Source organism: Enterobacter sp. ENT03 (assembly GCF_019218745.1).
In the GTDB taxonomy this organism is placed as follows: domain Bacteria; phylum Pseudomonadota; class Gammaproteobacteria; order Enterobacterales; family Enterobacteriaceae; genus Enterobacter_D.
Window position 1 is genome coordinate 115,344 of sequence record NZ_JAHUXA010000006.1, and the last position, 57,671, is coordinate 173,014.

A 57,671-nucleotide genomic window follows, 5' to 3' on the forward strand; every position below is an offset into this window, starting at 1 on the left:
TTTCATGATGATGATGGGCGTAAATACCTGGTTCAACAAACCTGGGATCATCGGGAATATCATCATCCTTTTAATGGCATTACGCTGACTGAGTTTGATACCCGAACGCTGAAATTAAAACCAGAAACGGCGCGGACTATTTATCGGGGGACGGCGGTGGCGCTTGTTGAGGGGCCACACCTCTACAAACTGAACGGCTATTATTATCTTTTTGCCGCCCAGGGAGGGACCGTCTTTACCCATCAGGAGGTAGTAGCACGTTCAGAAACCTTAGAGGCTGACAGTTTTGTCACCGCGCCGGGAGAGGTATTCTTAACCAACGTTGATACGCCCGACAGTTATATTCAAAAGCAGGGGCATGGCTCTTTAGTCTCGACCCCCAACGGTGAATGGTATTATGCCTCCCTCTGTGCGCGTCCGTGGAATCGGCCAGGGGAGTCGGTCTATGATCCCCGCGGCTGGTCAACCCTTGGCAGAGAAACGTCTATTCAAAAAGTGTACTGGGACGAGGATGGCTGGCCACGCATCGACGGAGGCCATGGCGGCAAAACCTTTGTCGAAGGCCCGGCAGACGCGATTTGCACCGAAAGTGCAAAAGATCATAGCCAGTACGATGAGTTTACTTCTCCGACGCTCGATCTTAACTGGAATACGCTCCGCGTACCGTTCACAGAAAAAATGGGCACAACTGGCGACGGAAAGTTGACGCTAATCGGGCAGGGCTCTTTAGCGAATACCCATGATCTGTCGCTGATTGCCCGCCGCTGGCAGGCCTTTTATTTTGATGCGCAAGTTAAGGTGAAATTTAACCCCGCTAATTATCAACAAATGGCCGGGTTGACAAACTACTACAACGATCGCCACTGGAGTTTTATTTTCATCACCTGGAATGAAATTAACGGCACTGTCATCGAAATTGGTGAAAATAACCGTGGGAAATATACCTCATATCTGAAAGATGAAGCCATTAAGATCCCTGACGATACCCATTACGTCTGGTTACGTACGAAAGTTCGCAAGGAAACCTATACCTACGAATATAGTTTCGATGGGGTCACCTTCACTGAAATTCCCGTTACATTCGATTCTGCGATGCTCTCAGATGACTATGTGCTGCAAAGTTATGGTGGGTTCTTTACCGGAGCCTTCGTTGGCCTTGCGGTAGTGGACTATTCGCGTTACGACGCCCGCGCAGCATTTTATAATTTCAGTTATCAGGAACTTGGGGATTCGTTAACGGAAAACAATACCTATAGTTGGCAGGCTTCGGAGTCACGCTTTTATTAAGATCTTAAGCATCGATGCCATGGATAAATATAAAGCCCGCGTTATCGCGGGCTTTATCTGATACGGGCAACGGCAATTATTTTGCCCTGTTACAATCGCGAGACTTTCTCGATCTCGCCATGGTCGTTATGCGTCACAATCATACGCTGCGCTTTCTGCATCTCCATGTACATATCGGGATCCACGCCCAGGCTTGCCAGCAGATTCGGCAATGGCGTGCGTGGCGAGTTTTTGCGCCTCTCTTTGCGAAAGCGGATTCGATTATAAACTGCCCAAATAATAAGACCGACAGCATTCAGGCAGGAGAAATAAAAGTAAACCTTCAGCCTGTGGAAAACATTCTCACCTAAAACATCAGGATTGAAAAATTTCATCAGGCTTAATGCGGATAAACTGATAAACAGCATCCAGACAATACAGGTCAGAAAAACGTCAAGGCCATAGCGTAATGGTCGTGTTTCTGTGCGAATGATTTGATTATCCATATCAACCTCTTTCAATGCCACGATCCGGGCTTACCCAGCGCGCCCGTTTTGTTTGTGAAATAATCATTACCCGTGTAAAGGCAACTATTGTCGTCATCAGGCTCAATACCCAGTAAATCGCCGGAAACCAAATGACCCAGAATAGCGATGACGCCAGATGTTTCTCATAACGGCTGTCGATGAGGATGCTCACGGCAAATTGTGCAATACACAGACACGAGAGAATGATCCCCGCCAGGCCGTCCAGCGCCATATTTGACAGCGTCAATCCGCCGTGTGGGCTGGTCACAAACAGGATAAAACTGATCACGCAGGTGAAAGCCCAGGCGGTAGAAAGACAATATTCCGTAAACAGCGGCCACATACGGCGGTTTCGCCACTGCCACAGTCGCGTCATATTCTTTCTGAAGACTTCCGCGCCGCCCTGCGCCCAGCGTAAGCGTTGCTTCCATAAGCCTTTTAACGTTTCCGGCATCAGCACCCAGCACAGTGCGCGTGGTTCATAAAAAATGCTCCAGTGTTTAAGCTGTAGCTTCCAGCTAATATCAATATCTTCTGTAATAATGTCTTCACTCCAGTAGCCGACATCAGCCAGCGCCGTACGACGAAAAGCTGCGACGACGCCAGAAATGGTGAATATCTGGCCGTACATGCGCTGCGTGCGTTTAATCATGCCGATAATAGAGGAAAACTCGCCGACCTGAATTTTACCAATCAGCGTAGAGCGGGTGCGAATACGCGGGTTACCAGTGACGGCACCGACGCGGGGATTCTCAAGCATCGGTGTCACAATATATGCCACGGCATCACGATCTAATTTCGCGTCACCATCAATGCACACCAGCCATTCGCTTTTCGCTGCCGCCACGCCGGTTTTTAACGCGATAGCTTTGCCCTGATTATGCGCCAGGTGGATAACGCGCAGTCGTAAATGCTGCTTCGCTAATTGGTTGAGAATAAAGCCGGTGCCATCCGTTGAACCATCATCGACGGCGATGACTTCAATATTCTTATAACGCTGATTCAGCACCGATTCGATGGTTTCGGCGACGTTGTGCTCCTCGTTATAGCAAGGCACAATCACCGACACGAGGGGGTTGCCTTTTAACGAGGGAACCTCATCTTCCCGACCCCATGACCAGTGCCGCTCACGGCTAAACCAAAAAAGCAGCCCTCCGACCATCCATAAAATAGACATAAAAAAGGGCCAGAAGAAAACAAAGCGAAGCATTGTTTCCACAGAAAATAACAGTGCAATAGCTACCGGAATGCTCACTACCAGGCACAGGATAATGAGCGATATAATACGATTATTCATTTTCTGGATACCAGTTAGTTGAGAACTCAGGACGTATTACGTTTACATGCTCTTTGTTGGTAAGAAAGTCATTCGGCTTATAACCATAATTTCTTACGCCGTTGAGCTGTAATAACTCCATCCAGTTCGCAATGTCTTTAACATCAGCAGAATGCGTGGTATCACCATGAATATACTGGGTTTCTAACTGCACCGAGGTTTTATCATTCGCCGCGGTTAATCGGGTGATATAACCAGCAAGTTGCTGTAACCACTTAGTAGCGGATTTCTTGTCTTGCTTCGCCTGGTAGGGGTTAGCCACAATAATCGTCCAGTCATAAAGACGTAATGACTCATGAAGACGCCGATAAAATATGTCGTCCGCCTGCGGCTGTAATTCCGGAACGGCAACCAGCTGCCCGGCCGTTTTTATCGACGGTCCGCGAACGGATTTGACAGTATTTGCCAGCGAGAGGGTTAACGCTGTGGACGTCGAGTTATTGGCAAACACCCGGTCACGGGACGCTATCTCATCGCCAAAAATAATGCCAGCAAATACGCTGTGCGCGGCCAGGTCTTCATACATATCGTGAATTTTTTGCCACATCACGGCATCGATCACCTGCGAGGGCTTACCCGTTCCGGCCGGACTGAAATCCCAGTTTACCAGCGGCATTGAGGCATACACCGCGACACCTGCACGTGTTCTGAGTTGCCAGGCAATACGATTAAACAGATCCTCTCTGACCGGTAACCAGCGATTAGGGAAATAAACTTCGCGCGTCAGACCATTTGCTGGCGGTGTCACTGATGCCTGCAAAAATACCGTACTCACCGCCATGTCTTTAATCTGCTGAATAAGAATATCAATATTCTTCTCCTGCCGATTTTTATCGGTGTCATATACGCTATCAAGGCTCACACTGATAGAACGCATCGCAGACTGTTCCTGTACGCTGGCAACCATCTGTGCAAACTCAATCAGCGACGGATTATTATTAATCAGTAGTCGCGGGATGGCGTCCAGATTATCAGCCGTGGCGAGTCCATCTTCTAATGTAAAGAAGGTGTCATAACCCAGTTTTTTGAGTTCCTGTATCGCCACGCCATTTTCCGCACCATAAGGCCATACCCAGGATTTCGGTTGTTTTCCCGTATGTTTTTTCAGGTGCACAGTGATATTTTGACCATCGGCACTGACGCGGCGGCGATATTGCTGTTCCGTTTCATATGTCGAGGTACCCGGGTTATAGGAACGGTTGGCTATTGCCGGTAATTTCCCTCCGCTGGGGTTGGCTTGCACACCATAATGGGAGTTCCAGGTATGCGCGCCTATTTCAACAAGCGGCGAGCGAGCGAGTTCAGCAATTTGCTGCCAGGTGGCGATTTTCTCCCGATCAATATACTCATCGCCAAACTTCACTTTTTTATTGGCAGGCGTATCGACCCAGCTACCCACCGGTGCCCATAGCGCTGGCCACTGATAGGCTTCCAGCAGGGGGAAGACGCGCGTATAAAAGCTTTGGTACCCATCGTCAAAGCTCAGCAGAACGGCTTTGCGCGGTAAGGTAATTTCACCTCGATGGGCAGCACGTATTTGCTCTACGCTAATGGGCTGATAGCCATTCTCTCTTAGCCAGGCAAATTGATCTCTCAACGCGCTGGTACGCACCGACATAAAACGCTGGTCGGCGCTGTCATCTTCAACGTCATGATAAGCCAGTACAATAAAACTATTATCAGGCCAGGGATTTTCCGCCCGTAATTTTTGCCGGGTGTCAGGTGAAGAAAATGACACCTTTCGGTGATCGTTACAGGCCGTGAGCATGCTGATGCCAAGCACTATTATAAAAGTACGTAGTATCGTCTTTAACATACCTTATCCTTAAAACCGTAAAGTCATATCCAGTTGAATACCGAGGTTATGTTCTCGCTTCCCGTCATAAGGGCGTTTAACCCAATTTACATTCGCACCTACACTTCCTTTGTCATTCCATTCAAAACGCTGGCCATAACTCACCTGGGTGACCGGAGCACTGCCGTGGTTTTTTTCCCACGCACTACCGACACCAGCGGTAATTTGCTGGCTTAAATTCGTTGAGTAGTTCTCATAAATAACGTTTTTAATATTCAGGGCAGGCAGAACATCCGCTGTTTTGTGCGGATTGTAATAGGGCGTATCCATTTTTTTATTCACCCCGTAATACACGCCGGCCTGGAGACTGACCTCGGTTTTATGGTTCGTCCATAACGTCTGCTCACCAGTGAGAGAGAATTCTGAACGCAGGTTACCGTCGGTAAAATTGGTCCGGCTGTAGCTGAAATCAGCACGGGTACGCTCATTTTTCTGCCATTGCACACTGGCTTCGGCGCTGTTTGCCGTAATGCCATGTTTTAAGGCGCGCGTCGGCGTACGACGCGAAATACGTTCAGCCTGAGTACCGAAACTGAAATTATCGTTAAGGTCGTAGCGTGCCGAGAAGCGGGCCCCTAATTTATCGCCATGATTAAAATGGCGCTCCATGAGTTCGCCTTCCATCCAAATATCGCGAGAGCGCCACTCCAGACCTGCTGACCAGTCGCGAACGCTACCCTTGCCTTCATCGAAATGGCTGTTGATTTCGCCAAAGCCCGCAAATGCACGCCAGTTTTTTGCCAGCGGCGGAGTATAGAGGGTAGTAGTAACGCTGTTGTCACGTCGGCCGGAATCGGGGCTATTTGAATCCAGATCGACCGTCGCGCCAACACGCAGCTCGGCAGAGTTATGAATGTCGTGGGCGCGTTTCAACGCTTGCACCGCAGAACTTGCGGGAGCGCGTTTTTGCACATCGGCTAATAACAGTTCAGCATGACGCCAGTCCTGTAGCGCCATGGCGACATAGCTCTGTTCGATTTCCAGTGAAAGGTTGGTCGGCTCCAGCACTTCCGCTTTCTTCAATTCCTTCTCAGCCTTACGCGGCCAGCCTCTGGCCATCAGCACCCGCGCATAGTCAATTTTCAGGTTTTGATTACCCGGTGCGTTGTCCTTGAGTTTGCGTAGCAGACGTTCTGCCGCGGGCAGATCGTTAGCATATTCATGCAGCTCCGCTAAAAACAGATGGCCTTGCAGCCATTCGTTATTCGGCAAAGGCAGCGGCGAACCTGGCATATAGGTATGAACAGGCTCTTTTTTCTGAATATGATGGGTTAGCAGAGACGCCGATTTAAATTGATTGTTTTCCAGATGGCTATAAAAAAGATCGGCTCTCTGCTCCTCGGTGACAGTTTCTTTCAATGCGCCATTGCTATAGAAAACGTCTTTTAGCATCGCTTCGGCTTGCTGCGGTTTCTTTTCATGCAAATACGCCGAGGCGACCCAGTAGCGGGCATATTCAGGAAGTTCGATGCCTTCACTTTTCAGGATTTTTTCCTGAGTAAGGACATCCTTATGTCTGTCGCGTGCAAGCAGTGCACCCATTTGATCAATACGGGCGCGGCGATAGTAAGGGGCCAACTCTTTTTTATCCTTCCACTCACTTAATAATGACTGGTAGGTAGTTAAGGCACGATCAGCGATGTTATAGCGCTCGGATTCGCTACGGGTTGGCATAAACGCCAGTCGCACTAGTTCGGCAGCATAACCGGCACGGGCCTCTGGATCAGCGTGAGATCCGTTCTCTTTCAGTAACACATACCCGAGATTGTTGTCCTGCAATGCTTCCTTATATTCCGGCATGCTTGTGTCTGCGGATGCCGCATGCTGCATTGCCATTGTACTGGCAAAAAGTTCATCCGGTTCTTGCCCGGCGAGACGGTATACCCAGGCCGCCACCAGATAATTACGGCTGTCGGGATGTTTCTTAATCAAGGTATTAACCTGCGAAATAGCGGTTTTATGATCCCCGCTGTCTGCCAGGGTTAATATATAGCCGCGTTGATAGTCGGCATTAGTGGGATCTTTTTCGCACAACTGTTTCCACAGCGGTAATGCTTCAGCCCAACGCTTTTGATTACGATAGGCTTTAGCGACCGCCGGATAAGCGCGCAGGGGGAGGGCTTCATGGCGATAGCGCTCATAAACGGAAATAACCTGCGCATCCTGATTTGCCCAAGAGGCAATTTGTAACCAGTCCGCAATTTGCTGGTGAGTGAGTGAAGGGTGGGATGCAAGCCAGGTCAACGCGGGTGTGGTATTGCCGTTTCTGGCTTCCTGTACCAGCGCATCATAATTTTGCGGCTCTGCATAAACCTGGCCACTACATACAGAGGCCAGGCAAAGTGCCAGCAATTTATAACGGATTTTTACACTGCTTTTCTTAAACTTAAACATAAGTCCTCATGCGATTTACCAGCGTGATGCAGTTCCTTTAGCCTGATAAAGACGTAATGGAGACGCTAAATGTAATTAAATTAAAAAAGGGATAGTGTGGGTTTTATAGGTTTACGCTATTTCACCTTTATATCCTGAAACATCATATGTGAGAAAAATTCCTCTCCCGATGCCGTCTGACAAAAGAGCCGGTAGTGAGTTAATTTTTCCTCATAAATTTTCCTCTCTTCCGGAGTGAGCCTTGAAAGTGTGCAATCCTGTAAATTGTCGATGCCCAGCCACTCGCTAAAAGCAGCTGAAAATGCAACAGAATCAAGATCGCGCTCGCCAGGATGATAAGTATCTGCTGTCATCGTATTGCCCAGTTATTTTCAGGTGGTGATTGAAAAATAATTTTCATCAAAAATAATGCTTCTATTTCTGCCTTCACGTTTTGCTTCATACAGCGCCAGGTCAGCAAAACCGATAATTTCTTTAACGTTTTCCGAACCGTCACTGTGATAAATACCAATACTTGTAGTTATCTCATTGGGTAATTTCACCGACGGCAGTTGAGAAATTTTTGCGACATTCTTACAAATGTTATCAGCAACATACTGCGCCTCTTTTTCAGATGCTGAGGGTAAAATAACGGCAAATTCATCCCCGCCGAGGCGCGCGAAAATGTCCCTGGAACCGATGCAGTTACGTATGACCTGCGCAAATTCTTGCAGTACGACATCGCCTTTTTGATGACCAAAGGTGTCGTTGATCGCCTTAAATTTATCCAGATCCATTAGCAATACACAAAAGCCCTCTTTTTTATTTTTGCGCGACAGTAATGTTTGTATTTCTTCAAGAAAATAGCTTCGGTTATAGGCTTTGGTTAGCCCGTCATACATTTTCATATGACACACTTTTTTTAAGGTAGCTAGCGCGTCATAGACGATGAACATTGTGATAACTAACCTGCAAATGACTTTTACGCCCCTGATCATATTCCATGCGAAAATTTTGTCGTGACCATAGGCATAGAGAATAAAAATGCACAGCATCTCTGTCAGCGTAAGTGCGGCTACGGTGTTCCAGACATTACTATTGAAATCATTGTAATAAACGATCAGCGCGAACAACACCAGATTAAGCCCACTGCAGCCATAGCGAACATAGTCCAGTTTTTTTAGTGCCGCCGCATCAACAGGTGAAGGCATGGCGGCGTATTTATAGAAATAGCACGCAGCGATATAAATGAAGATAATCCACGCCACGGACAGTGTTAAAATAATGCTGTCGTGTTTTAACCAAATATCATGTCCTTTTACGTCGCAAATAAAAGCCAGCAATGCAATAAAAATAACACTTGTGATGCAGAGTTGTCTGGCCAGAATAAATATCGCCGGATTGCTTTGTTTGCCAATGGTTCTCACGAACCCGGCGGCATGCGTTGAGGTCGCATCGTAAATGATGGTGGTGCTTTCTATGTAAAAAAGTGCACCGGCGAGGAAAGCCACGCTGAGTAACAGATAATGCTTCTTACGGTTATCGCAATAGTATTTAACGAGGATCGCCGAAAACCCAGCCACGTCAGTGGCAATCAGTATCAGCAGCGATGCTAAATAGAATTGTGGTGTAGTATTAGTAAATAATGAATCAAGAATAATAATTAAATTTTTCATGATACAGGCATTGTCTAATAAAACTTACACTGGTTGCTACAGTCCCGATTTATGAGGACAGGTATAGGAACTCAACATTCAACGCCTGCAATGATATGGCAATAGTTTCACTACATTACTGGAATGAAAATGCTGAAGTTTACGCTTTCCTCTGAATAAAAATGTAATTTCATTAAGTGTATTTCATGACGAAGTTTAAGTTTATATTTGGTCATGATGAGCATGTAAACGATCTTGCTAAAAGCACCATAGGTATCCCAGTCTCCTTCAAAATCCATTTTTGCATAATTACCATTAAAAACATGGCGGTTGTCCGATGATGATGCTGAGAGATCAGAGGTTGCCCAGGAAATATCAACATCAACAATGCTTTCACGACCCTTACTTAACAGCGGCGAGTGTTTAGCGGAAATAGCGAGTTCTTTTAATACTTCGTCGCTTTCAAGTAACATCTTTCTCATGCTTTTCGTTACATCAGACACTGCGGGTTCAAAGATATGATCATGTACCGTCAGCGTATGATTGTAAGCAAACTCCCTGTTCAGTGAGCATAACTCTATCTCGGGCAGTTTGATGTCTTTCAACAACAGCGATGCCTGTAATTTATCGAACTCCCAGATTTCTGCCGTGCGATAATCTGAGGGCGACCGCCCGGTCAATTTTTTGAACGCCCTCGCAAACCCCTGACTGCTGTGGTAGTGAAACAAATACGCAATTTCTGTTATCGGCAGCGGGGTCATGCGAATCAACACGGCGGCGCGGCATATCCTTCTTCTGATAATATAATCGCCCAGCGACAGCCCATATTCCTGCTTAAACCAGTTTTCTATAGTGCGTCTGCTATAGCCCAGCACTGCCGTAAGATCATCAATATTCGCGAGAGAATAGATATTATCCTCAACCCACGAAATTATATGCTTACGAATAGTTTCTTTCATTTCCTAACGATTCCCACAAATTTTAGTTGGTAAAATGCGGTGCACGGATCATTTTACGCAAAATGTCTCTTGCAAGTCGTGTTGAGTATAGATGAATAACAGGCGCGACCTTTCCGCCATCTACCGTGATGGTGGTGTGACTCTAAGCTCGCCAGAAGGAAAATACCGGACATGCGAAAGCCCACGCGGAAAGCAGCGTGTTAAAAACGGAGTGGAGTCTTAACGTTGCACAGTGGAATCGATAGTCTGGCTGATCTGTTGAGTCTGGATTTTGTCCTGATGATGATACCAGGCACCGATAGAGGAATAGACGAAGCGGCCAAAGAAAACGAAGAAGCTAATGAGAAGTACGATACGGGTCATGCGACTGTCAAATCGATGTCGTTTTCGCATACTGGTTGCCTGACTCACGAGGGGACCTTAAGGGTATACCCGGTTAACGGGCGGTAGGTTATTAAGGCACAAAGGTACCAGCAGGTCAATTGTGCATAATGTAAAATTTCGTCAGAAAAATATTAGCCTGAATTATATATATCACTATGAAACATTTACCATAGTTATAAATCAAGCTAAGAAATGAATTAAAGATTAATTATTAGCTTATCCGGGCATGTTTCTTGATGTAGATCAATTATTGCTGTAACCAGGCCACTAAAATCGCTGCTTATTGCATGACGTGCACCTCTACAGACAGGTTGGATGCCTGGCTGAAACACCCCTCCCGGACCCTGGGTTTTCTGATGAGCATCTATGAACTTCTCAACAAGGTATCAACAATACAAAGATCAGTGGTGGGCATTACCATTAATCCTTCCTGTCGTATTACTGCCATTAGTTATCCTTGCTAATACTTCCACCCACGTTGCTGGCGGCGTAGTCACGCTTTATTATCTGCCCCTGGCATTTTTTATCGCCCTGATGCTCTTTTTTGGATGGGCGGCACTGCCTGGAATCACGGTTGCACTGCTCCATCACTATTATCCGCATACTGGCGCATTTGAGACGCTGACCAAGACTATTCACTTTCTCATCCCGACCATCCTGAGCTGGGCAGGGTACCGCCTTTTTGTCACGCGGCGGCATATGGTGTCGTACGGCAACGCTGAATTAATGGGGCAGCGGCTGTTCTGGCAGGTGATTTGTCCTTCTACTCTTATTCTGCTGCTCTTCCAGATAGCCACTTTTCTGGGAATGTACAAAAACTACAGTATGCTGGCGGGTGCCAGCCCGTGGAGCGTCCGTACGCTGATCAATTTTCAGGCGCTGATGGTGGGCTGCCTGACCGGTATTCCGATGTGCTACCTGCTCATTCGGATCATTCGCCACCCCCGCTACGTGCGCAGTTTTCTCTCCCAGATGCGTCGTGAATTTGACCCTAAATGTACGCGGATGGAGCTGATACTGTGGCTTGGATTATTGATTGTCATTATGGGGTTTTTGCTGCAACCCTGGGATGAAACAAGCACCATTTTCAGTTCTAACTATACGCTGACGCTATTGATGCCGGTGATGTTGTGGGGATCGATGCGCTTTGGGTATCGCTTTATGACACTGATCTGGACGCCGTTATTGATCGTCGCCGTGCACTATTTTTACTGTTACCTGCCGGTTCGCCAGGACTACGCCATCCAGTTGACCATCACCTCATCCAGCTATCTGGTGTTCTCGTTTATCATTAACTATATTTCGATGCTTGCGACCAGCGAGCGCATGGCGCATGTACGGGTGCATCAACTGGCGTATTTTGACCCGATCATGCATATGCCCAACCTTCGAGCGTTAAACCATGCGCTGGGTGATTCCCCGTGGTCGGTGATCGGTTTTTTGCGCATTCCGGAGCTGGAAATGCTGGGACGCAGTTATGGCGTCATGCTGCGCATCCAGTACAAGCAGAAACTGGCAGAGTGGGTGCGTCAAGAACTGCATGCCAATGAAGACGTCTATCACCTCTCAGGACCCGATCTGGTCATTCGTCTGAATACGGAATCCTATGAAGAGCGTATCGAGGCGCTGGACGCCAGGATCAAACAGTTCCGCTTTGTGTGGGATGGCATGCCGCTGCAACCACAGGTGGGGATCAGCTACTGCTATGTGCGTTCACCGGTCACCCATCTTTACTTGCTGCTGGGAGAACTCAGCACGGTCGCCGATCTGTCGCTGGCCACCACGCATCCCGAAAGTCTGCAACATCGTGGCGCCGCCACTCTGCAGCGCGGTCTGAAAGATAAAGTTGAAATGATGAACCGGCTTCAACATGCGCTGGAGGCCGATCGTTTTGTGCTACTGGCGCAGCCGATCGCCGGGATCCGTGGCGATAATTACCATGAGATCCTGCTACGGATGATAGGAGATGACGGGGAATACATCAGTCCGGACAGCTTCTTACCTGTGGCACATGAACTGGGGCTGTCATCGCGCATCGACATGTGGGTCATTGAAAACACATTACGCTTTATGGATACCTGTCGCGACGCACTGCCGGGCATGCGTTTAGCCATTAATCTCTCGCCATCGTCTGTCTGCCGCGCGCAGTTTACGCTGGAGGTCAATCGCTTGCTGAAAACCTCGAATATTGAAGCCTGGCAGCTGATTTTCGAAGTGACGGAAAGCAATTCTCTGACCAATATCGAACAGGCCAATCAGACGCTCGGGCAGTTGCAACAAATGGGATGTCGGGTGGCGATCGATGATTTTGGTACCGGCTATGCCAGCTACGCGCGGCTAAAAAATGTGAATGCCGATATTTTAAAAATTGATGGCAGCTTTATCCGCAATATGACGTCGAACAGCCTCGATTATCAGATCGTCGCGTCTATCGTTCATCTGGCGCGCATGAAAAGGATGCAGGTGGTGGCGGAGTATGTAGAAAGTGAGGAGATCCTTAGCACCGTAACCGAACTGGGGATCGACTATATGCAAGGGTATCTGATTGGAAAACCAGAGCCGTTAACCAGCCTGGTCGACGCAGTACCTGCACCGTCACTACGCGCGTGAAGACGTAGTGACGGCGTGCGGGACTCAGGCCGCCACGTTGTCCGGTGCTTCCTCTTCCTCAATTTTGAGCATCCAGCCGGTGACTGACTGCCAGTACTCCTGCTCTTTTTCCAGATCGAACAGCACCAGCGCATTCTGGCTGAACCAGCCATGGGGAAAACTCAGCGTCCAGTGATTGTCGTCGGTTTTCAGACGCAGGGTCGGCGGTGTGGTGGTGGCCTGGCGCTGATTGTTCAGCAGTACGCCGAGACGCAGCAGCTGGATCAGCGGCAGATAATGCTTCTTCTTGTACAGCGCAAACCGCGGTAGATCGTCAATTTTGATTGCCTTGCGATGGTAGCGCACCATCGTCGCCATCATCATCTGCTGCTCCTGATTAAAGCCCGGCAAATCGCTGTTTTGCAGAATGTAAGCCGAATGGCGATGCATCCCGCTGTGATTAATGTTCAGGCCCACTTCATGCAACATCGCTGACCAGCGCAGTAACGCCGCCAGCTGAGGATTGTCGAGCTTAGGATTCTGCGCCAGCCACTGATCGTACATTTGCGTGGTGGTTTCCAGCACACGCTTCGCCTGCTCCCGGTCAATGTTGTACTGATTCGCCAGGCTTTGTGCCGTGCGACTACGAATATCCTGATGGCGAAAACGGCCTTCCATCTCATACAGCACGCCTTCACGCAGTGCACCGTCGGAAAGACGCAGTTCGCGGATCGCCAGCGCATCGAAGACACCGCACAGGATCGCCAGCCCCGGAACGAACACCGCTTTACGCTCATCCGACAGGCCCGGCAAACTTAGCGCCTCGAAGCTTTTCGCCTTCAGCGTTTCGCCGACCAGTAAATTCAGACGCTCCGGGGTGATGAAGCCATCTTTTTCACCCATCGCCAGCAACACTTCATGGGCAGCCTTAATGCTGCCGGACGCGCCAAGCGCCACGTTCCAGCCCTGAATGCGGTACTGCCACGCCAGGCCTTCCAGCTTTTGAACGGCGGCAAGGCGCGCCCGCTGGAAGTTTTCGCGACTGATGATGCCGCCGGGGAAATAGATCTGCGCAAAGCTTACGCAGCCCATACGGCGGCTTTCAACCAGCTTTGGTTCGAAATCTTCGCCGATCACCAGTTCCGTTGAACCGCCGCCAATATCAATGACCAGCTTGCGGCCTTTCTCCGGCTGCGTGTGCTCCACGCCCATAAAAATCAGACGTGCTTCTTCGTTACCGGAAATAATTTCAATCGGGTAGGGGATCACTTCACTGGCGCGTTTTAGAAACTCAGAGGCGTTCTGCGCCTGACGCAGCGTATGGGTGCCGACGATGCAGACGCTGGAGGGGGAAAAGCCCTGCAGACGTTCCGCAAACAGCGCCAGACAGCTAAGCCCGCGCTCCATGGCCTCTTCGCTGAGCATATTTTTGTCGTCCAGCCCGTCGGCCAGATGAACACGTTGTTTCAGGCGGCCGATGATCTGCATCGCGCCATCTACCACACGGGCTATCACCATGTGAAAACTGTTCGAACCAAGATCGACCGCAGCAAACTCCTGCGGTCGTGGGGCATTGTCATTTATAGGCATAGATTAGTCGGGCTGCTCGAGTGATTTGATGTAATCGTAAATCGCCAGTTGCGAGCGCACTTTACGGCGATTACCACGGGGTACATAAGTGTTGCTCAGCTCTTTATCGATATAACGCGCTTTTACCGTATCGTTAAGCTGCAGTTCCACAATATTCAGGATCTGCTGTTTGAGCCGCGGATCCAGCAGCGGCGTTGCCACTTCAATACGGTAATCAATATTGCGCGTCATCCAGTCGGCAGAGGAGAGATAAACCTGTTTATCGCCACCGTTTTCGAAAATATAAACGCGATCGTGTTCAAGATAACGGTCAACGATGCTGATCACGCGAATATTGTCGCTGATGCCTTCAAGCTGCGGGATCAACGAACACATGCCGCGCACCAGCAGGTTGACTGCGACGCCAGAACCTGATGCCGCATACAGTCTGTCGACCAGACCTTTATCGACCAGGTTATTAAGTTTCAGGGTAATACCGGACGGCAGTTTTTTCTGTGCATTAGCAATTTCGCGATCGATCATATCATACAGCAGGCGACGCGAGTTTTGCGGCGAAACCAGCAGGTAGTCGAAACTCACCGGCCGGTACGGATTCTCGATAAAGCTAAATACCCGACGCACCTCGTTGGTGATACGCGCATCGGCCGTCAGCAGCGAGTAGTCGGTATACAGGCGCGCGGTTTTTTCGTTGAAGTTGCCGGTACCGATGTGGGCATAGCGCACCACCTCGTCGCCTTCTTTACGGGAGATGAGGAACAGTTTGGCGTGGATCTTAAGCCCAGGGGCCGAGAAGATCACGTGAACGCCCGCCTCGGTGAGTCGACGCGCCCAATGGATGTTGGCTTCTTCGTCGAAACGCGCCTGCAGCTCAACCACCACGGTCACTTTCTTGGCGTTGTGCGCGGCGTGGATCATGGCATCAATAATGCGGGAATCCTTCGCCACACGGTAGATATTGATCTTGATCGCCAGCACGTTAGGGTCAAAGGACGCCTGACGCATCAGTTCCAGCACGTGCTCAAACGTGTGATACGGATAATAGAGCAGCACATCACGCTCGCGAATGGCATCGAATCCGTTACGGAATTTATCGAACCACAGATGGCGCAGGCGTGGCAGCGGCTTGTTCACCAGATTGGCTTTGCCGACGTTCGGAAAGCCAATAAAGTCTTTAAAGTTATGATAGCGACCACCAGGCACGATGGAGTCGTAGCGCGAAATGGTCAGCTTATCGCGCAGCATTTCTACCATCGCATCTGGCATATCGCGCTGATAAACAAAACGCACCGGCTCGGCGGTGAGGCGCTGTTTCAGGCTGGAGGACATCAGCTCCATCAGGCTCGATTCCATTTCGTGTACCAAATCATATTCGGCATCACGGGTCATTTTCATCGAGTAGGCGTTCAGCGCATCGTAATCAAAGAAGCCTTTGAAAATGTCATCGAGGCAGTAGCGCAGAATGTTATCCAGCAGGATCATCGGCTTGCGGCGGCGCGGTGCTTCAGGCGGCAGGTTCACAAAACGCGGCACTTTGTCAGACGGGATCTCCAGCAGCGCGTAACGGATGGTATCGCCACGGATAATTTCCACCGCCAGATAGGTGTAATCATCTTTCAGGAACTGCACCAAATCGGTTTCACGATTAATCAGAATGGGCGTGATGTGCTGGCGCAGGTAATGTTTGAAATAGTTACGTAGCCAGCTCTGCTGGTTAACGGAAAGCTGACGTTCGTTGATCAGGAAAATCTGGTTACGGGCCATCTCCAGCAGCAGCTCGTTATAAAGGCCGTCAAATTCCTGATCGGCTTTCAGCACGCGGGCCTGGATCTTGCCGAGTAAATGGCGTGAATGCGCGTTTGAACCTTGCTCTTCGCTGATGATGATCCGGCGTTTGAGTTCTGCAAAACGCACTTTGTAGAATTCATCAAGGTTGTTGGAATAGATACCCAAAAAACGCATGCGTTCGATAAGCGGGTTCGATTTATCAGCGGCTTCCTGAAGAACGCGCTCATTGAACGCTAACCAGCTCAGTTCTTTCTCGATATATAGCTTTTCCTGACCCATTACAACTCACACTCCGGTTCAATCACGGTTCGTGGCAATCCGTCTCTGCCTTCATTATGGCGAGCTTTGCCACAGGTTGTCCAATTGTGACAGGGAAGTATGACAGTAAACTGTTTCAATTATGTGAGCAAAGGGAACAACGGTGAGGGTAATTCACTGATTTCGGTAGTGGCGAATAAAAATCCCCGCCGGTAAGAGCGGGGAAGGATAATAACATCAGGCGCTGATGCCGCTCTTCGGCAACTGTTGCGCCAGTTGTGTTGCCAGATAGCGCAGGCTGGAGAATAGCCCGGCGGCGTGCACGGCGTCGTTTTTAATGGTCAGCGAAGAGAGCGTCCAGATCTGGCCCTGCACGTTTTCGTTTATCGCCCGACTGAACGGTGCGAGGAACAGCCCGCACAGCGTCAGCGCTGGATTGAGCAGCGCGTCTGCCAGCGGATGCTGCTTCAGCCGATTGTCACTGTGCAGCCTGTTCAGCTCAAGGCTTGCCCAGGGCGTCAGCAGATCCTGCTCATCGTAAGGGGAGAGGATTTTAATATCGCGCAGTGCTACCAGCACCTCTTCCGCCAGCTTGCGCTTATTCACCGTGGCAATCTCACGCAGCGGCAGGTGCAGGGTGACGCCCGTCAGGCGCGGCTCGCCTTTTATTTGCAAGGTTTCGGTTGTGGAATAATATGTGTTGTTAATGCCCACCACGATATTATCCGGCAGCCTGACGTCATTTTCGGCGCACAAGGTTCGCAGCCATTGCCATAATTGCGGTTCGTTCTGTTCCGTTAACGAAATAGCGCATAACACCCGCGCCTGAATCGTAAATAAACGCAGACAATCAACAACTTTTAAAAGATTTAACAGCAGCACCACGCCCAATAATCCGGCCACTGTTTCGCCAACGATATATACCATCTCCCAGGTTTCAGTTTTCTTAACCTGAAAAGAGAACCACAGCATATCGAAGCCAATGATGGTTAACAGCGCCACGATCATAAATAGCAGATGCCCGGCACTGGTCCAGCCGAGCAGATTACGAAACCAGTTAAACAGGCTGACGTCCCCGTCTTCGCTGTGACCCACCATATCCCGGCAGCGCACACAGAAGCGCTGGGCGAGAATGGCGCAAAACAGTGATAGCAGGGCGCTGACTAAACTGATCATCGACAGTACCCACTCGGCGGTGATCACCTTCATAAAGGTGAACATCTCTTCCGGGAACTGAGCATAGAGGGCGGCATTGGCCTTGTGTTGCAGATAAGTTTTATCCGGTTTCGATGGCGGCGAAACATAGGAATTCACAATATCCGTTGATGTTTCATAAACCTCATAAATAGATGTGACTTTATCATGCGATTTATTTATATGAATAAACTGGCCGCAGGCATAAAAAAGCAGCAGCGCAGGTAAAATCCAGGTAGCGAGAATAAAACGAAAGTTTTTAAGCATAATCCATTGCTTCAGTGAAATGATAACCAGCGCGAATTTTACTCGCCGTCTGGTTGAAAATAAACCGGAATTTATTATTGATTCAGTGAATGTATTGAGGCGGGAAATAAGCGCCACGCAGGATAATCTACACCTGCGTGGCGTTTAGTCGATCACTCGTAAGCATGGCCCTGTGGCGGGAGCCGCACGCCATCCAGCCACGCGCTGTTATCGCGCATCACCAGGCGGCCTTCAATCAACCAGCTCACCACCAGCGGATAGATCGCATGTTCCTGCGTCTGCACACGGGCGGTAACATCGTCTTCCGTATCACCCGCGAACACCGGCACTTTTGCCTGCAAAATCACCGGCCCGCCGTCAAGTTCATCCGTCACGAAGTGCACCGAGGTGCCGTGCTCTGTATCGCCGTTTTCCAGCGCCTGACGATGAGTATGCAGCCCCGGATATTTCGGCAGCAGGGACGGGTGAATATTGAGCAAACGCCCGGCAAAGTGTTCCACGAAAGCGGGACTGAGAATGCGCATGTAACCGGCCAGCACCACCACATCCGGGGCGTAGGCGTCGATTTCCTGCATCAGTTCACGATCAAAAGCCTCGCGGCTGGCAAACAGATCGGCGGTCAGAACGTGCGCAGGAATACCCGCCTCGCGCGCGCGTTCAAGGCCGAACGCCTCGGCCTTATTACTGAAAACCGCACGGATCGTGGCGTTAATCTTTTTCTGCTTACAGGCATCAATAATGGCCTGCAAATTGCTGCCATTACCGGAAATAAGCACCACGATATTTTTCATTACGCAATAACCACGCGCTCGTCGGCATCAGACGCTTTGATTACGCCGATTTTCCAGGCGGTTTCGCCTTTGGCATTCATCAGTTCAATAGCTTTGTCCGCTTCGGCTGGGGGCAGGGCGATCAGCATCCCGACGCCGCAGTTGAACGTGCGGTACATTTCATGGCGGCTGACGTTACCGGCGGTTTGCAGCCAGTTGAACACCGACGGCCACTGCCAGGACGCTTCGTCGATCACCGCCTGAGTGTTATCCGGCAGTACGCGCGGAATGTTTTCCCAGAAACCGCCACCTGTCAGGTGGGCGATAGCGTGAACGTCGACGTTCTCAATCAGTTCAAGAATGTTCTTCACATAGATGCGCGTCGGGGCCAGCAGATGATCGGCCAGCGGTTTGCCATCAAGCTCGGTGGTTTGCGGATCGCTGCCGCTGACTTCGAGAATTTTGCGCACCAGCGAATAACCGTTAGAGTGCGGGCCGCTTGAGGCCAGCGCAATCAGCACATCGCCGTCAGCCACTTTTGAGCCATCAATGATTTCTGATTTTTCTACCACACCGACGCAGAAACCGGCGACGTCGTAATCGTCGCCATGGTACATGCCCGGCATCTCTGCCGTTTCACCGCCGACCAGCGCGCAGCCTGACTGCAGGCAGCCTTCTGCGATACCGCTGATCACGCTTGAGGCGGTATCAACGTCCAGTTTGCCGGTGGCGTAATAGTCGAGGAAAAACAGCGGCTCTGCGCCCTGGACGACCAGATCGTTCACGCACATGGCGACCAGATCGATGCCGATGGTGTCGTGACGTTTCAGATCCATCGCCAGACGCAGTTTAGTGCCCACGCCGTCAGTGCCGGAAACCAGCACTGGCTCACGATATTTTTGCGGCAATGCGCACAGCGCGCCGAAGCCACCCAGTCCACCCATGACTTCCGGGCGACGGGTTTTCTTCACCACGCCTTTGATACGGTCAACCAGGGCATTACCTGCGTCAATATCAACACCGGCATCTTTGTAGCTGAGAGAGGTTTTATCGGTCACTGCTTCTGTCCCCACGCGTTTACTTGCGGTAGAAATAAATTTCGGCGCAATTCTAACAGCCCAGGCAAACGTTTGCGAGTGCATTGTTAGGGGGCGGGAGCGATTATTCAGTCAGGCTCATTTCCGCTATGATTGATCGGGATCAACACACTACCTGTAGCACAGTGGACAAAAAGCGGTATAATCCGGCGATTTTTTTTGTGGCTGCTAACTGTCTGGGGAAGGAGAAGAGTATGAAGATCGTGGAAGTGAAACACCCACTCGTCAAACATAAGCTGGGTCTGATGCGTGAGAATGACATCAGCACCAAACGCTTTCGTGAACTCGCCTCGGAAGTGGGAAGTCTGCTGACCTATGTCGCGACCGCCGACCTCGCTACAGAAAAAGTGACCATCGAAGGCTGGAACGGCCCGGTGGAAATCGAACAGATCAAAGGTAAGAAAATCACCGTTGTGCCGATCCTGCGTGCGGGTCTGGGCATGATGGAAGGCGTACTGGAAAACGTGCCGAGCGCGCGTATCAGCGTTGTCGGTATTTACCGCGATGAACAGACGCTGGAGCCAGTCCCTTACTTCCAGAAACTGGTTTCTAATATCGACGAGCGCATGGCGCTGGTGGTTGACCCGATGCTGGCAACCGGTGGTTCGATGATCGCCACCATCGACCTGCTGAAAAAAGCAGGCTGCTCCAGCATTAAAGTGCTGGTACTGGTCGCGGCACCTGAAGGTATTGCAGCGCTGGAGAAAGCGCATCCGGACGTAGAGCTGTACACCGCCTCCATCGATCAGGGCCTTAACGAGCATGGATACATTATTCCGGGGCTCGGCGATGCCGGCGATAAGATTTTCGGAACCAAATAAGTGAATAAATAAAAAATAGCCGACTTTGATAGTCGGCTTTTTTTTGAATAAAAGAAGCCGTTCGTTAATAACACACACAACTCAGAGGAAAACACTATGACGCGCCGTGCTATCGGGGTGAGTGAAAGACCGCCGCTTTTACAGACGATCCCGCTTAGTTTGCAGCATCTGTTCGCCATGTTTGGCGCAACCGTGCTGGTGCCAATCCTGTTTCACATCAACCCGGCCACTGTGCTGCTGTTCAATGGTATCGGGACGTTGCTCTATCTCTTTATTTGTAAGGGGAAAATTCCTGCGTATCTGGGTTCCAGCTTTGCGTTTATTTCCCCTGTGCTGCTGCTGCTGCCGTTGGGGTATGAAGTAGCGCTGGGTGGCTTCATTATGTGTGGCGTGCTGTTTTGTATCGTCTCTTTGATCGTGAAAAAAGCCGGGACCGGCTGGCTGGACGTGATGTTCCCGCCTGCGGCGATGGGCGCAATCGTTGCCGTCATTGGTCTGGAGCTGGCCGGCGTAGCGGCAAATATGGCGGGCCTGCTGCCGCCAGAAGGCCAGGCGGCGGACACCAAAACGGTGGTTATCGCGCTGGTGACGTTGGGCGTGACGGTCTTCGGCTCGGTGCTGTTCCGCGGCTTTATGGCGATCATCCCGATTCTGATCGGCGTACTGGCAGGTTATGCGCTCTCGTTTGCGATGGGCGTTGTCGATACTACGCCTATCGCCAATGCGCACTGGTTTGCGCTGCCGACCTTCTACACGCCGCGTTTTGAGTGGTTTGCCATCTTCACTATTCTGCCGGCCGCGCTGGTGGTGATTGCCGAGCACGTCGGCCATCTGGTGGTGACAGCGAATATCGTTAAACGCGATCTGATCCGCGATCCGGGCCTGCACCGTTCGATGTTTGCCAACGGTTTCTCGACCATTATCTCCGGTTTCTTTGGCTCGACGCCGAACACCACCTACGGCGAAAACATCGGTGTGATGGCGATCACCCGCGTTTACAGTACCTGGGTGATTGGTGGGGCGGCGATCATTGCGATTTTGCTCTCCTGCGTGGGTAAACTGGCGGCGGCGATCCAGATCATTCCGGTGCCGGTGATGGGCGGTGTTTCACTGCTGCTTTATGGGGTGATCGGTGCCTCCGGTATCCGCGTGCTGATTGAATCGAAAGTGGATTACAGCAAAGCGCAAAACCTGATCCTGACCTCGGTGATCCTGATTATCGGCGTCAGCGGCGCGAAAGTGCACATCGGTGCAGCGGAGCTGAAAGGTATGGCGCTGGCGACCATCGTCGGCGTGGGCCTGGCGCTGATCTTTAAACTTATCAACGTGCTGCGCCCGGAAGAAGTGGTGCTGGACGCGCCAGAAACTGATGCAGATGTGAAGTAAGCGGCGTTATTGAACCGGGCGCGATGCCCGGTTCAAACGCAGCGCAATTTTGTGATAGACTCACTGCGTTTTCTGTAAGCCCTGTTGAGGTCCCTCTGAACACACCGGCGCAGCTTTCCCTGCCATTGTATTTACCTGACGACGAAACCTTTGCCAGTTTCTGGCCGGGTGATAACCCTTCTTTACTGGCCGCCGTGCAAAACGTTTTGCGCCAGGATCACAGTGGATACATCTATTTCTGGTCACGCGAAGGCGCGGGACGCAGCCATTTGCTGCATGCCGCCTGCGCGGAACTTTCTGCCCGTGGCGATGCGGTGGGCTATGTGCCGCTGGATAAGCGCACCTGGTTTGTGCCGGAAGTGCTGGACGGCATGGAGCAGCTCTCGCTGGTATGTATCGATAATATCGAATGCATCGCCGGGGACGAGGAGTGGGAGATGGCGATCTTTAATCTCTATAACCGTATCCTCGAATCGGGCAAAACACGGCTGTTGATCACCGGCGACAGACCGCCGCGCCAGCTGAATCTGGGATTAGCCGATCTCGCCTCGCGCCTCGACTGGGGGCAGATCTACAAGCTGCAGCCGCTGTCAGATGAAGACAAAGTGCAGGCACTGCAACTGCGCGCGCGGCTGCGGGGTTTCGAGTTGCCGGAAGACGTCGGACGTTTCCTGTTAAAACGGCTGGATCGCGAAATGCGCACGTTGTTTATGACGCTCGATCAGCTTGATCATGCCTCCATTACCGCCCAGCGTAAGCTGACGATCCCCTTCGTAAAAGAAATCCTCAAGCTGTGATGTTGCCGGGTGGCGGCTGCGCCTTACCCGGCCTACGTTTTATGGCGTAACATGTAGGCCCGGTAAGGCGAAGCCGCCACCGGGCAATACGTGATGTCAAATCTGTCAGCAGTTCTGTAGGCCCGGTAAGGCGAAGCCGCCACCGGGCAATACGTCACGCCAGATCCGCCAGCAGATGCTCAACCAGCAGCGGGATCGGCCTGCCGGACGCCACGCTTCTGCCGTTTTCCCGCCACAGCGCCGTGCCGCTAATATCCAGATGCGCCCACGGGATCTCCGGCGGACAGAAATGGTGCAGCAGCCAGGCGGCGGATGCGCTGATGGCGGCATTGTTCGTCGGCGTATTACACAAATCCGCTATCGCGCTGTCGGTCTGCTTTTTCAGTCGCGCGTCCAGCGGCAGCGACCAGACCTCATCGCCGCAGCCCTTCCCGGCATCGGTCAGCGCCTCACGCAGCGCGTCGTTCTGCGTCATTAGCCCGCTCAGCTCATAGCCCAGTGCTTTCACCACCGCGCCGGTTAACGTCGCCATGTCGATAATATACCGCGCCTGCGGTTGACGTTGAGCCGCCCACGCAATGGCATCCGCCAGTACCAGCCGCCCTTCGGCATCGGTATTGTTGATCTCGACCGTCAGGCCATTGCAGGCGCGCGCCACGCTGCCCGGCTGCATCGCATCAGGACCAATCGCATTTTCCGCCAGCGCCAGCACGCCCATAATACGCACCGGCAACGCCAGTTCCGCCACTGCCAGCAGCAAGCCCAGCACATTCGCCGCGCCGCACATGTCATATTTCATGGTGTACATGCCCGCGCCGTCTTTCAGCCACAGGCCGCCGGTATCAAACGTAATACCTTTACCGACATAGCAGCGCACCGGCGTCTGCGCCGCGCCGTCATAATGGATGGCGAGCAGACGTGGTGGACAGCTCGCGCCTTTGCCCACGGCCTGCAACAGGCCCAGCCCCTGTGCCGCGATCTGCGTTTCATCCAGCACTTCACAGCGCAGAGCCGGGAAGGGGGCGCACAGTCGCTGCGCCTCATCCACCACAAACTGCGGCGTGCAGCGATCGGCAGGCAGATCCGCCAGCCGCCGCGCGGCGATCATCCCCGCCGCAATCGCCTGTTGCTGACGGAGCAGCGCGTCCAGTTTTGCCTGCTGTTCCGGCAGGCAAAGTGCCTCGATATGCGTAATACGCACCGCCGCCGCATCACTTTTTCTCAGGCCCAGATCGTCGAGCCGGTGCGCCTGATTAAACAAAAATCGCAGCAGCTGTAGCTGCGTGGTGTGGTGAATGTCCGTCATATCGACGATCAGCCGCGAACTGACAGGCATCGCCAGCAGCGGGCGCAAAGCATTCACCAGGCTTTCCGTCAGGCTCTCCTGCCACAGGGCGTCCGGCAGCAGCGTCACGCGAGCGAAGGGCGCGCAGCCAAAGCGGGTGTCGGCGATCTCCGGTTTGCCGCGCATTTCATTCATCAGCACGTTATCCGGCAACAGCGGGCACGCGGCGCGGGCAATCAGCTGCCCGCCCGGCTGTGCCTGCGAAAGTGAGGTAATACAGTGCCAGGCGATCATCATTCCTCCTCAATGGGCGCGCGAATACGGGCGGTATAAGCCTGCATCCATGTTTCATCCACCGGCTGGTAATGGGTTTTCTCATGCAGGCGTTCGGCACGGAATACCGTTAGCGGCTGGCGGGCGGTGGCGACCACAAACGAGAAGGTTTTGATATTGGTCGCCGCGCCAAACTCGCCTTTGTTATTCATACATACCACCGACAGATCCCCGGCGCGACCAAAGCGCGACATCAGCTTGTCTTCCAGTTCATACACCACCGAGTCCGCCGCCTGCTGCGGCGTCATGCCCTGCGCCATACGCCGCACGATCTCATAGCTGGTGCAGCCTTTCATCAGATCTTCCCCGACGCCGGTGGCCGTCGCCGCGCCGCTTTCGCTGTCGCAGTAGAAGCCGGAGCCGATGATCGGTGAGTCTCCCAGCCGGCCCCGTTTTTTCATAAACAGACCACTGGTGGAGGTGGCGACGCTCATTGACCCCTGTTTATCCAGGCCGATAATGCCCACCGTATCGTGACCATCATAAGGACTCAGCCCCTTGTCGAGCGTTTCACGGCAGCGCTTGCGGTAATGCTGCATGGCCCGATCGGTGAGCATGGTTTTTTCGGCAAAGCCCTGGCTCAACGCCCATTCGCGCGCGCCCTGGCCGACCAGCAGACTGTTGTAGCGCTGGCGGCTAAGGGCATGGGCCACCCGTACCGGGTTGGCGATATCCACCAGATTACCCACCGCGCCGAACGCCAGCGTATCGCCGTCCATATAGGCGGCGTCCAGTTCCACCTCGCCATTTTCCGTGGGCAGCCCGCCGTAGCCGACGGATTTATAAAGCGGAAAGTCTTCTACGGCTGCCACTGCCTCCACGACTGCGGAGGCCACCGGCTGGCCCGCCGCCAGCGCCGATGCGGATCCGGTGACGCCTTCCAGTGCCATTCGCCAGGTGGCGATCATTCCCCACATGCTTTACTCCTGTTTTGCCAGCCTTGGATCGGGTTGCACAGGCGCGGTCAGTTCTGCCGCGCGGTACTGTTTATCGAGAATGCGCATAAAGGGCAGGTACAACATTGCGCCGATCAGCAGGTTAAGCAGCTGCATCACACTGCCGCTGAGGTGTCCGGTGACGATAAAACCGCTGATCACCGGTGGTAGTGTCCAGGGAATAAACACGCCGGTCGTCACTGCCACCGCGCCGATTTTCATCGCCACGTACTGCACGCTCACCAATACCAGCGGCACCAGATTAAAGGGGATGAGCATAATCGGGTTCATGATCACCGGCAGACCAAACAGGATCGGCTCGTTGATGTTGAACACCGACGCGCCGGCCCCCAGCCGCGCGACCTCGCGCATGTTTTTGCTGCGGGCGAAAATCAGCATCGCGATCACCAGCGACAGCGTGGCCCCGGCACCCCCCATCCAGATCATGTCAAAAAACTGTTCGGTGATAATGTGCGGCGGCGTAGCGCCCGCCTGAATCGCCGCAATGTTGTCGGTCTGGTTTTCCATCCACAGCGGACGAATGATGCCGTTGACCATCGAACCGGAGTTAATACCCACCGACCACAAAATGGTGATGCTGAATACCGTCATCAGCGCGCCAAAATAAGAGGTGCCGTAATGGCGCACCGGCGTGGCCACCACCTCATAAATGAACTGGTGGATGGTGTGGTAATGGCTGTTTTCAAACAGAATGCGGATGCCGAGCACGAGGATCATCACCACCAGCGCCGGGATCAGCGCGGCGAAGGATTCCTGCACCGCAGGCGGCACGCCTTCCGGCATTTTGATCACCAGATTTTTGCGCTTCAGCCAGCAGAACAGCTCCGTCCAGAGCAGCGAACCGATCATCGCCACAAACAGCCCCTTACTACCCAGCCACTCCACCGGGATCACCGTAATGCCGCCATTTTCCGCCACTTTGATAAAGGGCGTGAGGATCAGGAAGCTGACCAGCGCGAGAATACCGCTGGAAATCCGATCTTCACCGTAGTGTTCGGCCAGGCGATAGGCCACGAGGAAACTGATAAACAGCGACATGGTGGAGAACACCGCGTTAAAGGGGATCTCGACGATCGCGCTCCAGCTTTCACCAAAGGCGTGAGACATAAACTGCTGATAGGCCTGATTGGGAAAGGACGAGATCACCAGCAGAATAGAGCCGACGATAATAAACGGCATAAAAGAAACGTAAGCACCGCGGATAGCGCCCAGATGCCGTTGCTGCGCCGTTTTTGCCGCCAGCGGCATCAGTTTTGCTTCAAGAAATCCCAGAACAGTGTTCATTGTGAACTCCGTAGAAGATCGGACGACGTGGTTCAGGTAAGGTCCGGGGATTATCAGTGAAGCGCGGCAACGGAAAGGTGAAATGGGTCACAATGTGCCGCCGCGTTGCTATAAATCTCATAAGATTGGTTATAAGTATTCGATCCGAGGGACGGTCATGGAAATCAAACTGCATGCCAATGCCACGACAACGCCGCGCATTCGGCGTTACCTGCAACAATCAGATAAAAGCGACCGTGAACTGGCAAGCGAGCTGGGTATTTCGGTAACCACGGTCAGGCGCTGGCGCAATCGGGAACAGGTCGCCGACCGTCACACTACGCCAAAAGTCATACACAAAGTGATGAGACAAGAGCAGATTGCGCTGGTCAATGCGCTGCGGGATGTCACCGCTGCGCCGCTGGATGAGCTGTTGCAGCTGGTCAACGAGGGGCTGGGCATTCGTGTTTCCCGCGCCACGTTAAACCGCTATCTGAAACCGGCCGGGACCACACGTCAGGGCGCGCCGCTGGCGGGTAAGAAAGCGTTGAAAGCGGGGCTGCTACCGCATCGGCTGACGCTGCACCATCTGCCGCTGGCGTTATCGATGGACGATAACGGCGAGCATCATCTGCTGTGGGCGAGGGAGCCGGTGAGCGGCTGGTGCTTTGCCCGGCTGTATGCGGGCATCTCGCCGCCGCTGGTCATAAACTGGCTGGAGCAGGCACGGGCAGCCTGTCCTGCTGCTATACAATCTGTTGAGACTTTTATCTCAGCGGCGGCAATGGCGGGGCTGGCAGTACATCTGGCGGAGCGCGGGATGACAGCGCAAATTCACGATGTCAGACCCGTCACCGTAGCGGTGACGGTGCCGCTGGTGGCGATCATTCCGCAGCTACAAACCGCGTCTGCTACGGAACTGCTGGCGCGGCTATGCGAGCGTTATAACGAGGACAAGACGCAGAAAAAACTGGGCGATACCACGCCGCAGGCCTTTCTGGAGGCGCTGCGGCGGGAAGGGTGATCACATCTTAGTGTAAGGCTTGAAGCGTTCCTGCATCTGACGCAGCTGATCGATACGGGCGTCATAGCGCGCCTGTTGCAGGCTGCCGAGCTTAACTTGCGAACTGGCGCTGCCAAGCAGCGATATCGCCTGATCGAGTTTGCCCTGTAACGCCAGGCTTTCCGCCCGCGCCGCCAGTTCCTGATCGCGATGTCCCAGCGCTGATTCCGCCTGCGCCAGCAGATCCCAGCCGTTGATGTCGTCCTTATTGGTAAAGGTATAACGGTTGAGAATGGCCGCGGCCTCGGCGGGCTGGCCCGACTGCAGCAAGGCGTTCGCGAGATTAAGCTGTAGCACCGGGCTGGTTTTCAGCTCGCGGGCATTTTTCAGACGATTAATAGCCTCGCTATTTTTCTTCTGTCCAAGGTCGATGTCGGTGGCGAGATCCAGATACCAGACGTTGCCAGGCTCCTCGCGTAACAACGGCTGCAGCGCCTGGCTGGCTTCGGCGTATTTGCTGGCGTCCATTGCCTGCAACGCCCGGCCATACTGGGCAGCGCGCTGCTCGCGCACGTTGCCTTTTGACCAGCTGTCAAGCAGATCGCTTGTCAGCTGGTTGCGGCCGGATTTATACATGCCGAGGGTACGGGCTTTGGCCAGATAAAAATCTTCGGACGACTGCGTGACCACCGCTGGCATCTGATTGGCGCGGTTGCGGGCGTCTGAGAGTCGGCTTTCCGGCAAGGGGTGCGTCAGCAGGATCTCCGGCGGGCGAGAGGAGTAGCGCGCCTGATCGAGCAGTTTTTCAAGGAACGTCGGCATGGCCTGCGGATCGAAACCCGCACGCTGCAATACCTGAATACCGATGCGGTCAGCCTCTTGCTCATTTTGCTGCGTAAAGCTGATCATCCCCTGACGGGTCCCGGCGAGGGTGCCGGTCAGCGCTGCCATCCCCGCCTGTGGGCTGGCCATCGCCAGTAAAATGGAGCCTAACGCGCCAGCCCAGGTCAGAGGCGCGCTGTTTTTCTGATCTTCCATCGCACGCGCCAGGTGGCGTTGGGTAACGTGAGAGATTTCGTGCGCCATCACCGATGCCAGCTGGCTTTCATTGTCGGCATAGCGGAACAGCGCGGAGTGCAGCACCACGTTGCCACCAAAGAAGGCGAAGGCGTTAATTTCGTCATTATTAATCAGGTAAAAATGGAAGGGTGTTTTTACCGAATTGGCGTGGGACACCAGCCTCATGCCAAGAGAATTAATGTATTGCACCAGTAAAGGATCGTTGATCAGCGGTGCGCTGCCGCGCAGCTGGCGCACATAGTAGTCGCCCATCTGCATTTCCTGACCAATAGAGAGCGTGCTGCCCGCGGAGGTACCCATATCTGGTAACGTGTCGGTGGCGTCTGCCAGCACAGGCGCCGCAGGGGTTATCGTCAGCGCTGCAATGAGCGTGGCAACGAGGGTCTTCTTTAACTGCCTGAACATAACCTCAATCCTTTATCTGGGTTGTGACGATTTGACCTGCAATACCCGTTATTGTTCCACGATCGCATACAGGTGCAAAACGGCATACCGGGCATCAGGAATATCTTAGCAATCCGGGACGTAGTTTCCTGTTCCCGGTACAAAAAGCGAAGTCTTTTTAGCGTCATTTCGCTACAATTGCCTCCACGCTGTTCTGATGAAGACTCTGCAGGGAAAGAATTATATGCTCGAAATGTTGATGCAGTGGTATCGCCGTCGCTTTAGCGATCCAGAGGCGATTGCGCTGCTGGTCATTTTGGTCGCGGGCTTCACCATTCTCTTCTTCTTTAGCGGTTTATTAGCACCGCTGCTGGTTGCGATTGTGCTGGCCTACCTGCTGGAGTGGCCTACCGCTCACCTGGAGCATATCGGTTGCTCACGACGCTGGGCCGCAAGCATTGTGCTGGTGCTGTTTGTCGGCATTCTGTTGCTGATGGCGCTGGTCGTCATGCCGATTGCTTGGCAACAGGGGATCAACCTCATCCGCGACATGCCGGGTATGCTCAACAAATTATCCGATTTTGCCGCCACGCTGCCACGTCGTTACCCGGCACTGATGGATGCGGGCATCATTGATGCCATGGCGGAAAACATGCGTACCCGTATGCTGTCACTGGGTGACTCGGTGGTGAAATACTCGCTGGCCTCGCTGGTGGGACTGCTGACGCTGGCAGTCTATCTGGTGCTGGTGCCGCTGATGGTGTTCTTCCTCGTCAAAGACAAAGTGCAGATGCTCAATGCCGTGCGCCGCGTGCTGCCGCGCAACCGCGGGCTGGCGGGGCAGGTGTGGATCGAAATGAACCAGCAAATCACCAACTATATTCGCGGCAAAGTGCTGGAGATGATCGTTGTCGGTGTGGCTACCTGGCTCGGGTTTATCCTGTTTGGACTGAACTATTCGCTGCTGCTGGCGGTGCTGGTGGGGTTCTCGGTGCTGATCCCCTATATCGGCGCTTTTGTGGTGACCATTCCGGTGATCGGCGTGGCGCTGTTCCAGTTCGGGCTGGGTACCGAATTCTGGAGCTGCTTTGCGGTCTATCTCATCATCCAGGGGTTGGACGGCAATCTGCTGGTGCCGGTGCTGTTCTCGGAAGCGGTAAATCTACATCCGCTGGTGATTATCCTGTCGGTGGTGATTTTTGGCGGGCTGTGGGGATTCTGGGGCGTATTCTTCGCCATTCCGCTGGCGACGCTGATCAAAGCGGTGGTTCATGCGTGGCCCGACGGACCGATAGTAGACGAGTAGGCAAACGTAAAAAACGGCAACCGAGGTTGCCGTTTTGCGTTTTTATCAGGCGTTAGCTTTCAGCCAGTTCAGCACGATGTCGTGGTGGTTGCTGGTTTTGAAATCGTCGAACACATGTTCAACCACGCCATTAGCATCAATCAGGAAGCTGATGCGGTGGATGCCGTCGTAGGTTTTACCCATAAAGGTCTTCTCGCCCCAGACGCCAAAGGCTTCGCAGACCTTGTGATCTTCATCAGACAGCAGCGTAAAGTTCAGCAACTCTTTTTCGGCGAAACGGGACAATTTTTCCGGTTTGTCGGTGCTGATACCCAGCACTTCCACACCCGCTTTTTTCAGATCGTCCATGTTATCGCGTAAGCCACATGCCTGAACGGTACAGCCGGGGGTCATCGCCTTCGGATAGAAGTAGACCAGAACGCGCTGTCCCTGGAAGTCGGCCAAATTAACTTGTTCGCCATCTTGATCCAACAAGCTAACTGTCGGTGCAAGATCACCGGCTTTCAGTGGATTCATTACTTCACTCCATCGTGTTCATCAGTTTGAGAATAGTTGACGACGTTAATACTGCCTTGTGCATTCAGTTCTGTACATAGCGCTTTGAAAGCTTGCTCAATTATTGCCGCCTCCTGCGAGGCAGGACTGTGAGCGGTTATCTGGATAAACAGCTGTGCGGCAGCGTCGCCCTGGGCGGGCTGCGTGCGAGAAACCAGTTCCGCGATGTTCATGTCGTGCGCGTCAAACAGGGCGGTGAAGCGTTCAATAAGATGGGGTGAATCAGGCACTTCGACCTGAACCCAGACCGTGGCAGGTGTCGCCGCACCGGGGCGGGCGGTGGTGCGTTTCATCACGATCAGCAAATCCAGCTCTGCGCCCTTGAGCGGTAAGGTGGATTCAATCAGGGTAATAGCATTCCACGAGCCGGAAAGCAGCATAATAAAGGTAAATTCCTCACCCAGCATGGCCAGCCGGCTGTCTTCAATATTACAGCCGCAACTGCTCACGTGACGGGTGATCGTGTTCACAATACCAGGCCTGTCGACACCAAGCGCTGTGATAACCAAATAATGTTGTGATGACGGTGTCAAACCTGTTCTTCCTGTAAGCGGTGAGGTAATCCTAAGGAAAGCATAAAAAAAACCTCCATACAACCGCCTGAACGCCTCTCGTCGCTTGCTTTTATTACAGGACCAAACGTACCATTGAGGCTCTTGTTTGCACAGAGGATGGCCCATGTTCACGGGAAGTATTGTCGCGCTTATCACGCCGATGGATGAAAAAGGTAATATCTGCCGGTCAAGCCTGAAAAAACTGATTGATTATCACGTCGCTAATGGAACCTCTGCGATCGTATCGGTAGGAACCACCGGTGAGTCTGCCACGCTGAGCCACGATGAACATGGCGACGTGGTCATGATGACGCTGGACCTGGCTGACGGGCGCATCCCGGTGATCGCCGGTACCGGTGCAAACGCCACCGCCGAGGCCATCAGCCTGACGCAGCGTTTCAACGACAGCGGCATTGTTGGCTGCCTGACGGTGACCCCGTATTACAACCGTCCTACGCAGGAAGGGCTGTTCCAGCACTTCAAAGCCATCGCTGAACATACTGACCTGCCGCAAATCCTGTATAATGTGCCTTCGCGTACCGGTTGCGATATGCTGCCTGAAACCGTAGGACGCCTCTCGAAAGTTAAAAATATTGTCGCAATTAAAGAGGCGACCGGGAACTTAAGTCGCGTTCACCAGATCAAAGAGCTGGTTTCAGATGACTTTATTCTGCTGAGCGGTGATGATGCGACCGCGCTGGACTTTATGCAGCTCGGTGGTCACGGCGTGATTTCCGTGACAACAAACGTGGCAGCACGTGATATGGCTGAAATGTGCAAGCTGGCCGCTGAAGGACATTACCGCGAAGCGCGCGTAATCAATCAGCGTCTGATGCCATTACATAACAAACTATTTGTCGAACCCAATCCTGTCCCGGTTAAATGGGCATGTAAGGAATTGGGGCTTGTGGCGACCGATACGCTGCGCCTGCCGATGACGCCGATCACCGACCACGGTCGTGACGTCGTTACCGTGGCGCTTAAGCATGCCGGTTTGCTGTAAAGTTTAGGGAGATTTGATGGCTTATTCAGTACAGAAGTCGCGCCTGGCGAAGGTAGCGGGTGTTTCGCTTGTGATGTTGCTCGCCGCCTGTAATTCGGACTCGCGATATAAGCGCCAGGTGAGTGGTGATGAATCCTATCTGGATGCCGCACCGCTTGCTGAACTTCACGCACCTGCGGGCATGATCCTGCCGGTTGAGAATGGTGACTACAACATACCCGTGACAAACGGCAGTGGTGCAGTGGGTAAAGCGCTGGACATTCGTCCGCCAGCACAGCCGCTGGCACTGGCAACGGGTACCCGTACCCAGTTCACTGGTGACACCGCCACGCTGCTGGTGGAAAACGGTCGTAGCAATAACGTCTGGTCACAGGTAGTTAGCGTACTTCAGGCGAATAACTACGCCATTGATAAGCGTGATGACGCCAGCCAGTCACTGACCACCGGTTGGGTGGACTGGAACCGTCTGGATGAAGATCAGCAGTACCGTGGCCGTTATCAAATCTCGGTCAAACAGCAGGGCTATCAGCAGGCGGTAATGGTGAAGCTAGTGAATCTGGAGCAGGCGGGTAAACCGGTTGCTGACATCGCTTCACTGCAACGCTACAGCACCGAAATGCTGAACGTGATTTCTGCCGGTCTTGATAAAAACGATACCGCAGCGTTAAACGCGGCGCAGAGCCGTACTGACGCCACCCTGGATGTACAAAGCGCCGCCGATGACACCGGTTTGCCGATGTTGGTGGTGCGTGGTCCGTTCAACACGGTATGGCAACGTCTGCCTGGCGTGCTGGAAAAAGTGGGGATGAAAGTGACCGACAGCACCCGTTCTACGGGTAGCGTTGCGGTGACCTACAAGCCACTTTCTGACAGCGACTGGCAGGCACTGGGCGCGCGCGATCCGGGTCTCTCTTCCGGCGACTATAAGTTGCAGGTAGGCGATCTGGATAACCGCAGCAGCCTGCAGTTCATCGATCCGAAAGGTCACACGCTGACGCAGTCTCAGAATGACGCCCTGGTCGCCGTATTCCAGGCCGCATTTAGCAAGTAACAAAGAAGGCCGGATCTGTCCGGCCTTTTTTATCACCGTTGACGCACACGTTTGCGTCGGCGTGAAACACAGAATTTGGTTATTAAATCATCCTACCTGGAGTGACAAAGATGGAAAAGAAAGCTGAGTTGTATCGTGGCAAAGCGAAAACCGTTTACAGCACGGAAAACCCGGACCTGTTGGTGCTCGAATTCCGCAATGATACGTCAGCAGGGGATGGCGCACGCATTGAGCAGTTCGACCGTAAAGGCATGGTGAATAACAAATTCAACCATTTCATTATGAGCAAGCTGGAAGAGGCGGGCATCCCCACTCAGATGGAAGCGCTGCTTTCCGATACCGAATGCCTGGTTAAAAAACTCGATATGGTGCCGGTTGAGTGCGTAGTGCGTAACCGCGCCGCGGGTTCGCTGGTCAAACGTCTGGGCATTGAAGAGGGTATCGAACTGAACCCGCCGCTGTTTGATATGTTCCTGAAGAACGATGCCATGCACGATCCGATGGTCAACGAATCCTACTGCGAAACCTTCGGCTGGGTGAGTAAAGAAAACCTCGCGCGTATGAAAGCGCTGACCTACAAAGCCAACGACGTGCTGTTCAAACTGTTTGATGACGCAGGCCTGATCCTTGTCGACTTCAAGCTGGAGTTCGGTCTGTACAAAGGCGAAGTGGTGCTGGGTGACGAATTCTCCCCGGACGGCAGCCGCCTGTGGGACAAAGAGACGCTGGATAAAATGGACAAAGACCGTTTCCGCCAGAGCCTCGGCGGCCTGATCGAAGCTTATGAAGCGGTCGCTCACCGTCTCGGCGTAAAACTCGACTAATCTCCCCGCAACATCGTTATGCCAGAGGCACTTGCCCGCCTCTGGCTTTCTGTGCCGTCTTTCTTATGGAAATCCTGCCTGTAAACGCCTACGATCTAACAATAATTCCAGAATAAATCAGAGGTGGTTATGCGTTGGCAAGGGCGTCGCGAAAGTAATAATGTCGAAGACAGGCGTAACGAATCTGGCGGCCCGATGATGGGTGGGCGCGGAATACGCTTACCGGCAGGCAAGGGCGGCATCATTTTGCTGCTGGTGGTGGTGGTCGCGGGTTACTACGGCGTCGATCTCAGTGGCTTACTGACCGGCCAGCCGGCAACGCAGCAAAGCGCGCCGCGTGCCACCGGGCCGCAGGAAAATGAAGCCGCAAAATTCACTTCCGTGATCTTCGCGACCACCGAAGAGACCTGGGGGCAGATCTTCCAGAAAATGGGTGAGACCTACCAGAAACCCGTGCTGGTGATGTATCGCAACCAGACCAGCACCGGCTGCGGCACCGGGCAATCCGTAATGGGGCCGTTCTACTGCCCGGCGGACAGCAAAGTCTATATCGATCTCTCTTTCTACGATGAAATGAAAAACAAACTCGGCGCGGCAGGCGATTTCGCGCAGGGTTACGTGATTGCTCATGAAGTCGGTCACCACGTGCAGAAGCTGCTTGGCACTGAACCTAAAGTGCGCCAGCTCCAGCAGAATTCCACGCCGTCACAGGCGCGTCAGCTGTCGGTACTGATGGAGTTGCAGGCAGACTGCTACGCGGGCGTCTGGGGGCATGACATGCAGCAGCAGGGCGTACTGGAAGCTGGCGATTTGCAGGAAGCGCTGAACGCCGCCGAAGCTATTGGCGATGACCGTCTGCAACAGCAAAGTCAGGGCCACGTGGTGCCGGACAGCTTCACCCACGGTACTTCCGAACAGCGTTACACCTGGTTTAAGCGTGGCTTCGACAGCGGTGACATGAAACAGTGCAACACCTTCGGCAACCGTCTGTAATGCCCGGCGTCAGCGCGTGGATCTAAAAGCTCTGACGCAGGAGATGACGCGCGAAGGTATTCGCCGCCTGCTGGTCATCGCCGGGGAAAGCGCCTGGTGTCTGACACAGGCACGGGATTTCGCCGCTGAACAGGGCGGTGAGGTGCAATGGGTGAGCGACAGCCCGGACGTGCCACAGGCCAGTAGCCCGCGCGCCTTGCAGCGGCTGCTGGGCCGCGAATTCAGCCATGCCGTTTTCGATGCCCGCCACGGCTTTGACGTGGCGGCATTCGCGGCGCTCAGCGGTACGTTGACCGCCGGTAGCTGGCTGATACTCCTCACGCCGCCACTGGCCAACTGGCCGACAACACCGGATGCGGATTCAATCCGCTGGAGCGACGCCGCCGGGGCCATCGCCACGCCGAACTTTATCCACCACTTTTGCCGCACCTTACAGGACGATGATGAGGCGCTGATCTGGTCGCAGCATCACGCTTTTTCGTCTCCCGATTTTCCCCGTCGCCCGCCGTGGCACCCTGCCACCGGCGCACCCGAGCGGGAGCAGGCGGCGATCCTTGAACGTCTTGCCTGCCAGCCTCCCGCCGTCACGGTCGTTACGGCCCCGCGCGGACGCGGCAAATCGGCGCTGGCGGGTATGCATCTCGCACAGCTCGCCGGTGACGCCATCGTAACGGCACCGACGCGGGCAGCGACAGACGTGATGGCGCACTATGCCGGCGAACGATTCCGGTTTATGGCCCCGGACGCGCTGGCGCAGCAACTGGCGGACGGTGATGCGCCTGATGCCCGCTGGTTGATCGTCGATGAAGCCGCCGCCATTCCCGGCCCGCTGCTGCATCAACTGGTCGCCGGATTTCCCCAGGCGCTGCTCACCACCACGGTACAGGGCTACGAAGGCACCGGGCAGGGCTTTTTACTTAAGTTCTGCGCGGGCTTCCCTGGCCTGCATCATGAAACCCTGAGTACGCCGCTGCGTTGGGCCGCAGGCTGCCCGCTGGAAGCCTTTATCAGCCGGGCACTGTTGTTTGAGGAGGACATCTTAATCCGCGTGCCGGAGGGCGATTATCAGATCGCGCCGCTGGAACGCGCGAGCTGGCAGCAGGATCCCGTGCAACCAGCTGCGCTCTATCGCTTACTGGCCAGCGCCCATTACCGCACCTCGCCGCTCGATTTACGTCGCATGATGGATGCGCCCGGCCAGCACGTCTGGCAGGCGCGCACCCGGTCAGCGCCGCTGGCCGCGCTGTGGCTGGTGGACGAAGGTGGACTCTCCCCGGCGTTAAGCCAGGCGGTCTGGGCGGGATTTCGTCGTCCGCGCGGCAATCTGGTAGCGCAGTCGCTGGCGGCACACGGCGGCGATCCGCTGGCGGCGACCTTAAAAGGCCAGCGCATCAGCCGCATCGCCGTTCATCCTTATCGCCAGCGGGAGGGCATTGGCCAGGCGCTGATTGCGCGGGCATTACGTGAGGCGGGGGAGTGGGATTATCTGTCGGTCAGTTTTGGCTATACCCGCGAGCTGTGGCGATTCTGGCAGCGCGCCGGATTTCAACTGGTGCGGGCGGGCAGCTACCGCGAGGCCAGCAGCGGCTGCTACACGGCGATGGCGCTGCTGCCGATCACCGCTGCGGGCAGGGCGCTGGTGAACAGGGAGCAGCAGCGACTGGCGCGGGATCTCCCCTGGCTCACCGCCTGGCGCGATGAGCCGCTCGATCTGCCGCCTGCCGCAGACCAGGCGCTTAACGAGGCCGACTGGCAGGAACTGGCGGGATTTGCCTTTGCATATCGCCCGCTGTCGGCCTCCACCGCCGCGTTGCAGCGGCTGCTTATCGCCTGCGATCTGCCGCTGGCCGCGCTGCGCGCGCAACTGATTGAGGGACATGATGAAACGCAAACCTGCGCACGGCTGCATCTCAATGGCCGCAAAGCGCTGCTCGCCGCGCAACGGCAGCAAACCGCCACGGCACTCGCCCGGCTTGATGAGTCGCGCAGCAAAACCCTCCACGATCAGGTTATCAATCTGCAATTTTTTTAACTGACTCATTCAGTCAACTGGCATGGTCATTATGGTCGCAGGGCGTACACTTAGGGTATTGCCTTAAGGAGACCGTCATGAAACACGACCATTTTGTTGTACAAGCCCCGCAGACCCAGGCCAGACAACTGCTGCTGTTTTTTCATGGTGTCGGTGATAACCCGGTTGCTATGGGACAGGTTGCCAGCCTGTTCGCACCGGTCTTCCCGGAGGCGTTAATCGTCAGTATCGGTGGCGCTGAACCTTGCGGCCCGGCACCGGCGCGGCAGTGGTTTTCCGTGCAGGATGTGACGGAAGAGAACCGCCAGGCGCGTATCGATGCCATTATGCCGGTGTTTGTCGAGACCGTGCGTTACTGGCAGGCGCAAAGCGGCCTTGGCCCGCAGGCGACGGCGCTGGTCGGTTTTTCGCAGGGGGCGATAATGTCGCTGGAGAGCGTAAAAGCGCAGCCGGAACTGGCTTCAAGGGTGATTGCGTTTAATGGTCGGTACGCCAGTCTGCCGACCCGCGTCAATCGCGATCTCACGCTGCACTTGATCCACGGGGGCGACGATCCGGTAATTAACCTGTCGCACGCGGTGGCGGCGCAGGAAGCGTTAATCGAAGCCGGTGGCGATGTGACGCTGGATATTGTTGACGGGCTGGGACATGCCATTGACGATCGCAGCCTGCAACTGGCGCTGGATCATTTGCGCTTTACCGTGCCGAAGCACTATTTCGATGAGGCGTTGAGCGGCGGTAAACCGAACGACGACAATATCGTCGAATTTCTGTAAGCACAGCCTCTACGCCCGGCCAGCTTGCGCCGCCGGGCGTTACCTTCAACTCTCGGACTTATTTCTTTTTCGGCCAGTCGTCTTCGTCATCCCATTTATCGTTAAAATCACGATGCGGCGGAAGATCGGGTTTATTGGCGAGAAACTTTTTATGGTCAACACGCTTAAGATCTTTAATCACATTAAGCAGTACGCCGACCAGGAACACTAACACTAAAATCCACCAGTACTTTGCCAGCCAGTCCATGCGCTTATCCTCATTCAGAAATACTTATCAGGCGACGAGCTGTACCATAATACGTTGATACATGCGGGCGAGCAGTTGCAGATCGGCGGCGTTAACACATTCATTGATTTTATGAATCGTCGCGTTCACCGGTCCCAGCTCCACCACCTGCGCGCCCATACGGGCAATAAAGCGTCCGTCGGACGTGCCGCCCGTGGTTAACAGCTGCGGTTTAATCTCATTATAGTGTGCAATCGCCTTCACGACCGCATCCACCAGCTTGCCGCTGTCTGTCAGGAACGGCTGCCCGGAAAGCCACCAGTCGATGGTATAACGCAACTGGTGTTTCTCCAGCAGCGCCATGACGCGGGATTTGATCATCGCGTCGGTCAGCTCGGTGCTGAAGCGGAAGTTAAACTGCACAAAGAGATCGCCGGGAATGACGTTGTTGCTGCCGGTGCCTGCCTGAATGTTGGCGATCTGCATACTGGTAGCCGGGAAGAATTCATTACCCTGATCCCACTCAATGTTGACCAGTTCGTCGATCATCGGCGCGGCGCGGTGTACCGGGTTATCCGCCAGATGCGGGTAGGCCACATGTCCCTGCACGCCATGAATAGTCAGATTACAGGTCAGGGAGCCGCGACGGCCATTTTTGACCACATCGCCCACCACTTCGGTGCTGGATGGCTCGCCCACCAGGCAGTAATCAAGACGCTCGTTACGCGCCATCAGGGTTTCCACCACTTTCACCGTGCCGTTGGCGGCGCTGGCTTCTTCATCAGAGGTGATCAGAAACGCCAGACGACCTTTATGATTCGGGTGCTGCGCGACAAAGCGCTCAGCCGCCACCACCATCGCCGCCAGCGAGCCTTTCATGTCTGCCGCACCGCGTCCGAACAGCATGCCATCACGGATAGTGGGTTCGAATGGCGGATTGATCCAACGATCGGCGTCACCGGCGGGCACCACATCGGTGTGACCGGCAAAGGCCAGCGTCTCACCCTGGCCGCGCCAGGCCCAGAAATTCTGGGTATCGCCAAAATCCATGGGTTCAACGGTAAAACCGATCGCGCGCAGACGCTCAATCATTAACGCCTGGCAGCCCGCATCATCGGGGCTCAGGGAAGGGCGGCGAATAAGCTGTTGCGTCAGCTCAATGACCGGGCATGACATAGACTACACCTCGTTAAAATACAGCTCGTAACTGGAAGCAGTGAAACCCAGCAGCATAGGCTTCCCGGGCGTGCAGAGCAATGGTCGTTTAATAATTGCCGGCATTTCAAGCATCAGCGCCATCGCCGCATCGGCAGTGGTGATGCCCGCCCGCTGCGCTTCATCAAGCCTGCGCCAGGTCGTGCCGCGGGTATTAAGCAACGCTTCCCAGCCCAGTTCGTCAACGAAGGTACGTAATAAAGGCAGATCGAGGCCGTCAACACGGTAATCATGAAAGCGGTATTCCCTGTGTTGTTCCTCCAGCCAGCGGCGCGCTTTTTTGATGGTGTCGCAGTTTTTTATGCCGTATAGCGTGGGGATGGTGTGTGGCGTTAAAGCGGTCATGTCAAATCCTGTGTGATTTTTGCGGGCCCGAAACCCCGCATTGTATAACATTCATGAATGAGTTTGCGTAAATTTGCTTTTGGCGTTCAATTAATTTGAATATTACCTGTGAAATTTATGATAAATCACCGGCGCTGTTATTTTCGTTTATACACTGACTAATTAATAGCACGGTATCTTTTTTTGAATAAAACATCATCTTTTTTGCATGCACATTAATAACAGAATCCGTAAGCCAGATATACATATCGGTGAAAATGAAATCTTCGCAAATTCTATTATTTAGGCATTTACCTGTCATCGTTATTGATAATTTTTTTCATTTGCAGACATCGCTGCCAACAGGGTGAACAGTGAAAACTTGAGCGGTTTTTGGCCGTTTTATGATGCTCGTCACGCCAGCGAAACGTTTCTCTCGTTCGTTTCAGAATGTTGCTATGTATCACAAAAATATAATGCGATACCGGGCATAGTTAATTCAGACAAAAGAAGTGGCGGGGATAGCAATCATAGCAATCGCTTAAAATATCTTCACAACACCGTTTTGTTTTCGTAGAATAGCCATAATAAATACAGAGGTTGTTATGATTGAACATGAACTGGGGAACTGGAAAGACTTTATCGAAGGCATGCTTCGTAAATAATTTCCGGAAAAAAGTATAAAGCAAGAAGCACTGAAAATTAGAAAATTGTGAAAAATATCACAAAGTAAAAGGCGACCTGAACGGGTCGCCTTTTTGTTTGTTCAATCTTACTGACCTTCTTTTAGCGGGAACCGCTGACGTACCAGCACGAAGAACAGCGGCACGAAAAAGATGGCCAGCACCGTCGCGGAGATCATCCCGCCCATCACCCCGGTGCCCACCGCATGCTGGCTGCCGGAGCCTGCGCCGGTGCTGGTGGCCATCGGCAGTACGCCGAAGATAAACGCCAGCGAGGTCATCAGGATCGGACGCAGGCGCTGGCGACAGGCATAAAGCGTTGCCGAGAGCAGATCCTGGCCTTTGGCGTTCATCTCATTGGCAAATTCGACGATCAGAATGGCGTTTTTGGCCGACAGGCCAATGACCGTCAGCAGCCCCACCTGGAAGTACACATCGTTTTCCAGGCCGCGCATCCAGGTGGCGAGCAGCGCGCCAATCACCCCCAGCGGTACCACCAGCATCACCGAGAACGGCACCGACCAGCTTTCGTACAGCGCCGCCAGACAGAGGAACACCACCAGCAGCGAAATGGCGTACAGCGCAGGAGCTTGCGCACCGGAGAGTCGTTCCTGATACGACATCGCCGTCCACTCAAGACCAAAGCCGCCCGGCAGCTGTTTCACCAGATTTTCCATGATGTCCATCGCGGTGCCGGTACTGACCCCCGGCGCGGCCTCGCCGACGATCTCCACCGCCGAATAGCCGTTATAGCGCTCAAGCCGTGGTGAGCCCGTCTCCCAGTGCGAGCTGGCAAACGCCGAGAAGGGCACCATGCTGCCGCTCTTATTGCGCACGTACCACAGATTGATGTCGTCCGGCAGCATGCGGTATTTCGCGGCGGCCTGCACATACACTTTTTTCACGCGACCACGATCCATAAAATCGTTCACGTAACTGGAGCCCCACGCCGTTTGCAGCGTGTCGTTAATGTCATCAATGGAGACACCCAGCGCCTGCGCCTTGCGCTGATCGATGTCGATCTGCAACTGCGGGCTGTCGTCCAGCCCGTTGTGCCGCACGCGGGTAAGCTGTTTATTATCACCCGCCAGCGCGATGAGCTGGTCGCGGGCGGCCATCAGCGCATCGTGCCCGGCGCCAGCGTGATCCTGCAATTCCATATCAAAGCCCGCCGAACTGCCCAGCCCGCTGATAGCCGGTGGGCTGCTGGCGAACACGCGCGCTTCGTTGATACGGCTGAATGCTTTGGTGGCGCGTTCGATAATGGCGAACGAGGTGCCGGTATCGCTGTCGCGTTCTTCCCAGTCTTTCAGCCGCACAAACATACGCGCCACGTTCTGCCCGTTGCCGCCAGGGCCGGAGCCGACAGTGGCGAACACAGAGGTGACGGTGTCTTTCTCATGGGTGAAAAAATAGTCTTCGATTTTCTGCACCACTTTCAGCGTCTGCTGCTGCGTAGCGCCGCTCGGCAGCTGTACCGAGGTGGTAAAGGTGCCGCGATCTTCCTGCGGTAAAAATGAGGTCGGCAGCCGTAGGAACAGAAACACCATGCCACCCAGCAGCAGCACGTAAACCACCATCCAGCGCAGACTGCGATGCAGGATCTTCGCCACGCCCGACTCATAGCGCGCGGCGTTGCGGTTAAACATGCGGTTAAACCAGCCGAAGAAACCTTTCTGGCCGTGCTGTTCGCCTTTGTGCAGCGGTTTGAGCATGGTGGCGCACAGCGCCGGAGTGAGGATCATCGCCACCAGCACCGACAGCACCATGGCGGCGACGATGGTAATGGAGAACTGCCGGTAAATTGCGCCGGTAGTGCCGCCAAAAAAAGCCATCGGCACGAACACCGCCGACAGCACCATCGCAATGCCCACCAGCGCGCCCTGGATCTGCCCCATGGATTTCCGCGTCGCCTCGCGCGGAGAAAGACCTTCCTCCGTCATGATGCGCTCGACGTTCTCCACCACCACAATGGCGTCATCCACCAGCAGGCCGATGGCCAGCACCATGGCGAACATGGTCAGCGTGTTAATGCTGTAGCCGAAGATATACAGCACCGCGAAGGTGCCAAGCAGCACCACCGGTACGGCAATAGTCGGGATCAGCGTGGCGCGGAAATTCTGCAAAAACAGATACATCACAAGGAACACCAGCGCGATGGCTTCAATTAAGGTTTTCACCACGTCGATAATCGACGCTTTCACAAAGGAGGTGGTTTCGTAGGCGACTTTATATTCCAGCCCGTGCGGGAAAAAGGGGGCCAGCTCGTTGAGGCGGTCGATCACCAGCTTCGAGGTTTCCATCTCATTCGCGCCGGAGGCCAGTTTTACCCCCAGCCCGGAGGCGGCTTTGCCGTTAAAGCGGCTGAGGTTGTCATACTTCTCCGCCCCCATTTCGACAGTGGCCACATCGCCAAGCTTTACCTCAGAACCGTCCTGATTGACGCGCAGGGTAATGGCGCGGAACTGCTCCGGGGTTTGCAGCAGCGACTGAGCATTGATGGTGGCGTTCAGCGCCTGGTCATCCACCGACGGCGTGCCGCCCAGCTGACCAACGGCGATCTGCGCGTTCTGTGATTTAATCGCCGCCGTTACGTCGGTGGCGGTGAGCTGCACGCTGTTGAGTTTCGCCGGATCGAGCCAGATACGCATTGAATACTGGGAACCATAGGCATCAATATCGCCGACGCCGTTCACGCGGCTCAGCGGCTCCTGAATATTACTGGCGACATAATCTGCAATATCCTGTTTATCCATCGATCCATCGGTAGAAACAAACGCAATGGTCAGAATGTTGGTGTCGCCGGTTTTACGTACCGTCACCCCCTGATTCTGTACCGCCTGCGGCAGCTTACGCATCGCCGACTGCAACTGATTTTGCACCTGTTGCACAGCTTCATCCGGATCGGTACCGGCTTTAAAGCTCAGGGTGACAGAAGCCTGGCCGGTGCCGCTGCTTTGCGATGACATATACATCAGGTTATCGAGGCCTGTCATGTTCTGCTCGATCACCTGAGTAACGGTGTTTTCCAGCGTCTGCGCCGACGCCCCGGGATAGTTTGCGGTCACCCGCACGTTAGGCGGGGCGAGATCGGGATATTGCTCAACGGGTAAGGACAAAATAGCCAGGGTGCCGGTGAGGCAAAGAATAATGGCTAACACCCAGGCAAAAATGGGGCGATCAATAAAGAAATTCGCCATCAGAAACAGGACCTCTTTTCGCTGTACTTCATTATTTTACATTGCTCGCTTCACTTTAGCGGTATCGGGGCGACTAAACGTGGAGAAAAAAAGGAGAAAGTGTAAATTACCGTCGTCACGACGTATCATCAGCATCCTGCTTAGTTTCGTGGAGCCGTAATACCGATGAACATTGACGTCATCAAAGACAAAATCCTTTCTGAAAACTATTTCGTACTGCGCAATATCACCTACGACTTAACGCGAAAAAATGGCGAGGTTATCCGCCATAAACGGGAAGTGTACGATCGGGGCAACGGGGCGACCATTCTGCTCTACAGCCGGGAAAAACAGAGCGTGGTGCTGATCCGCCAGTTCCGCATCGCCACTTATGTGAACGGGAACCAGGACGGTCGGCTGATTGAAGCCTGCGCCGGGCTGCTGGATGATGACGAGCCGGAAGTGTGCATCCGCAAAGAAGCCATTGAAGAGACCGGCTACGCCGTGGGGGAAGTGCGCAAAGTGTTCGAGCTGTACATGTCACCCGGCGGCGTGACGGAAATCGTGCATTTCTTTATCGCCGAATACAGCGAATCCCAGCGCGCCAACGCCGGCGGCGGTGTGGAAGACGAAGACATTGAAGTGCTTGAAATCCCCTTCACCGAGGCGCTGGCGATGGTGAAACGCGGTGAAATTCGAGACGGTAAGACGGTGATATTGCTGCAATATCTTCAGTCATCAGGACTAATGGCTTGATTTTAATCAGGTTAGTAAGATGTATTTTAAATAAATCTATCCGATAATTCCGATTGAGCATCAACCTCCGAATGAAGATGATACGCGCGTTTAATTAAACGTATTTTCTTCCGGGGTTGTGCTGTCCATGCGTTATCGCGTCTTGATACTGTTTTTTCTCGGCCTGTTTGCGGCGTTTTCGTCGTGGGCGGCGCCTTCCCAGCAGCGCTTCTCCGACTGGCAGGTCACCTGCAACAACCAGAACTTTTGCGTGGCGCGTAACACCGGCGAACATCAGGGACTGGTGATGACGCTGGCCCGCAGCGCTGGCGCGAAAACCGACGCCACTTTGCGGATTAACTTAGGTGGTGTGAATACCTCCACGGCGCGCATCGCCCCCATCGCCCCCCGGCTGTTACTGGACGGCAAACTCCTGCCGCTGACAGGAAATAACTGGAGCATCACGCCCCAGCGCCTGATCACCAGTCACCCGGCGACCATCAGCGACTTTTTACAGACCATTCAGAACGCGCAAGCCATTACCCTGCAAAACGGGGAGGGGATCATTTCGCTGGTGGGGCTGAAAGCCGCCCTGCTGTTTATTGATGCCCAGCAAAAGCGTGTCGGCAGTGAAACCGCGTGGATCGACAAAGGCACCAGTCCACCGCTCAGCGTGCCGCCAGCACCGGCGCTGAAAGAGGTGGCGCTGGTCAACCCGACGCCGACGCCGCTGACCCGGGAAGAGCTGGACGATCTGCTGGACTACGCTAACTGGCGGATGGGCAATACCCAGTGCTCCCTCGATCCGGCGCGCCGGGAAGTGCGCGTCACCGCCTTAACCGACGACAAAGCGCTGCTGATGATTGGCTGTGAGGCGGGGGCTTACAACACGGTGGATCTCGCCTGGCTGATTTCACGGGAAAAACCCTATGTCGCGCGCGCGATAAAACTGCGTCTGCCGTTCAAGCCTGGCAGCGGTGACGATGAACTGGAACTGATGAACGTGGGATTTGATACCAAGACCCGCGAGCTGACGACGCTGGCAAAAGGGCGTGGTCTGGCGGATTGCGGGACGCAGACCCGCTGGCGGTTTGACGGCCAGCGGTTTCGTCTGGTGCGTTATGCCGAAGAGCCAAGCTGTGATAACTGGCATGGGCCAGATGCCTGGCCCACCCTGTGGATCACACGTTAAGCACTTTCTTCGCTTTCGCTACCACGTTTTCGACAGTAAAGCCGAAGTACGGGAACAGCTTATCCGCCGGGGCGGATTCACCGTAGCCGGTCATGCCGACAATCGCCCCTTTCAGGCCGACATATTTGTACCAGTAGTCGGCAATACCCGCTTCCACCGCCACGCGCGCGCTGACGTCTGACGGCAGCACCGACTCGCGGTACGCCTCATCCTGCGCATCAAAAATGTCGGTAGACGGCAGTGACACCACGCGCACCTTATGGCCTTCTTCACGCAGCTTCGCCGCCGCATTGAAGGTGATCTCCACTTCTGAGCCGGTGGCGATAAGGATAATGTCCGGCGTACCGTCCGTGTCCTGCAAAATGTAGCCGCCGCGCGAAATGGCTTTCACCTGCTCCGGCGTACGCTCCATCTGCGCCAGGTTCTGACGGGAGAGGATCAGCGCCGTCGGGCCGTTGTGGCGCTCAATGGCCAGCTTCCAGCCCACGGCCGCTTCCACCTGATCGCACGGACGCCAGGTGCTGAAGTTTGGCGTCAGGCGCAGGCTGGCGAGTTGTTCCACCGCCTGGTGCGTCGGACCATCTTCCCCCAGACCGATGGAGTCATGGGTATAAACCATGATCTGCCGCGCCTTCATCAGTGCCGCCATACGCGCCGCATTACGCGCATATTCCACGAACATCAGGAAGGTGGCGGTATAAGGCACAAAGCCGCCGTGATGGGCGATACCGTTGGCGATGGCGGTCATGCCGAATTCGCGCACGCCGTAGTGAATGTAGTTCCCGGCAGGATCTTCTTTCAGCGACCTCGAGCCGGACCAGATGGTCAGGTTACTCGGTGCCAGATCCGCGGAGCCGCCCAGCAGTTCCGGCAGCGCCGGGCCATACTGATTCAGGGCGTTTTGCGACGCTTTACGGCTGGCGATCTTCGCCGGTTCCGCCTGCAGTTTTTCGATGTACTGCTGGGTTAGCTGTTCCCAGTTTTCCGGCAGACCACCGCTCATGCGGCGGCTAAACTCCGCGGCCAGCTCCGGGTGCGCTTTTTTATAAACGGCAAACTTCTCATTCCACGCCTGCTGAGCTTTCTCGCCGCGCTCGCGGGCATCCCAGGCCTGATAAATATCTTTCGGGATCTCGAATGGCCCGTGTTTCCAGCCCAGTTTCTGACGGGTGAGGGCGACTTCTTCTTCCCCCAGCGCCGCGCCGTGGGACTCCTCTTTACCCGCTTTGTTCGGCGAGCCAAAACCGATCACCGTGCGGCAGATAATCAGCGACGGCTTATCGGTGACACTCTGCGCTTCCTGAATCGCTTTTTTCAGCGCTTCGGGATCGTGACCATCAATTTCATGCACCACATGCCAGTGATAGGCTTCGAAACGCTTGGCGGTGTCATCGGTGAACCAGCCTTCGGTTTCGCCATCAATAGAAATGCCGTTGTGATCGTAGAAACCAATCAGCTTGCCCAGACCCAGCGTACCCGCCAGCGAACACACCTCGTGGGAAATCCCTTCCATCAGGCAGCCATCGCCCATGAACACGTAGGTAAAGTGATCGACGATGTCATGGCCCGGCTGGTTAAACTGTGCCGCCAGCGTGCGCTCGGCAATTGCCAGACCGACGGCGTTGGCCAGCCCCTGACCCAACGGGCCGGTGGTGGTTTCCACGCCTGGCGTGTAGCCGATTTCCGGGTGGCCCGGCGTTTTAGAGTGCAGCTGACGGAAGTTTTTCAGTTCTTCAATCGGCAGATCGTAGCCAGAGAGGTGCAGCAGGCTGTACAGCAGCATTGAGGCATGACCATTCGACAGAATAAAGCGGTCGCGGTCGTACCAGGTCGGATCGGTCGGGTTGTGCTTGAGGAAGTCATTCCACAGCACTTCCGCAATATCGGCCATGCCCATCGGCGCACCGGGGTGACCGGAATTGGCTTTCTGTACCGCGTCCATACTCAGGGCGCGGATGGCATTGGCAAGCTCTTTACGAGACATAGTTCTCTCCATGGCAAAAGTTACAGTTTGGCGGCAAGCAAATCTTCCAGGCTGCGCTGATCGACAGCGAACTGGCGAATACCATCGGCGAGCTTCTCAACGGCCATCGGATCCTGATTATGCTCCCAGCGGAATTCCGCTTCCGTCAGCGGCGGCTGACGCTGGAAGGTCTGGGAAGACGGCACCAGCTTGCGCTCCACATCACCTTCTTTCTCCTGCAACTCTTTAAGCAGCGCCGGAGAAATGGTCAGGCGGTCACAGCCCGCCAGTGCGAGGATCTGTTCAATACGGCGGAAGCTGGCACCCATTACAATGGTTTCAAAGCGGTTACGCTTGTAGAAATCATAGATATTGCGCACGGACTTCACGCCCGGATCTTCCTCAACCACATAGGGTTCCATCGGTTTTCTGTCCTGATACCAGTCGTAAATACGGCCCACGAACGGCGAAATCAGGTACACGCCCGCTTCGGCGCAGGCACGGGCCTGTGCAAAGGAGAACAGCAGGGTGAGGTTACATTTGATGCCCTGTTTTTCCAGCTCCTCGGCGGCGCGGATCCCTTCCCAGGTGGAAGCCAGTTTGATCAGGATGCGGGATTTATCGATGCCCTGTTCTTCATACAGCTCCACCAGGCGCAGCGCTTTGCTCATGCTTTTTTCTTTATCAAACGAGAGGCGGGCATCCACTTCCGTGGAGACACGTCCCGGAATGCTTTTCAGAATTTCCGCACCGATATTGACCGCCAGTTTGTCGCTGGCTTCCGCCACGATCTGCTCTTGCGTTTTACCGCGCTGTTTACCGTATTCCAGCGCGTCATCAACGAGGTGGGAGAAGTGCGGCAGCGCCGCGGCCTTCAGCAGCAGAGAGGGGTTAGTGGTGGCGTCTTCCGGCTGATAACTGCGAATGGACTCAATATCGCCGCTGTCGGCGACGACGGTGGTGAATTTTTTGATGCCGTCTAAATAATTCATGCTAAATACTCCTTAAAAAGCAAATGCTTACGCTAGTGTGTTACTGCACACTTTTGTGAAGTGGTTCACGGGCCTGATAAAAAAGCATAGCAGACAGGGGCTGGCTTGCTGGCGAAGGGGTGTAACAGCACTGTTATAATTTGATAACAAATTTGCTTTTTGATTGGTAAGACTTTGGCGGTGTTCAAAGTTTATCGACCGTCATGGGGCGATACTGGTCGGCGCATCAGGATAGCGATCACGCTTCACCCCTACTAACGATACGTGAAAGGATCACCAAAATGGATGAACAACTAAAACAGAGCGCGCTCGATTTTCACGAATTCCCGGTTCCCGGCAAAATTCAGGTCTCCCCCACCAAACCGCTGGCGACGCAGCGAGACCTCGCGCTGGCCTACTCACCGGGTGTGGCCGCCCCTTGTCTTGAAATCGAAAAAGATCCGCTGGCGGCGTACAAATACACCGCGCGCGGCAACCTGGTGGCGGTCATTTCCAACGGTACCGCCGTGCTTGGCCTCGGCAATATCGGCGCGCTGGCGGGCAAACCGGTGATGGAAGGCAAGGGCGTACTGTTTAAAAAATTCGCCGGTATCGACGTGTTCGACATCGAAGTGGACGAACTCGATCCCGACAAACTGATCGACGTGGTGGCCTCGCTGGAACCGACGTTCGGCGGCATTAACCTGGAAGACATCAAAGCGCCGGAATGTTTCTACATTGAGCAGAAGCTGCGCGAGCGCATGAACATTCCGGTGTTCCATGACGATCAGCACGGCACGGCCATTATCAGCACCGCAGCGATTTTAAACGGTCTGCGGGTGGTGGAAAAAAATCTCTCTGACGTGCGCATGGTGGTGTCCGGCGCAGGGGCTGCCGCCATTGCCTGTATGAACCTGCTGGTCATGCTCGGCATGCAAAAGCACAACATTGTGGTGTGCGACTCGAAAGGCGTGATCTACAAAGGCCGCGAGCCGAACATGGCGGAAACCAAAGCCGCGTACGCCATTGACGATGATGGCAGACGCACCCTCGCCGATGTGGTGAAGGATGCGGATATTTTCCTCGGCTGTTCCGGCCCGAAAGTGCTGACGCCGGAGATGGTCAAAGAGATGGCGCGTCAGCCGCTGATCCTTGCGCTGGCTAACCCGGAGCCGGAGATCCTGCCGCCGCTGGCGAAAGCCGTGCGCCCGGACGCCATTATCTGCACCGGTCGTTCCGACTACCCGAACCAGGTGAATAACGTCCTCTGCTTCCCGTTCATTTTCCGTGGCGCGTTGGACGTGGGTGCCACCGCGATTAACGAAGAGATGAAGCTGGCCGCCGTGCACGCTATCGCTGAACTGGCCCATGCCGAGCAGAGCGAAGTGGTGGCCTCCGCTTATGGCGATCAGGATCTGAGCTTCGGCCCCGACTACCTGATCCCGAAACCTTTCGACCCGCGTCTGATCGTGAAAATTGCCCCGGCCGTTGCCAAAGCGGCGATGGACACCGGCGTGGCGACCCGACCGATCGCTGACTTCACCGCCTACATCGACAAGCTGACGGAGTTTGTCTACAAAACCAACCTGTTCATGAAGCCGATTTTCTCCCAGGCGCGCAATGAACCGAAACGGGTGGTGCTGGCGGAAGGGGAGGAAGCGCGGGTGCTGCATGCCACTCAGGAGCTGATCACGCTGGGGCTGGCGAAGCCGATCCTGATTGGTCGTCCGGGCGTCATCGAAATGCGCATCCAGAAGCTGGGGCTGCAAATCAAAGCGGGCGTCGATTTTGAGATCGTGAACAACGAATCGGATCCGCGCTTTAAAGAGTACTGGAACGAATACTACGGCATCATGAAACGCCGGGGGATCACCCAGGAGCAGGCGCAGCGCGCGGTGATTAGCAATTCGACGGTGATCGGCGCGATCATGGTACAGCGCGGCGAAGCGGATGCGCTGATCTGCGGCACCATCGGCGATTACCACGAGCATTTCAGCGTGGTACAGCAGCTGTTCGGCTACCGTGACGGCGTCAACGCGGCGGGGGCGATGAACGCCTTACTGCTGCCGAGCGGCAACACCTTTATTACCGACACCTACGTCAACGACGATCCGACGCCGGAACAGCTGGCGGAGATCACCCTGATGGCGGCAGAAACCGTGCGCCGCTTTGGTATCGAGCCGCGCGTGGCGCTGCTGTCGCACTCTAACTTTGGCTCCTCCAACTCACCGGCGGCCTGCAAAATGCGCGACACGCTGGCGCTGGTGCGCGAACGGGCACCGGATCTGATGATCGATGGGGAGATGCACGGTGACGCGGCGCTGGTGGAAAGCATTCGTCAGGATCGTATGCCGGACAGTCCGCTGAAAGGCTCGGCCAATATCCTGGTGATGCCAAACGTGGAGGCGGCGCGCATTAGCTACAACCTGCTGCGCGTGTCCAGCTCAGAAGGTGTTACCGTCGGCCCGGTGCTGATGGGGGTGGCAAAACCGGTGCACGTGCTGACGCCAATCGCCTCCGTGCGTCGTATCGTCAACATGGTCGCGCTGGCGGTAGTCGAGGCGCAGACGCAGCCGCTGTAAGATAAAACCCGCCTTTACCCTCCCGCAACGGGAGGGTGAAGGTTATTCCGCTATCGAAAACCAGCGACGCCAGATAAAGCGCAGCAGCAGATACTCCAGCGTACCCAGCAGTAAAAACCACGCGCATAAGAACAGGGTGTAAAACTGGCTGGCATCCATCAGATGAAAGAGGCCGATCAGTTTTTGTACCAGCGCCGTACCGGGGGAGGGCACCGGCAGCAGCAAACAGGAGAGGAACGCCAGCAGCAGGATCCCGGCGGCGGTCATCAGCGATTCAAGGGGATGTTTCATAATGATGTTAATCGTCAGTTAAAACGCCATTAGAAGCCATTTGCGACAGCGGTGCAATCACCGGGCCTCAGCCCGACGCCCAGATCTCGGTATGTTTCTCCACCAGCCCAAACAGCGATCCGCCATCCGCCACAAAATCACGCATCAGCTGCGTCTCACTTTTGCCGCGTTTCACGAAGCGCGACAGCTCATCCAGCGCGCTGCCGCCGTTGAGCTTATCGGCATAGGGCGCCACCTTCTCCAGCAGCCGGGCGATGTCGTCTTTAATGGTGATCTGATCGCCGGTATGCACGTCCGTGATAATGCCCTCAAAGCCGAAGCGGCAGGCCTGAAAGCGGTTAAATTTATACAGCAGATAATCGCGCTCCTGCATTTTGTAGGGCCGTTCAGCGAGCAGCCAGTGCGCCGTGGCCTGGATCAGTCCGGCGACGTTTATCGCGTGCGACAGCGTTAACGGCGTGTCCATCACTCGCACCTCAACCGTGCCAAAATTGGGGCTGGGGCGAATATCCCAGTGCAGATCTTTAATGCTTTCAATCATGTTGGTGTAGCTCAGACGACGAAACAGCCCTTCAAATTCTGACCAGTTGGTTACCCAGGGCGCATGACCGTTATCCGGGAACGCGGAAAAGATATTTAAACGCGACGAAGCAAATTGCGTATCCGCGCCCTGCATATAGGGCGACGCCGCCCCGAGCGCGATAAAGTGCGGCACAAAGCGCGACAGCCCGTGCATCAGATAGATGGCGTCATCGCCGTTGCGACAACCAATATGCACATGCTGACCAAACACCGTCGCCTGCTGCATCAGATAGCCAAACATCTCCAGCGTGCGGGAATAACGCTCATCGTTGCAGATCTCCTGGCGCTGCCACTTCTGAAACGGATGCGTCCCGCCGCCGCAAATTTTTACATGATGCTCCGTCGCCGTTTGCAAAATGATGTGCTGCAACGCCCCTAGCTGGCTGGCGGCCTGATGAATGTCGACGCACACGCCGGTGGCGATCTCCAGCATACTTTCGGTAATGTCATGCTTCACTTCCCCCGCACTGACCTGCGCCTTCATCGCATCAATCAGCGTGCTCGAGTCCTGGCTTAAATCGTACCCCGGCGGGTTGACGATCTGCAGTTCCAGTTCAATGCCCAGGGTGAAGGGATCGGAGACATGAAAATCGGCTAACGGCATAGTTACGCTCACGTTTATCTGCTTTTTTATGAGTATAGACGGGTTTTCCCCTCACCCCGGCCCTCTCCCAATGGGAGAGGGGGCGCTCATTCCCTTCCCCGGAAGAAAGACAGGCGCAGAGGCTTTCATTCCCTCTCCCTGGGGAGAGGGTCAGGGTGAGGGGACGCCTTCAGCGCAGCCAGGATCGCCATCAGTACACCTTCTACATTAACCAGATCATTATTCCAGAACCTCACTACCCGCCAGCCGTGTCGCGCCAGCCACAAGGTTCTTACCTCGTCATAATCAACATTTTCACTGTGCTGTCCTCCATCGAGTTCAATCACCAGCTTCGCCTGCCAGCAGGCAAAGTCCACCACGAAACGGCCCAATGGCAGCTGACGACGAAACTTATAGCCTGCAAAACGACGATCGCGCAGCAAGTACCATAATTTCCGCTCCTGTGGCGTCATATTTTTACGCAGCGCACGAGCATGCAGGAGGTGTGTTTTCATCACGGCAGCATGCCAGTACGCCGTCATAATGAAAGGGAACACATTGAATTCTGGAAGGCGGATCCAGCGGTTTTAATGATTGACGCGTAAAAGCCTGATATAACAAATTCATTACAACCCAATGAGGATGTCACGTGCCAGAAATCAATGAATACGGTCAGACGGTAGGCGATCTGCTGCCGGAGTGGCAGGGCGCGGCTGTGCTGCCGCGCAAGGTATTAACCGGCCACTATTGCCGCCTGGATCCGCTGGCGACAGAACATGCCGCCGATCTGTTTGATGCCTACGCGCAGGCCGCCGACGAGCGCGACTGGACGTGGATGGCCAGCGATCGCCCTGCGTCAGTGGCGGATACTGCCGCCTGGATCGACGGTAAAGTGCAGGACAGCGCGCTGGTGCCTTATGCGGTTATCGATCTGAAAAGTGGTCGGGCGGTGGGGCTGGTGTGCTATATGGCCATCGATCGGGAAAACGGCACCGTTGAGATCGGCCATGTCACCTGGTCGCCGCGCATGCAGCAAACCGTGCTGGGCACCGAAGCGGTGTGGCTGCTGCTCGGCAATGCGTTTGCCCACGGGTATCGCCGGGTGGAGTGGAAGTGCGATTCGCTGAACGTCGCCTCACGCCGTGCCGCCGAACGGCTGGGCTTCACTTTTGAAGGCCGCTTCCGGCAGAAAATCGTGCGTAAACAGCGTAATCGCGACAGCGACTGGCTGTCGATTATCGACACGGAATGGCCGGCGCGCGATGCGGCGATCCGCGCCTGGCTGGCGGAAGATAATTTTGACGCGCAGGGTAAGCAAAAGCGCAAGCTCTAAGCGCTTTATTTCCCTCTCCCGGAAAAGGAGGAAACGCGCGTGGACTATTCCCTCTCCCTGGGGAGAGGGTCAGGGTGAGGGGGGATTAGCGGTGCTCCCCCGCCACTAACGCCGCGCGATCGTAAAATCGCTGGATCACGCCGTTGGCCATAAACGCCGCCCGGTCAGACATATGGGCGATGACATCCGCATCATGGCTGACCAGCAGAAAAGTCATCTGGTGCGCCTGTTTAAGCCGATTGAGCAGGTTAAGAATTTCCGCCTGCACCGACATATCCAGCGCAGAGGTTGGCTCGTCGAGCAGCAGCAGGCGGGGGCGCAGCAGCAGGGCACGGGCGATAGCCACGCGCTGCCGCTGACCGCCGGACAACTGATGCGGATAGCGCTGTGCGGCGTCGGCGGGAAGACCCACCTCAGAGAGCGCCGTCGCCACCCGCGCAGCGCTGTCTGCTTCGCCGTGGATGCGCAGCGGCTCGGCCAGCGTGCGGTAGAGAGTATGGTTAGGATGCAGCGAGGCGTAAGGATCCTGAAACACCATCTGCACATTGCGACGCCGCAGGCCCTGAAAGCGCAGGCCGGGCTTCACCGGCTCGTCGAACAGCGACACGCTGCCCTGCCACTCGCGCTGCAAGCCAGCCAGCACGCGCAGAATAGTCGATTTTCCGCAGCCGGACTCGCCGATTAAGCTGAAGGTTTCCCCCGCCTGCACGCTAAAGCTGGCGGCGGAGACGGCGATTTTGTCCGCAAATTTGACCTGTAAATTCTCAATATTAACGAGACTCATCGTTTAACTCCGCGCGATTTAACGTCGGTAACATCTGCCCGTAAGTGGTGGCGTTTGGCCGACAGGTCCACAACGTGCGGGTATAAGGATGGGTGGCGGTGGAAAGCTGACTGGCGGGCATCTCATCCACCTTTTGCCCCTGATACATCACCAGCACGCGATGGCAGTGCTGCGCCACCAGCGGTAAATCATGGCTGATCAGCAGCATGGCCATCTGTCGCTGCTCGCACTGCGCCACCAGTAATTCAAGGATCTGATTACGCAGACGCGCGTCCAGCGCCGAAGTGGGTTCATCGGCGATCAGCAGGCGCGGATTGTTGATCAGCGCAATGGCAATCATCACCCGCTGGCCCATGCCGCCGGAAAGCTCGCCCGGATAGCGGTTCAGCACCGCCTCGTTCAGCCCGACTGCCAGCACCGCTTCACGAATGCGATCCCGGCGTTCTGCTTTGGGAAGGCGCTGGTGCAGCGTCAGGGCCTCCTCGATCTGGGCAAAAATGGTTTTCACCGGATTTAACGCATAGCGCGGATCCTGCAAGATCATCGCCAGATGATTGCCGCGCAGCGCCCGCCAGCCGGCAGGCTTTTGCGTCAGCAGATCCTGGCCGCCGACGCTCAGCTCGCTGGCGCGCACCACGCCGGGGCGACGTACCAGCCCCATCAGCGCGCGGGCGGTCATCGATTTGCCGGAGCCTGATTCGCCCACCAGCGCCAGCCGCTCGTTACCCAGCGTAAAGCTGAGGTTTTTAACGACCTGCGCGGTCGGATAATCAATAGTAAGATCCTGCACGCGAACGTTCATGTCAGTCATGTTGCGGCTCCAGTACATCGCGCAGGCCATCGCCCAGCAGGTTAAAGGCAAGGCTGGCGATCAGAATGATCGCGCCGGGCGCGGCGGCAAGCCACCACTGATCGAAGATCACCTGCATGCCGTCGGCGATCATCGCGCCCCATTCCGCCATGGGTGGACGCGCGCCGAGGCCGAGAAAGCCCAGCCCGGCGGCGGCCAGAATAATGCCCGCCAGATCCAGCGCCAGCCGCACAATCGCTGACGGCAGACACAACGGCAAAATATGCCCGACCAGCAGTCGCCAGCCGCGAATGCCCATCATCTCTGAAGCGGCTAAATAGTCGCTGTGGCGCAGACGCTGAATTTCACTGCGCGCCTGACGGGCATAAGCGGGCCAGGTGGTCAGCGCCAGCGCCAGTGCGCCGTTTACCAGACCGGGGCCGAGCATGGCGACAAACGCAAAGGCGAGGATCAGGCGCGGCATCGACATCACCACATCGGTAAAGCGCATCAGCACGCGCTCCAGCCAGCCGCCGTAATAGCCGGATAAAATGCCCACCAGCAGACCGGCGGGCAGGGTAATTAGCGTGACCAGCGCTACCAGCCCCAGCGCCGGACGGGTGCCATAAATCAACCGTGACAGCACATCGCGCCCGTAGCTGTCGGTGCCGAGCCAGTAGTCGGCATTCGGTGCCTGCAAACGGGCGGCGGCAGACTGCCAGTTGGGATCCCGCGGTGCCAGCCACGGGGCGAACAGCGCAATCAAAAGCAAAAGTGAAACGATCACAAGGCCAGTCAGGGCGGCGGGAGAGTGGCGCAGACGGCGCAGGAAAAGATAAGTCGGCATCAGCGAACCCTCGGATCGGTCAGACGCACCAGCAGGTCGGTGAGGTTATTAATCAGCACAAAGCTCACGCCAATCAGCAGCGTTCCGCCCATGATGGCAGTGGTATCCCCGGCAAACAGGGCGGTCGTGAGATAGCGGCCAATGCCCGGCCAGGAGAAGACCGTTTCGGTGAGCACCGCGCCTTCGAGCATCCCGGTATAGGCCAGGGCGATCACTGTCAGCAGTGTGCCGCGAATATTGGGCAGCACATGGCGCAGCAGAATGGTCATCTCGCCTGCGCCTTTCGCGCGCGCCAGCAAAATGTACTCTTTGTTCATCTCGCTCAGACAGGCCGAGCGGGTGAGGCGGGTAATGCTCGCCAGCGAGTAATACGCCAGCAGCAGCACCGGCAACACCAGGTGGCTGATGGCGTTGCGCAGGGCCTCGCGATCGCCGGACAGCGCGGTATCAATCAGCGCAAAACCGGTGCGCGGCTCCACGGTATAGAGGTAAATATCATCGAGTCGCCCAGGCCCGGCGCTCCAGTGCAGGCGGGCGTAAAACAGCGCCAGCATCAGCAGACCGAGCCAGAAAATCGGCACCGAGTTACCAAGCAGCGTAAAGGTGCGCACGAACAGATCCCACGGGCTGCCGACAAACCGCGCGCACAACACGCCGGCGATCACGCCCAGCACCGCGCCAACCACCAGCGCCAGGGTGGCAAGTTCTAAAGTGGCCGGAAACGCCGCCAGCAGATCCTGCAACACCGGTTGCCCGGTGGCGCTTGCGATACCCAAATCGCCATGCAGCAGGTTAAGCAGATAGTGCCAGAACTGCACCGGCAGCGGCTGATCCAGCCCCAGCTGGTGGCGCATCTGGTCGTAAGTGGACTGGCTGGCATGATCGCCGACGATTTGCAAAACGCGATCGACGGGTGAGAAGGCCGACAGCGCGAAGGTCACCAGCAGCAGACCGAAGAGCGTAAGCAGCAGGGTCAGCAGACCCTGAAGCACGCGGGTGGAAAGATGTGACATGGGAAATCTCTTCATGCCGGGTGGCGGCGTTGCCTCACCTGGCCTAACAAAACGCTTCATGCCGGGTTGCA

At 54.9% G+C, this 57,671-nt stretch carries 50 protein-coding genes (1 of these 50 only partly in view); 18 read left to right on the plus strand and 32 right to left on the minus strand.

Features of this window, described 5'->3' with window-relative positions; all coding sequences use genetic code 11:
* Positions 1-1,287, plus strand: partial view of a glycoside hydrolase family 43 protein gene (locus KW828_RS10670; protein WP_218336336.1) — the 3' portion only. Its footprint begins 393 nt before the window's first position; only the last 1,287 of its 1,680 coding nucleotides appear in the window; its start codon lies off the left edge, out of view; the stop codon is at positions 1,285-1,287.
* Positions 1,288-1,376: 89 nt separating this feature from the next.
* Here KW828_RS10670 and pgaD read toward each other — a convergent pair whose 3' ends face one another.
* From pgaD to KW828_RS10710, 8 genes are all read right to left on the minus strand, one after another.
* On the minus strand, positions 1,377-1,772 hold the full coding sequence (pgaD, locus tag KW828_RS10675) for a poly-beta-1,6-N-acetyl-D-glucosamine biosynthesis protein PgaD (protein WP_218336337.1): 396 nt from the start codon (positions 1,770-1,772) through the stop codon (positions 1,377-1,379).
* A 1-nt stretch (position 1,773) separates the two neighbouring features.
* Positions 1,774-3,090: a poly-beta-1,6-N-acetyl-D-glucosamine synthase gene (gene pgaC, locus KW828_RS10680; protein ID WP_218336338.1), complete on the minus strand. Its 1,317-nt coding sequence runs from the start codon at positions 3,088-3,090 to the stop codon at positions 1,774-1,776.
* A complete protein-coding gene (gene pgaB / locus KW828_RS10685; RefSeq protein WP_218336339.1) occupies positions 3,083-4,945 on the minus strand; it encodes a poly-beta-1,6-N-acetyl-D-glucosamine N-deacetylase PgaB in 1,863 nt (620 codons plus the stop codon). The genes pgaC and pgaB overlap by 8 nt, the downstream gene beginning before the upstream one ends.
* 9 nt (positions 4,946-4,954) lie before the next feature.
* Entirely contained in the window at positions 4,955-7,378 is a 2,424-nt protein-coding gene (pgaA, locus tag KW828_RS10690; protein ID WP_218336340.1) for a poly-beta-1,6 N-acetyl-D-glucosamine export porin PgaA, read from the minus strand.
* A 116-nt stretch (positions 7,379-7,494) separates the two neighbouring features.
* The gene (locus KW828_RS10695) at positions 7,495-7,731 is read right to left on the minus strand and encodes a hypothetical protein (protein WP_218336341.1); all 237 of its coding nucleotides are present in this window, start codon (positions 7,729-7,731) and stop codon (positions 7,495-7,497) included.
* Positions 7,732-7,749: 18 nt separating this feature from the next.
* A complete protein-coding gene (locus tag KW828_RS10700; protein WP_218336342.1) occupies positions 7,750-9,033 on the minus strand; it encodes a sensor domain-containing diguanylate cyclase in 1,284 nt (427 codons plus the stop codon).
* 110 nt (positions 9,034-9,143) lie between these two features.
* A complete protein-coding gene (locus tag KW828_RS10705; protein ID WP_218336343.1) occupies positions 9,144-9,971 on the minus strand; it encodes a helix-turn-helix domain-containing protein in 828 nt (275 codons plus the stop codon).
* Positions 9,972-10,190: 219 nt separating this feature from the next.
* The gene (locus KW828_RS10710) at positions 10,191-10,382 is read right to left on the minus strand and encodes a YfgG family protein (RefSeq protein ID WP_218336344.1); all 192 of its coding nucleotides are present in this window, start codon (positions 10,380-10,382) and stop codon (positions 10,191-10,193) included.
* A gap of 339 nt (positions 10,383-10,721) precedes the next feature.
* Here KW828_RS10710 and KW828_RS10715 point away from each other — a divergent pair, with 339 nt between their 5' ends.
* On the plus strand, positions 10,722-12,965 hold the full coding sequence (locus KW828_RS10715) for an EAL domain-containing protein (protein ID WP_218336345.1): 2,244 nt from the start codon (positions 10,722-10,724) through the stop codon (positions 12,963-12,965).
* Between the two features lie 24 nt (positions 12,966-12,989).
* On the opposite strand, the gene ppx is transcribed toward KW828_RS10715, so the two are convergent.
* The 5 genes from ppx to purM form a co-directional block, all read right to left on the minus strand.
* Positions 12,990-14,534, minus strand: a complete 1,545-nt coding sequence (gene ppx / locus KW828_RS10720; protein ID WP_218336346.1) for an exopolyphosphatase — start codon at positions 14,532-14,534, stop codon at positions 12,990-12,992.
* Positions 14,535-14,537: 3 nt separating this feature from the next.
* Positions 14,538-16,598, minus strand: coding sequence for a polyphosphate kinase 1 (gene ppk1, locus KW828_RS10725; RefSeq protein ID WP_218336347.1), 2,061 nt, complete (start codon positions 16,596-16,598; stop codon positions 14,538-14,540).
* A 216-nt stretch (positions 16,599-16,814) separates the two neighbouring features.
* Positions 16,815-17,891 (minus strand): hypothetical protein, encoded by a 1,077-nt coding sequence (locus KW828_RS10730; protein WP_218336348.1) that lies wholly within the window; start codon positions 17,889-17,891, stop codon positions 16,815-16,817.
* 299 nt (positions 17,892-18,190) lie between these two features.
* Positions 18,191-18,829 carry a phosphoribosylglycinamide formyltransferase gene (gene purN / locus KW828_RS10735; protein ID WP_218336349.1) on the minus strand — a complete coding sequence of 213 codons (639 nt, stop codon included), beginning with the start codon at positions 18,827-18,829 and terminating at the stop codon, positions 18,191-18,193.
* Entirely contained in the window at positions 18,829-19,866 is a 1,038-nt protein-coding gene (gene purM / locus KW828_RS10740; RefSeq protein ID WP_218336350.1) for a phosphoribosylformylglycinamidine cyclo-ligase, read from the minus strand. Before purM ends, purN begins: the two co-directional genes overlap by 1 nt.
* Before the next feature lie 233 nt (positions 19,867-20,099).
* Between purM and upp the strand changes: the two genes are divergently transcribed.
* The 3 genes from upp to KW828_RS10755 all read left to right on the plus strand — a co-directional run bounded on the left by upp (position 20,100) and on the right by KW828_RS10755 (position 22,909).
* The gene (upp, locus tag KW828_RS10745; protein ID WP_088219376.1) at positions 20,100-20,726 is read left to right on the plus strand and encodes a uracil phosphoribosyltransferase; all 627 of its coding nucleotides are present in this window, start codon (positions 20,100-20,102) and stop codon (positions 20,724-20,726) included.
* A gap of 96 nt (positions 20,727-20,822) precedes the next feature.
* Positions 20,823-22,112, plus strand: a complete 1,290-nt coding sequence (gene uraA, locus KW828_RS10750) for a uracil permease (protein ID WP_218336351.1) — start codon at positions 20,823-20,825, stop codon at positions 22,110-22,112.
* A gap of 95 nt (positions 22,113-22,207) precedes the next feature.
* Positions 22,208-22,909 (plus strand): DnaA inactivator Hda, encoded by a 702-nt coding sequence (locus KW828_RS10755; protein WP_212817351.1) that lies wholly within the window; start codon positions 22,208-22,210, stop codon positions 22,907-22,909.
* A 154-nt stretch (positions 22,910-23,063) separates the two neighbouring features.
* On the opposite strand, the gene KW828_RS10760 is transcribed toward KW828_RS10755, so the two are convergent.
* From KW828_RS10760 to celB, 3 genes are read right to left on the minus strand one after another with little or no spacing between them, the layout of a single operon-like run.
* A complete protein-coding gene (locus KW828_RS10760; RefSeq protein ID WP_218336398.1) occupies positions 23,064-24,488 on the minus strand; it encodes a M17 family metallopeptidase in 1,425 nt (474 codons plus the stop codon).
* Positions 24,488-25,444 (minus strand): N(4)-(beta-N-acetylglucosaminyl)-L-asparaginase, encoded by a 957-nt coding sequence (locus tag KW828_RS10765; RefSeq protein WP_218336352.1) that lies wholly within the window; start codon positions 25,442-25,444, stop codon positions 24,488-24,490. The genes KW828_RS10760 and KW828_RS10765 overlap by 1 nt, the downstream gene beginning before the upstream one ends.
* A gap of 3 nt (positions 25,445-25,447) precedes the next feature.
* Positions 25,448-26,767 carry a PTS cellobiose transporter subunit IIC gene (gene celB, locus KW828_RS10770; protein ID WP_218336353.1) on the minus strand — a complete coding sequence of 440 codons (1,320 nt, stop codon included), beginning with the start codon at positions 26,765-26,767 and terminating at the stop codon, positions 25,448-25,450.
* A gap of 157 nt (positions 26,768-26,924) precedes the next feature.
* On the opposite strand from celB, the gene KW828_RS10775 reads away from it, so the two are divergent.
* Positions 26,925-27,770, plus strand: a complete 846-nt coding sequence (locus KW828_RS10775) for a helix-turn-helix domain-containing protein (RefSeq protein WP_218336354.1) — start codon at positions 26,925-26,927, stop codon at positions 27,768-27,770.
* On the opposite strand, the gene bepA is transcribed toward KW828_RS10775, so the two are convergent.
* Positions 27,771-29,234 carry a beta-barrel assembly-enhancing protease gene (gene bepA / locus KW828_RS10780; protein WP_218336355.1) on the minus strand — a complete coding sequence of 488 codons (1,464 nt, stop codon included), beginning with the start codon at positions 29,232-29,234 and terminating at the stop codon, positions 27,771-27,773. It lies immediately after the preceding gene.
* Positions 29,235-29,457: 223 nt separating this feature from the next.
* On the opposite strand from bepA, the gene KW828_RS10785 reads away from it, so the two are divergent.
* A complete protein-coding gene (locus KW828_RS10785) occupies positions 29,458-30,519 on the plus strand; it encodes an AI-2E family transporter (RefSeq protein WP_218336356.1) in 1,062 nt (353 codons plus the stop codon).
* Between the two features lie 45 nt (positions 30,520-30,564).
* On the opposite strand, the gene bcp is transcribed toward KW828_RS10785, so the two are convergent.
* On the minus strand, positions 30,565-31,035 hold the full coding sequence (bcp, locus tag KW828_RS10790) for a thioredoxin-dependent thiol peroxidase (RefSeq protein ID WP_218336357.1): 471 nt from the start codon (positions 31,033-31,035) through the stop codon (positions 30,565-30,567).
* Positions 31,035-31,607, minus strand: coding sequence for a glycine cleavage system transcriptional repressor (locus tag KW828_RS10795; protein WP_218336358.1), 573 nt, complete (start codon positions 31,605-31,607; stop codon positions 31,035-31,037). Before KW828_RS10795 ends, bcp begins: the two co-directional genes overlap by 1 nt.
* Positions 31,608-31,752: 145 nt before the next feature.
* On the opposite strand from KW828_RS10795, the gene dapA reads away from it, so the two are divergent.
* The 6 genes from dapA to ypfH all read left to right on the plus strand — a co-directional run bounded on the left by dapA (position 31,753) and on the right by ypfH (position 38,307).
* The gene (gene dapA, locus KW828_RS10800) at positions 31,753-32,631 is read left to right on the plus strand and encodes a 4-hydroxy-tetrahydrodipicolinate synthase (protein WP_218336359.1); all 879 of its coding nucleotides are present in this window, start codon (positions 31,753-31,755) and stop codon (positions 32,629-32,631) included.
* A 16-nt stretch (positions 32,632-32,647) separates the two neighbouring features.
* Complete coding sequence (bamC, locus tag KW828_RS10805) at positions 32,648-33,682, plus strand: outer membrane protein assembly factor BamC (protein ID WP_218336360.1); 1,035 nt, start codon at positions 32,648-32,650, stop codon at positions 33,680-33,682.
* A gap of 110 nt (positions 33,683-33,792) precedes the next feature.
* A complete protein-coding gene (purC, locus tag KW828_RS10810; protein ID WP_218336361.1) occupies positions 33,793-34,506 on the plus strand; it encodes a phosphoribosylaminoimidazolesuccinocarboxamide synthase in 714 nt (237 codons plus the stop codon).
* Between the two features lie 129 nt (positions 34,507-34,635).
* A complete protein-coding gene (locus KW828_RS10815; protein WP_218336362.1) occupies positions 34,636-35,499 on the plus strand; it encodes a neutral zinc metallopeptidase in 864 nt (287 codons plus the stop codon).
* Positions 35,500-35,542: 43 nt separating this feature from the next.
* Positions 35,543-37,531: a tRNA(Met) cytidine acetyltransferase TmcA gene (locus tag KW828_RS10820; protein ID WP_218336399.1), complete on the plus strand. Its 1,989-nt coding sequence runs from the start codon at positions 35,543-35,545 to the stop codon at positions 37,529-37,531.
* A 77-nt stretch (positions 37,532-37,608) separates the two neighbouring features.
* Positions 37,609-38,307: an esterase gene (gene ypfH, locus KW828_RS10825; protein WP_218336363.1), complete on the plus strand. Its 699-nt coding sequence runs from the start codon at positions 37,609-37,611 to the stop codon at positions 38,305-38,307.
* A 58-nt stretch (positions 38,308-38,365) separates the two neighbouring features.
* On the opposite strand, the gene KW828_RS10830 is transcribed toward ypfH, so the two are convergent.
* The 3 genes from KW828_RS10830 to KW828_RS10840 are packed head-to-tail and all read right to left on the minus strand — an operon-like array spanning position 38,366 to position 40,069.
* Complete coding sequence (locus KW828_RS10830) at positions 38,366-38,554, minus strand: YpfN family protein (RefSeq protein ID WP_072569292.1); 189 nt, start codon at positions 38,552-38,554, stop codon at positions 38,366-38,368.
* Positions 38,555-38,581: 27 nt separating this feature from the next.
* Complete coding sequence (dapE, locus tag KW828_RS10835) at positions 38,582-39,709, minus strand: succinyl-diaminopimelate desuccinylase (RefSeq protein ID WP_218336364.1); 1,128 nt, start codon at positions 39,707-39,709, stop codon at positions 38,582-38,584.
* A gap of 3 nt (positions 39,710-39,712) precedes the next feature.
* Positions 39,713-40,069, minus strand: coding sequence for an ArsC family reductase (locus tag KW828_RS10840; protein WP_218336400.1), 357 nt, complete (start codon positions 40,067-40,069; stop codon positions 39,713-39,715).
* Between the two features lie 608 nt (positions 40,070-40,677).
* Here KW828_RS10840 and ypfM point away from each other — a divergent pair.
* Positions 40,678-40,737, plus strand: coding sequence for a protein YpfM (ypfM, locus tag KW828_RS10845; protein ID WP_100181659.1), 60 nt, complete (start codon positions 40,678-40,680; stop codon positions 40,735-40,737).
* A gap of 107 nt (positions 40,738-40,844) precedes the next feature.
* Here the strand turns inward: ypfM and acrD are convergent, their stop codons facing one another.
* The gene (gene acrD, locus KW828_RS10850) at positions 40,845-43,955 is read right to left on the minus strand and encodes a multidrug efflux RND transporter permease AcrD (RefSeq protein WP_218336365.1); all 3,111 of its coding nucleotides are present in this window, start codon (positions 43,953-43,955) and stop codon (positions 40,845-40,847) included.
* A gap of 159 nt (positions 43,956-44,114) precedes the next feature.
* On the opposite strand from acrD, the gene nudK reads away from it, so the two are divergent.
* Positions 44,115-44,690: a GDP-mannose pyrophosphatase NudK gene (gene nudK, locus KW828_RS10855; RefSeq protein ID WP_218336401.1), complete on the plus strand. Its 576-nt coding sequence runs from the start codon at positions 44,115-44,117 to the stop codon at positions 44,688-44,690.
* 127 nt (positions 44,691-44,817) lie between these two features.
* Positions 44,818-45,861 carry a DUF1176 domain-containing protein gene (locus KW828_RS10860; RefSeq protein ID WP_218336366.1) on the plus strand — a complete coding sequence of 348 codons (1,044 nt, stop codon included), beginning with the start codon at positions 44,818-44,820 and terminating at the stop codon, positions 45,859-45,861.
* Here the strand turns inward: KW828_RS10860 and tkt are convergent.
* Both tkt and tal read right to left on the minus strand, forming a co-directional pair.
* A complete protein-coding gene (gene tkt / locus KW828_RS10865) occupies positions 45,851-47,845 on the minus strand; it encodes a transketolase (RefSeq protein ID WP_218336367.1) in 1,995 nt (664 codons plus the stop codon). The genes KW828_RS10860 and tkt overlap by 11 nt on opposite strands.
* A gap of 20 nt (positions 47,846-47,865) precedes the next feature.
* Complete coding sequence (gene tal, locus KW828_RS10870) at positions 47,866-48,816, minus strand: transaldolase (RefSeq protein WP_218336368.1); 951 nt, start codon at positions 48,814-48,816, stop codon at positions 47,866-47,868.
* Positions 48,817-49,097: 281 nt separating this feature from the next.
* On the opposite strand from tal, the gene maeB reads away from it, so the two are divergent.
* Positions 49,098-51,377 carry an NADP-dependent oxaloacetate-decarboxylating malate dehydrogenase gene (maeB, locus tag KW828_RS10875; protein ID WP_218336369.1) on the plus strand — a complete coding sequence of 760 codons (2,280 nt, stop codon included), beginning with the start codon at positions 49,098-49,100 and terminating at the stop codon, positions 51,375-51,377.
* A gap of 42 nt (positions 51,378-51,419) precedes the next feature.
* Here maeB and KW828_RS10880 read toward each other — a convergent pair whose 3' ends face one another.
* The 3 genes from KW828_RS10880 to KW828_RS10890 form a co-directional block, all read right to left on the minus strand.
* Positions 51,420-51,668: a DUF1158 family protein gene (locus tag KW828_RS10880; RefSeq protein WP_218336370.1), complete on the minus strand. Its 249-nt coding sequence runs from the start codon at positions 51,666-51,668 to the stop codon at positions 51,420-51,422.
* Positions 51,669-51,735: 67 nt separating this feature from the next.
* Positions 51,736-52,854: a YbdK family carboxylate-amine ligase gene (locus KW828_RS10885; RefSeq protein ID WP_218336402.1), complete on the minus strand. Its 1,119-nt coding sequence runs from the start codon at positions 52,852-52,854 to the stop codon at positions 51,736-51,738.
* Positions 52,855-52,979: 125 nt separating this feature from the next.
* Entirely contained in the window at positions 52,980-53,348 is a 369-nt protein-coding gene (locus KW828_RS10890) for an endonuclease domain-containing protein (RefSeq protein WP_218336371.1), read from the minus strand.
* A gap of 134 nt (positions 53,349-53,482) precedes the next feature.
* Here KW828_RS10890 and KW828_RS10895 point away from each other — a divergent pair, with 134 nt between their 5' ends.
* Positions 53,483-54,166 carry a GNAT family N-acetyltransferase gene (locus KW828_RS10895; RefSeq protein WP_218336372.1) on the plus strand — a complete coding sequence of 228 codons (684 nt, stop codon included), beginning with the start codon at positions 53,483-53,485 and terminating at the stop codon, positions 54,164-54,166.
* A gap of 85 nt (positions 54,167-54,251) precedes the next feature.
* On the opposite strand, the gene KW828_RS10900 is transcribed toward KW828_RS10895, so the two are convergent.
* From KW828_RS10900 to KW828_RS10915, 4 genes are read right to left on the minus strand one after another with little or no spacing between them, the layout of a single operon-like run.
* Complete coding sequence (locus tag KW828_RS10900; protein ID WP_218336373.1) at positions 54,252-54,950, minus strand: ABC transporter ATP-binding protein; 699 nt, start codon at positions 54,948-54,950, stop codon at positions 54,252-54,254.
* Positions 54,937-55,791, minus strand: a complete 855-nt coding sequence (locus KW828_RS10905; protein WP_371316123.1) for an ABC transporter ATP-binding protein — start codon at positions 55,789-55,791, stop codon at positions 54,937-54,939. Before KW828_RS10905 ends, KW828_RS10900 begins: the two co-directional genes overlap by 14 nt.
* On the minus strand, positions 55,754-56,587 hold the full coding sequence (locus KW828_RS10910) for an ABC transporter permease (RefSeq protein WP_218336375.1): 834 nt from the start codon (positions 56,585-56,587) through the stop codon (positions 55,754-55,756). The genes KW828_RS10905 and KW828_RS10910 overlap by 38 nt, the downstream gene beginning before the upstream one ends.
* Positions 56,587-57,600, minus strand: coding sequence for an ABC transporter permease (locus tag KW828_RS10915; protein WP_218336376.1), 1,014 nt, complete (start codon positions 57,598-57,600; stop codon positions 56,587-56,589). The genes KW828_RS10910 and KW828_RS10915 overlap by 1 nt, the downstream gene beginning before the upstream one ends.
* Positions 57,601-57,671: the final 71 nt, after the last annotated feature.

Bases quoted from the DNA above. Each gene is read 5' to 3' on its own strand.
- upp (WP_088219376.1), top strand. From the start codon at position 20,100: ATGAAGATCGTGGAAGTGAAACACCCACTCGTCAAACATAAGCTGGGT.
- KW828_RS10760 (WP_218336398.1), bottom strand. From the start codon at position 24,488: ATGATCGCCTGGCACTGTATTACCTCACTTTCGCAGGCACAGCCGGGC.
- purC (WP_218336361.1), top strand. From the start codon at position 33,793: ATGGAAAAGAAAGCTGAGTTGTATCGTGGCAAAGCGAAAACCGTTTAC.
- maeB (WP_218336369.1), top strand. From the start codon at position 49,098: ATGGATGAACAACTAAAACAGAGCGCGCTCGATTTTCACGAATTCCCG.
- KW828_RS10715 (WP_218336345.1), top strand. From the start codon at position 10,722: ATGAACTTCTCAACAAGGTATCAACAATACAAAGATCAGTGGTGGGCA.
- KW828_RS10885 (WP_218336402.1), bottom strand. From the start codon at position 52,854: ATGCCGTTAGCCGATTTTCATGTCTCCGATCCCTTCACCCTGGGCATT.
- bcp (WP_218336357.1), bottom strand. From the start codon at position 31,035: ATGAATCCACTGAAAGCCGGTGATCTTGCACCGACAGTTAGCTTGTTG.
- KW828_RS10910 (WP_218336375.1), bottom strand. From the start codon at position 56,587: ATGCCGACTTATCTTTTCCTGCGCCGTCTGCGCCACTCTCCCGCCGCC.
- dapE (WP_218336364.1), bottom strand. From the start codon at position 39,709: ATGTCATGCCCGGTCATTGAGCTGACGCAACAGCTTATTCGCCGCCCT.
- ypfH (WP_218336363.1), top strand. From the start codon at position 37,609: ATGAAACACGACCATTTTGTTGTACAAGCCCCGCAGACCCAGGCCAGA.
- KW828_RS10775 (WP_218336354.1), top strand. From the start codon at position 26,925: ATGGAAATCAAACTGCATGCCAATGCCACGACAACGCCGCGCATTCGG.
- KW828_RS10705 (WP_218336343.1), bottom strand. From the start codon at position 9,971: ATGAAAGAAACTATTCGTAAGCATATAATTTCGTGGGTTGAGGATAAT.
- KW828_RS10700 (WP_218336342.1), bottom strand. From the start codon at position 9,033: ATGAAAAATTTAATTATTATTCTTGATTCATTATTTACTAATACTACA.
- celB (WP_218336353.1), bottom strand. From the start codon at position 26,767: ATGAACACTGTTCTGGGATTTCTTGAAGCAAAACTGATGCCGCTGGCG.
- KW828_RS10900 (WP_218336373.1), bottom strand. From the start codon at position 54,950: ATGAGTCTCGTTAATATTGAGAATTTACAGGTCAAATTTGCGGACAAA.
- KW828_RS10915 (WP_218336376.1), bottom strand. From the start codon at position 57,600: ATGTCACATCTTTCCACCCGCGTGCTTCAGGGTCTGCTGACCCTGCTG.
- pgaC (WP_218336338.1), bottom strand. From the start codon at position 3,090: ATGAATAATCGTATTATATCGCTCATTATCCTGTGCCTGGTAGTGAGC.
- acrD (WP_218336365.1), bottom strand. From the start codon at position 43,955: ATGGCGAATTTCTTTATTGATCGCCCCATTTTTGCCTGGGTGTTAGCC.
- bepA (WP_218336355.1), bottom strand. From the start codon at position 29,234: ATGTTCAGGCAGTTAAAGAAGACCCTCGTTGCCACGCTCATTGCAGCG.
- tkt (WP_218336367.1), bottom strand. From the start codon at position 47,845: ATGTCTCGTAAAGAGCTTGCCAATGCCATCCGCGCCCTGAGTATGGAC.
- purN (WP_218336349.1), bottom strand. From the start codon at position 18,829: ATGAAAAATATCGTGGTGCTTATTTCCGGTAATGGCAGCAATTTGCAG.
- KW828_RS10785 (WP_218336356.1), top strand. From the start codon at position 29,458: ATGCTCGAAATGTTGATGCAGTGGTATCGCCGTCGCTTTAGCGATCCA.
- KW828_RS10820 (WP_218336399.1), top strand. From the start codon at position 35,543: ATGACGCGCGAAGGTATTCGCCGCCTGCTGGTCATCGCCGGGGAAAGC.
- KW828_RS10815 (WP_218336362.1), top strand. From the start codon at position 34,636: ATGCGTTGGCAAGGGCGTCGCGAAAGTAATAATGTCGAAGACAGGCGT.
- ppk1 (WP_218336347.1), bottom strand. From the start codon at position 16,598: ATGGGTCAGGAAAAGCTATATATCGAGAAAGAACTGAGCTGGTTAGCG.
- ppx (WP_218336346.1), bottom strand. From the start codon at position 14,534: ATGCCTATAAATGACAATGCCCCACGACCGCAGGAGTTTGCTGCGGTC.
- pgaB (WP_218336339.1), bottom strand. From the start codon at position 4,945: ATGTTAAAGACGATACTACGTACTTTTATAATAGTGCTTGGCATCAGC.
- KW828_RS10890 (WP_218336371.1), bottom strand. From the start codon at position 53,348: ATGAAAACACACCTCCTGCATGCTCGTGCGCTGCGTAAAAATATGACG.
- uraA (WP_218336351.1), top strand. From the start codon at position 20,823: ATGACGCGCCGTGCTATCGGGGTGAGTGAAAGACCGCCGCTTTTACAG.
- KW828_RS10880 (WP_218336370.1), bottom strand. From the start codon at position 51,668: ATGAAACATCCCCTTGAATCGCTGATGACCGCCGCCGGGATCCTGCTG.
- dapA (WP_218336359.1), top strand. From the start codon at position 31,753: ATGTTCACGGGAAGTATTGTCGCGCTTATCACGCCGATGGATGAAAAA.
- pgaD (WP_218336337.1), bottom strand. From the start codon at position 1,772: ATGGATAATCAAATCATTCGCACAGAAACACGACCATTACGCTATGGC.
- pgaA (WP_218336340.1), bottom strand. From the start codon at position 7,378: ATGTTTAAGTTTAAGAAAAGCAGTGTAAAAATCCGTTATAAATTGCTG.
- KW828_RS10860 (WP_218336366.1), top strand. From the start codon at position 44,818: ATGCGTTATCGCGTCTTGATACTGTTTTTTCTCGGCCTGTTTGCGGCG.
- bamC (WP_218336360.1), top strand. From the start codon at position 32,648: ATGGCTTATTCAGTACAGAAGTCGCGCCTGGCGAAGGTAGCGGGTGTT.
- tal (WP_218336368.1), bottom strand. From the start codon at position 48,816: ATGAATTATTTAGACGGCATCAAAAAATTCACCACCGTCGTCGCCGAC.
- KW828_RS10695 (WP_218336341.1), bottom strand. From the start codon at position 7,731: ATGACAGCAGATACTTATCATCCTGGCGAGCGCGATCTTGATTCTGTT.
- KW828_RS10830 (WP_072569292.1), bottom strand. From the start codon at position 38,554: ATGGACTGGCTGGCAAAGTACTGGTGGATTTTAGTGTTAGTGTTCCTG.
- KW828_RS10905 (WP_371316123.1), bottom strand. From the start codon at position 55,791: ATGGCCTGCGCGATGTACTGGAGCCGCAACATGACTGACATGAACGTT.
- KW828_RS10765 (WP_218336352.1), bottom strand. From the start codon at position 25,444: ATGTGGGGAATGATCGCCACCTGGCGAATGGCACTGGAAGGCGTCACC.